Genomic DNA, 51,686 nt, shown 5'->3' with positions numbered 1-51,686 from the left:
CCGTGGCGTGGGGGTGGGTTTCGTGTTTGTTTTTTTCCCCCCCCCCCCCCCCTCCGCCCCCCCCCCCCCCCCCCCCCCCCCCCCCCCCGCTCCTACAGGCTGTCTGTTCTGCTCAAATATTCACCAATTTCCTTGCGCCGATTCAGGCCCTTCTCTACAATTGCGCCCCTTGCTGTCATGGCAGGCGCTCATGTGCCTGTCTCTGTGCAAGATAAACCAGTGTTATTCACTCCTTGTCTGACCGCTTTGGCGGCAGGCTACAACCCGTAAGGAGCATTCATGCGTCATTACGAAATCATCTTTCTGGTTCACCCGGACCAGAGCGAGCAAGTCGGCGGCATGGTTGAGCGTTACACCAAGCTGATCGAAGAAGACGGCGGCAAGATCCACCGTCTGGAAGATTGGGGCCGTCGTCAACTGGCCTACGCAATCAACAATGTTCACAAGGCTCACTTCGTGATGCTGAACGTTGAGTGCACTGGCAAGGCCCTGGCCGAGCTGGAAGACAACTTCCGTTACAACGATGCCGTGATCCGTAACCTTGTCATCCGTCGCGACGAAGCCGTTACCGGCCAGTCCGAAATGCTCAAGGCTGAAGAGAACCGCAGTGAGCGCCGTGAGCGTCGCGACCGTCCTGAGCACTCCGACGCTGAAGGCGTTGACAGTGATGACAGCGACAACAGCGATAACGCTGACGAGTAATCCACGGACCTTTTGAGGAGCCTATTACATGGCACGTTTCTTCCGTCGTCGTAAGTTCTGCCGCTTCACCGCAGAAAACGTTAAAGAGATCGATTACAAAGATCTGAACACCCTGAAAGCCTACGTATCCGAAACCGGCAAGATCGTTCCTAGCCGCATTACCGGTACCAAAGCTCGTTATCAGCGTCAGCTGGCTACCGCTATCAAGCGCGCCCGCTTCCTGGCCCTGCTGGCCTACACCGACAGCCACGGCCGCTGAGACCAGGTTCAGTCGACAAAAACGCAGTAAGGGATAAATCGCATGCGCGCCATGGCTGACTACATCATGCGCGGTCGCGTGCAGGCCACTCTGGTAGTGGCTGGATGTGCGGCGTTGCCGCTGTTGCTCTGGTTGAGTGCTGCCGCAGGGTGCCTTGTGCTCCTGCGACGCGGATTGAGCGACGCCTCTGGCGTGCTCGTCTGGGCTCTGCTGCCGGCCTTGGTCTGGTGGTATTTCGGTGATCCCCGCATCTTGATGGTGTTGTTGGGGTCATGGGGGTTGGCGGCTTCATTGCGCGCCAGCGAGTCCTGGGTTCGTGTGCTGCTGGTCAGCGTAGGGCTTGGGTTGTTGTACGCAGTGGTTCTGGGGGCGGTTTTCCGCGAGCCCATCGAAGCGCTGGCAGTGGCGATGCAAAAGCTGCTGCCCCATGTCTTCGGTGATGTCTACCAACAGATGTCGGTAGAAGAGCGAGCGCGTCTGGGAGCACTGATTACACCGGTCCTTAACGGCCTGATAGCCGCGGTGTTGCAGATCGTCAGCGTGGCATGCCTGATTCTTGGGCGGTACTGGCAGGCGCTGTTGTATAACCCGGGCGGTTTCGGACGCGAATTTCGCAGCCTGAAACTCCCGCGGGCACCGATGCTGGTGCTGCTGGTGTGCATGTTGGTTGCGCCGAATTTCGGCCCGCAACTGGCGATGCTGACACCGTTGTGCAGCGTGCCGCTGGTGTTCGCAGGGCTGGCCCTGATTCACGGCCTGGTGGCTGAAAAGCACCTGGGACGGTTCTGGCTGGTGGGGTTGTACGTCACGTTGTTGCTGTTCATGCAGCTGATTTATCCGTTGCTGGTGGTGTTTGCCATTGTCGACAGCCTGATTGATTTTCGCGGCCGTCTGGCGTCGAAAGATGCCGATAACGGTTCTGCGAACGGTGAAGGTTAAAGTTAAGAGGTTATTACCAAATGGAACTCATCCTGCTGGAAAAAATCGCCAACCTGGGCAACCTGGGCGACAAAGTAAACGTTAAGGCTGGTTACGGCCGTAACTACCTGCTGCCTTTCGGCAAAGCTACCGCTGCGACCGCTGCCAACCTGGCCGCTTTCGAAGAGCGTCGTGCTGACCTGGAAAAAGCTGCTGCCGACAAGAAAGCTTCGGCTGAAAGTCGTGCTGCTCAACTGGCTGAGCTGGAAGTGACCATCACTGCCACCGCCGGTGACGAAGGCAAGCTGTTCGGTTCGATCGGTACCCACGACATCGCTGACGCACTGACCGCCTCTGGCGTTGAAGTGGCCAAAGCTGAAGTTCGTCTGCCGAACGGCACCATCCGTAACGTTGGCGAATACGACGTTGCCGTGCACCTGCACAGCGATGTTGAAGCTACCGTTCGCGTAGTTGTGGTGGCTGCTTAAGCAGTTTGATTCCCGCACCCTGGTGCGGGAGTCCGACCGACTGGCGACTCGTTCGCCGACTGGTCAGCAAGGGGCGCGTTCCTGTTTTTCGGGTCGTGCCCTTTGTCATTTCTGACGTATCCTGATTCAAATCCCTGATTCCGTGTGGCCATGAACGATATCTCCGCTCCCGAGCAATACGATCTGCAAACCGCTGCCCTGAAGGTGCCGCCGCATTCCATCGAGGCCGAACAGGCCGTGCTCGGTGGTCTGATGCTGGACAACAACGCCTGGGAACGCGTGCTGGATCAAGTGTCGGACGGCGATTTCTATCGTCATGACCACCGCCTGATTTTCCGCGCCATCGCCAAGCTGGCCGACCAGAACCTGCCCATCGACGTCGTCACCCTGGCCGAGCAACTGGACAAGGAAGGGCAGACCTCCCAAGTGGGTGGCCTGGGCTACCTGTCGGAGCTGGCCAAGAACATTCCGTCGGTCGCCAACATCAAGGCCTACGCCCAGATCGTTCGCCAGCGTGCGACCCTGCGCCAGCTCATCGGCATCAGTAACGAAATCGCCGACAGCGCGTTCGACCCGCAAGGTCGTACCGCCGAAGAGATTCTCGACGAGGCCGAGCGGCAGATCTTCCAGATCGCCGAGGCGCGGCCCAAGACCGGCGGCCCGGTGGGGGTCAACGATCTGTTGACCAAGGCCATCGACCGTATCGACACCCTGTTCAACCTGGGCGAGGGGATCACCGGTCTGTCCACCGGTTACACCGACCTGGACGAGAAGACCAGCGGCCTGCAGCCTGCCGACCTGATCATCGTGGCCGGCCGTCCGTCGATGGGCAAGACCACCTTCGCCATGAATCTGGTGGAAAATGCGGTGCTGCGCAGTGAAAAGGCGGTGCTGGTGTTCTCGCTGGAGATGCCAGGTGAGTCGCTCATCATGCGTATGCTGTCTTCGCTGGGGCGCATTGACCAGACCAAGGTCCGTTCCGGCCAACTGGACGATGACGACTGGCCGCGCCTGACCTCGGCGGTCAACCTGCTCAACGACCGAAAGCTGTTCATCGACGATACGGCGGGTATCAGCCCGTCGGAAATGCGCGCCCGCACCCGACGTCTGGTGCGCGAGCATGGCGACATCGGCCTGATCATGATCGACTACCTGCAGCTGATGCAGATTCCAGGGTCCAGCGGTGACAACCGCACCAACGAGATTTCCGAGATTTCCCGGTCCCTGAAAGCCCTGGCCAAGGAATTCAATTGCCCGGTCGTCGCGCTCTCGCAGCTCAACCGCTCCCTGGAACAGCGCCCGAACAAACGCCCGGTGAACTCCGACTTGCGCGAATCCGGAGCGATCGAGCAGGACGCCGACGTGATCATGTTCGTGTATCGGGACGAGGTCTACCACCCGGAAACCGAGCACAAGGGCGTGGCCGAAATCATCATCGGTAAACAGCGTAACGGCCCGATCGGCTTCGTACGGCTGGCGTTTATCGGTAAATACACCCGCTTCGAGAACCTGGCGCCGGGTAGTTACAATTTTGATGATGATGAGTGATGTTGGCTTGAGGCCGCTACATTGATGCCCTTTGGGCCTTGTCGCGGGCAAGCGCGCTCCTACATTTGCTGAAACGTGCCGCGCTCTGTCAGGCCATGGCACGTTGCAAAAAATGTAGGAGCGCGCTTGCCCGCGATGCGCCCGAAGGGCATCAATGTAACAATCCCCAGCCAACCTCAGGCAATCCCAACCCAACCACAAATCCGACCCACACCGTCGGATTTGATCAAAAAATGTGCTATCCTCCGCGCCCGCGATTTTTCACGAGAAGATCGCCTCCCTGATTACGAACACTGGTCATCGACATGCAAGCAGCCAAGCCGTTATTTGACTATCCAAAGTACTGGGCCGAATGTTTCGGGCCTGCGCCTTTCCTGCCGATGAGCCGGGAAGAAATGGATCAGCTTGGCTGGGATTCCTGCGACATCATCATCGTCACCGGTGATGCCTACGTTGACCATCCGTCGTTCGGCATGGCGATCATCGGCCGGCTGCTGGAGTCCCAGGGCTTCCGCGTCGGGATCATTGCCCAGCCGGACTGGCGCAACAAAGACGACTTCATGAAGCTGGGCGAGCCGAACCTGTTCTTCGGCGTCGCGGCCGGCAACATGGACTCGATGATCAACCGCTACACCGCGGACAAGAAAATCCGCTCCGATGACGCCTACACGCCAGGCGGCATGGCCGGCAAGCGTCCGGACCGTGCGAGCCTGGTCTACAGCCAGCGCTGCAAGGAAGCCTACAAGCATGTGCCGATCATCCTTGGCGGCATCGAGGCTTCGCTACGCCGCATCGCTCACTACGACTACTGGCAGGACAAGGTCCGCAATTCGATCCTGATCGACGCCAGCGCCGACATCCTGCTGTACGGCAACGCCGAGCGCGCGATTGTCGAAGTCGCCAACCGTCTGTCCTACGGCGAGAAGATCGAGAACATCACCGACGTGCGCGGCACCGCGTTCATTCGTCGCGACACGCCTGAGGGCTGGTACGAAGTCGATTCCACGCGCATCGACCGGCCGGGCAAGGTCGACAAGATCATCAACCCGTACGTCAACACCCAGGACACCCAGGCCTGCGCCATCGAGCAGGAAAAGGGCGAGGTTGAAGACCCGAACGAAGCCAAGGTCGTGCAGATCCTGGCGAGCCCGCGCATGACCCGTGACAAGACGGTGATCCGCCTGCCGTCCATGGAAAAAGTGCGCAACGACCCGGTCCTCTACGCCCACGCCAACCGCGTACTGCACCTGGAAACCAACCCGGGTAACGCCCGTGCGCTGGTCCAGAAGCATGGCGAAGTGGATGTCTGGTTCAACCCGCCACCGATTCCGATGACCACCGAAGAAATGGACTACGTGTTCGGCATGCCTTACGCACGTATCCCGCACCCTGCGTACGGCAAGGAAAAGATCCCGGCCTACGACATGATTCGCTTCTCGGTGAACATCATGCGTGGCTGCTTTGGTGGCTGCACCTTCTGTTCGATCACCGAGCACGAAGGCCGCATCATCCAGAACCGCTCCCACGACTCGATCATTCGTGAAATCGAAGAAATTCGTGACAAGGTTCCAGGCTTCACCGGCGTCATTTCCGACCTCGGCGGTCCGACCGCGAACATGTATCGCATCGCTTGCAAGAGCCCGGAAATCGAATCCGCGTGCCGCAAGCCGTCCTGCGTGTTCCCTGGCATCTGCCCGAACCTGAACACCGACCACTCGGCGCTGATTCAGCTGTACCGCAGCGCCCGCGATTTGCCGGGTGTGAAGAAGATTCTGATCGCGTCCGGCCTGCGCTATGACCTGGCTGTCGAGTCGCCTGAGTACGTCAAGGAGCTGGTGACCCACCACGTCGGCGGCTACCTGAAGATCGCCCCGGAGCACACCGAGGAAGGCCCGCTCAACCAGATGATGAAGCCGGGCATTGGCAGCTATGACAAGTTCAAGCGCATGTTCGAGAAGTATTCGAAAGAGGCGGGCAAGGAACAGTACCTGATCCCGTACTTCATCGCGGCGCATCCAGGCACCACCGACGAAGACATGATGAACCTTGCGCTGTGGCTCAAGGGCAACGGTTTCCGCGCTGATCAGGTGCAGGCGTTCTACCCTTCGCCGATGGCCAGTGCCACCGCCATGTACCACTCGGGCAAGAACCCGCTGCGCAAGGTCACCTACAAGAGCGACTCGGTCACCATCGTCAAGAGCGAGGAGCAGCGCCGCCTGCACAAGGCCTTCCTGCGCTACCACGACCCCAAAGGCTGGCCGATGCTGCGTGAAGCACTGGAACGCATGGGCCGTTCGGACCTCATTGGCCCGGGCAAGCACCAGTTGATCCCGCTGCACCAGCCGGACACCGACAGCTACCAGAGCGCCCGTCGCAAGAACTCGACGCCGGCTGGCAGCCACAAGGTCGCCAAGACCACCAAGATCCTCACCCAGCACACCGGTCTGCCGCAGCGTGGCAGTGACGGCAGCAAGCCGTGGGACAAGCGCGAAGAAGCCAAGGCCGCCGCCGCAGCCCGCAACAAACAGGCCGCCAAGGACCGCGCCGACGCCGCCAAGGGCGGTAAGGGCGGCAAGAAGCCATCCCGGCAGCCAGTCTTCCCGCGCTAAGCGGTGTCCCCACAAAAACGCCAGCCTTCGAGCTGGCGTTTTTGCATCTCAGATCTTCACGTTTTCGCGGATGTTCCAGCCGTATTTGACTGCGCCACCGTCCTTGCTGCCATCGGCTTTCTGCGGTTGGTAGCTGACCTCGACCTTGCCGAAGTTCAGGGAGATGTCTTCGTTGATGATTTCATCGCTGCTGCCGGCGTTGGTGTTGCACGACGCGACCATGACTTCCTTGAGCGTGATAATCATGTACTCCACCGGACTGCTACCGCCAGCCTTGCGCACAGTGAGCGTGGCTTCCGGATAGTGCTTGCCGCTGGAGCAGGCCATCATCAGGTTGGGCGAAGACTTGTCCAGTGACTTGGTCAGGCTCAGGTTGTTGATGCTGACCTTGCCCGCACCACCTCCACCGCCCTGATGCATGGAACCGGACTGCGCCATACCCCACTGGAACGAGTGGATGTCGATCTCCTCCTTGTGCACGCTGTCTCTTGACTCGCCCTTGATGTCGCCCAATTTCAAAAACATATCGATAGCCATGAACACTCCCTGAAAACAGTCGTCGACGAATTGTCGATGCGCACCTTTTCGCACTGGGCTTTCCAGATCAATACGCTGGGAGCAGAACAAGACCGTTCATACAAAACAAAGAAAAACTTCCTACATCTCTACAGTGTGTCGGTGCCTATTCTCATTCGCTCTGAGCCATGACAAAGGGAAGACTGGATGAGCGGCTTGTCACTCCGGGATGGTTTTTCAGTCGCGCGACGCCAGGCGAGAGATCGCATCGAAAGCGCCATGGACCTCAACAAACTGTTTCGCGTCATCGACGCTGACCCGGCAATTGTCGGGGCAGGTGTTGTCTTCATCGACAGCGATTTCAATGTTGTCACGCTGAGGGAGTTTCAACCGATTTGCAGCGTGGCTGTGAAGCGGGTGATCTTGCGTGAAGCGCCGAGGCACATGAATGCATTCGAGTTCTACAGGGAGCTGGAATTGAACGTTCGTGAATCCCGGTTAGTGATGGAAGTGATTGGTGCCGGGCTGGCCTGCGGCGGAGCTTACCTCAGTTGGAAAGTCGTATACGGAGGAATAATGGCGGCTCCTTTCACTGGAGGCGTCAGCCTGGTCGTGTCGGCGGTCGGTGTAGTAGCGGCAGCAGCAGGGTCTCTTCAATGCATTATAAATGTATCGAGAGTCGCGGGTGAGCTTCTTGATCCTGAGGGACTGGACAAGATAGATTCCGAGGCATGGTATCAAACCATGAGTGAAATACTGGATGGGATAACACTCGTTGGAGCTGCTCTATCTTTTTACTCTACAACCCGATATGTCATGGCGACGAAAACCGCCACTCGAAAAAGCTACCGGGAAATACTACGTGGATTGTCTCGACAGGAGCGGCTGGCACTGACGAGTGAAGTGCACAAGTATAGGAGGGATGTCTTTGGACTTCCCAAACGCTATTCAAACGCGCAAATAAAACAACAAACGTACACCCAGCTGAGGGATCTGGTGGCCTCGGGAGCATCCATGGGCGGCAGCTTGGTCGCTGGGCATCTGAAGCCGATAGCTGTTGCGGTTCATGGGGAGTTTTGAACGTGTTGCTGCCCGAAAGCGCTCTCGAATTCCGGAAAAAACATTTTCTCGTATTTGTTGTGCCTATTTTTCTCGCGATGTGTTCATGTGTTTGTTTATTGGCGCTGTCGTTGGATAGCTACTTCAAACGTATGGATCTGGGCACGGTTCTGAAGATATCATTTTCAGTAATGGTGGTTGTGAATGTATTTCAGTCAGTCTGTTGTGTAAATATTCTGCGCGGGCGCCCGAGTTGGGTGGGCGGAATGGTGTTCTTGTTCTTCTTGCATTTATTATTTGCCGCGCCGACCATTGTTCACGACCCGCATCTGGGATTGTATGTTTTAACGTTGGTCTCTCCTTTAATGGGTTTGTATTGCTTGAATACCATCCGCTACCGGGCGATGTTGCAAGCGGCAGAAACTATAGGCCTGGAAAAGGCCGCTGGATCACAGACCAAACTGAAGACTTCAAGGCGGCAAACTGCTATCAATCATAGGCTCAGGGCGAAGTCGGTAAAGCCTTACGCAATCTCTGAAGTTGTTTTCACAATCATTAACTGGGGCGGGTGGGCGCTGTCTCTATTATTTGTGATCATCATGTTGGTTAAGCTTTATGTCGTTTACGGTGGTTTGAGCGACGGGGTCGTAGTCGGAGCAAACCGTTTCGGCCCTCCGAAGAGCTATTCGTTTGTCGATCAACCCTGGATGTACGGGCTTTCCATGGGGCTGCATCTGCTGACCATCGGTATCTGCGCCCTGTTCCTGCGAGTGATGCTGATGCTTCGCAAATGGTAGGCCTCACTTGCTTTATGGCTCGGCGGTATCAGCGGGGCCCGATTTCAGACAAGTTCCCGACGGTCTCATTTCCGTCCGGCGCTTCCCCAGACCAACACTCTGAAAGCAGAACAAGACCGTTCATACAAAACAAAGAAAAACTTCCTACATCTCTACAGTCTGTAGCTGCCTATGCTCCCTCGCTTTGACCAATCGCATAGGGAAAGTGATGAAGGCTACACACCGGCAGGATGGGTTTGAGTGATGGGTATTCATGGGGAGCGGGTCAGCCCATGAGACCTTCAGAGTATGTGGTGTTCATGCGGCACTATTTTCCGGTTTTTATCGGGTGCCTCAGTGCGGGACTGTTTGCAGTTGCGAGCCTGGTGCTGCTGCATGTCGACACGTTTTATCAGGAATTAACGCTTGAAGACGGCGTGCATTGGCTGTTCGGCGGTGCGGTTGTCGGGGTGGTGGTTTTATTTGCCTGCCACTTTTTTTTGATTCGGGGGCGGATTCGGGCGGTTTGGGGGATGGAGTTGTTTTTCTTCCTTTGTCTGTTCCTGTCGTTACCCATTATCGAACACAGTCCGGGTGAGCTGATGTTCTTCGTTGGCGTGCTCGCTCCTGTGGTGGGTTTGCTGATGCTGAACTCAAGGCGTCATCGACAGATGAGAGAAATCTTCTTTTTCATGCGTCGCAAGCGTGAACGTTTTCGCGGCATTCGCAGGGTTCGCCTGCGTCGGCTGCGGGATGAGCGAAGCAATTAACCCGTCCGCCTCATTTCCGTGCGACCCTTGCACCATCCGCCGAAGCTGGCGCGATTTTGGTGCTGTGCTTAGCTGAGCGAGCATCATCGAGGCCGAAGGCGCCTGACTTGCCTGGATGGCATAAGTCTTGCGCGGTTCTGCTACCGTCCAGGCTCGCAGGAGGCACGCCGTGTCGATTCACATTGCCTTGCACCATGTCACGCATTACCGCTACGACCGCGCGGTGGAACTGGGTCCGCAGATTGTGCGCTTGCGCCCGGCGGCGCATAGCCGTACGCGTGTCCTGTCGTATTCGCTGAAGGTGCTGCCGGACAATCATTTCATCAACTGGCAGCAGGACCCGCAGGGTAATTACCTGGCGCGGCTGGTGTTTCCAGAGAAAACCGATGAGCTGCGGATCGAGGTCGATCTTGTCGCCGAGATGGCGGTGTTCAACCCGTTCGATTTCTTCCTTGAGCCCTACGCTGAAAAGATCCCGTTTCAGTACGCCAGGGAAGAACATCACGAATTACAGCCGTATCTGGAAAAGCTGCCGCTGACACCCAGGTTTCAGGCGTATCTGGACAGCATCGATCGCACGCCGGTGCCGGCAATTGACTTTCTGGTCAGCCTAAATCAGCGCCTGGCCCATGACATCAATTACCTGATCCGCATGGAGCCGGGTATCCAGACACCGGAGTTCACGCTGGACAGTGCTTCGGGCTCCTGCCGGGATTCGGCGTGGTTGTTGGTGCAGTTGCTGCGCCATCTGGGGCTGGCCGCGCGGTTTGTGTCCGGCTACCTGATTCAGCTCAAGGCGGATGTCCAGGCGCTGGATGGGCCGTCGGGCACTGACGTTGACTTCACCGACCTGCACGCCTGGTGCGAGGTGTACCTGCCGGGTGCGGGCTGGGTCGGGCTGGATGCGACGTCCGGGCTGTTTGCCGGGGAGGGACATATTCCCTTGGCGTGCAGCCCGGATCCTTCATCGGCGGCGCCCATCAGCGGCCTGGTGGAGCCGTGCGAAACCGAGTTCAGCCACGAGATGTCGGTGGAGCGGATCTGGGAGGCGCCACGGGTTACCAAGCCTTATACCGAGGCGCAGTGGCTGGAGATTCAGGCGCTGGGTCGCAAGATCGACGCCGACCTGATCGCCGAGGACGTGCGCCTGACCATGGGCGGCGAGCCGACGTTCGTCTCCATCGATGACCGTGACGGCAGCGAGTGGAACACCGCAGCGCTGGGCCCGAAGAAGCGTGTGCTCTCTGCCGAGCTGTTCCAGCGCATGCGCAAGCACTACGCGCCTCAGGGCATCGTGCATTTCGGCCAGGGCAAGTGGTATCCGGGCGAGCAGTTGCCGCGCTGGTCGCTGAACTGTTTCTGGCGCCGGGATGGCAAGCCCGTGTGGCGCAACACTGCGCTGATCGCCGATGAGGGCGAGGATTACGGCTGTGACGGCGAGATGGCCGGGCGCTTCCTGCGCAGTGTCGCCGAGCGCCTGAAGCTGCCTGCGCGCTATGTTTTTCCCGCTTACGAGGACAATTTCTATTACCTGTGGCGAGAAGGTGCCTTGCCGCAGAACGTCAGTGCCGAAGATTCGCGTTTGGGCGACGAGATGGAGCGGGCGCGGCTGGCCAAGGTGTTCTCCCAGGGCCTGGACAAGGTCATCGGCCATGTCCTGCCTCTGGCCCGCAGTGCCGATGAGGCGCGCTGGCAGAGCGGACGCTGGTACCTGCGTGGCGAGCACTGCCGGCTGGTGCCGGGGGATTCTCCACTGGGCTACAGGCTGCCATTGGCGTCGCAGCCTTGGGTCAAGGCCGCTGAATATCCCTACATCCATCCCACTGACCATAACCAGGACTTCGCCGAACTTCCGGATCGCGATGAGGTGGAGTCACGGATCAACAGCCTGACTGAACACGAAGGCACTGAGCGCGCACCGACCATCGACGAGTCCGCAGACTGGCTGACCCGCACCGCGCTGGGCGCCGAGGCCCGGGGCGGTCGGCTGTATCTGTTCATGCCGCCGCTGCAGACCCTTGAGGCGTATCTGGAGCTGGTCGCGGCCATCGAAGCGACCGCCGAGGAACTGCGCTGCCCGGTGTTGCTGGAAGGCTATGAGCCACCGAGCGATCCGCGTCTGGCCAATTTCCGCATCACTCCGGATCCTGGTGTGATCGAGGTTAACGTGCAGCCGTCCTCAAGCTGGGACGAGCTGGTCGAGCGTACGGAGTTTCTCTACGAGCAGGCACGCCTCACCCGCCTGACCACCGAAAAGTTCATGATCGACGGGCGCCATACCGGTACCGGCGGTGGCAACCATTTCGTGCTGGGCGGCGCCACGCCGGGCGATTCACCGTTCCTGCGCCGGCCCGACCTGCTGCGCAGCCTGCTCAGCTACTGGCACAACCACCCGTCGCTGTCGTACCTGTTCTCCGGGCTGTTCATCGGCCCGACCTCCCAAGCGCCACGGGTTGACGAGGCGCGCAACGATTCGCTGTACGAGCTGGAAATCGCCTTCTCGCAGATGCCCGCCCCCGGCGAGGAGTGCGCGCCATGGCTGGTGGACCGACTGCTGCGCAACCTGCTGATCGACGTCACGGGTAACACCCATCGCGCCGAATTCTGCATCGACAAGCTCTACTCTCCGGACGGCGCTACCGGTCGCCTGGGCCTGCTTGAGTTGCGCGCTTTCGAAATGCCGCCCCATGCGCGCATGAGCCTGGCCCAGCAACTGTTGCTGCGTGCGCTGGTGGCCCGTTTCTGGCGCGAGCCCTATGCACCGGCGAAACTGGCGCGCTGGGGCACCGAGTTGCATGACCGCTTCATGCTGCCGCACTTCATCGAGCAGGATTTCGCCGACGTCATCGTCGAACTCAATGCCGCAGGTTATCCACTGCGGGCTGAGTGGTTCGCCGCGCATCTGGAGTTTCGCTTTCCCAAGGTCGGCGACTACGCGGTCAACGGTATCGAGATGGAACTGCGTCAGGCGCTGGAGCCCTGGCACGTATTGGGCGAGGAGGGTTCGGGGGGCGGTGCGGTGCGTTATGTGGATTCGTCCCTTGAGCGGTTGCAGGTCAAGATCAGCGGGCTCGCGCCCCAGCGCTATGTCTTGACCTGCAACGGCGTACCCGTCCCGCTGCAACCTACCGGGCGTATCGGCGAGTTTGTCGCGGGGGTTCGTTACCGTGCCTGGCAACCGTTCAACGCCTTGCAGCCGACCATCCCGGTGCATGCGCCGCTGGTGTTCGATCTGCTCGATACCTGGATGCAGCGCTCGCTGGGCGGCTGTGAATATCATGTGGCGCACCCCGGCGGGCGCAATTACGAGACGCTGCCGGTCAATGCCAACGAAGCGGAAAGCCGGCGTCTGGCGCGGTTTTTCCGAATCGGTCACACCCCAGGCAAACAGGACGTGCCGAACCTGACCGTCAATGATGAAATGCCCATGACGCTGGACTTGCGTCTGCATCGCTGACCAGCCGCTGCCGGCGTGACACAAGGCCGCGAGCCATTACGTGTCACGTTGGCTGCGCTAATCTAAGCGCTGCTGCGTTGATCCCCATGTTTGTCTGCCGAGTTCTCCATGCCTGACCTGCTTGACCGATATCCGCTGCATGCGGGTAGTTATCACGAGATGCTCGACGCCAGCGGCGCAGTGCGGCCGCATTGGCTGCGTTTCTACGAGCATCTGCAACGCAGCACCCCCGCTCAGTTGATACAGCGTCAGGCGCTGCTGGCGCGGCAGATTCAGGAAAATGGCGTCACCTATAACGTGTACGCCGACCCCAAGGGCGCGGACCGGCCCTGGGAGCTCGACCTGCTGCCGCATCTTATTCCGGTCGCCGAGTGGCAGCGCCTGGAAGCCGGCATCGCCCAGCGTGCGCGCCTGCTCAATGCGGTACTGGCCGACCTCTACGGCCCGCAGCAACTGATTGCCGACGGCCTGTTGCCTGCCGAACTGGTGTTCGGGCACAACAATTTCCTCTGGCCGTGCCAGGGCGTGAAGCCGCCGGAAGGCACCTTTCTGCATGTGTATGCGGTGGATCTGGCGCGCACGCCTGATGGCCGCTGGTGGGTCACGGCGGACCGCACCCAGGCGCCGTCAGGGGCCGGTTACGCGCTGGAAAACCGGGTGATCGTGTCCCGCGCCTTTCCCGAACTGTATCGCGACCTGGAAGTGCAGCACCTGTCCGGCTTCTTCCGCTCGCTACAGGAAACCCTCACGCGCCAGGCGCCGAGCAGCAACGAGGCGCCGCTGGTGGTCATGCTCACGCCGGGGCGTTTCAACGAGAGCTATTTCGAGCACCTCTATCTGGCCGGGCAGCTGGGTTATCCGCTGGTCGAGGGCGGCGACCTGACCGTCCGTGACGCTACGGTGTATCTGAAAACCCTCAGCGGCCTGCGGCGTGTCCACGCGATCATGCGGCGTCTGGACGATGACTTCTGCGACCCGCTGGAGCTGCGCACCGACTCGGCGCTGGGCGTACCCGGCCTGCTCGAAGCCGTGCGTCAGGGCCGGGTGATCGTGGCGAACGCGCTGGGAAGTGGCGTGCTGGAGTCGCCGGGGTTGCTGGGTTTTCTGCCGAAGATCAATGAGCACCTGTTTGGCGAAGAGCTGATCCTGCCGTCCGTGGCGACCTGGTGGTGTGGTGAGCCGCCAGTGCTGGCCCAGGCCCTGGAAAAGATGCCGGATCTGCTCATCAAACCGGCGTTCGCGTCCCAGAGTTTTGCCCCGGTGTTTGGCCGGGATCTGGACGAAAAACAGCGCCAGGCCCTCGCCGCGCGCATGCAGGCGCGGCCTTACGCCTACGTCGCCCAGGAAATCGCCCAGTTGTCCCAGGCGCCGGTCTGGCAGGGCGAGGCTGAACAGTTGCAGCCCCGGGCCATTGGCATGCGCGTCTACGCCGTGGCTGCCCAGGACGGCTATCGCGTGCTGCCGGGCGGCCTGACCCGCGTGGCTGCCGACGCGGATGCCGATGTGGTGTCGATGCAGCGCGGAGGCGCCAGCAAGGACACCTGGATTCTGGGTGAGCGCATTCAGGGCAGCGAGCCCTGGAAAGCCCGCCGTTCCCTGGGCGTGCACGACCTGATCCGCCGTGATCCGTATCTGCCGTCCCGGGTGGTGGAGAACCTTTTCTGGTTCGGCCGGTACTGCGAGCGCTGCGACGACAGCGCCCGGTTGCTGCGCATCGTGCTGGCGCGGTACGTCGATGGCGACGACCCGCAAGCCTTGCAGGCCGCGGTCGAGCTGGGCGAACGCCTGAGCCTGCTGCCCCGCGAGGACGAAGAGGAGGGCAGCACCCTGCATGAACGGCTGATGACCGCATTGCTGGGCGACGACTGGCCCTTCAGCCTGCGCTCCAACCTGCAGCGCTTGCAGTGGGCGGCGTCCCAGGTGCGCGGCAAGTTGAGCCGGGAGAACTGGCAGGCGCTGGTGGAGCTGCAGCGTGAAGCCGCAAGCCTTGAAACCGATGACCCCGACTTTGGCGAACTGCTGGATTTCCTCAACCGCCTGGTGATGTCTCTGGCGGCGCTTTCGGGTTTCGCGCTGGACGACATGACCCGCGATGAAGGCTGGCGCTTCCTGATGATCGGCCGGCGCATCGAACGCCTGCAATTTCTCAGTACCAGCCTTGCAGGCTTCCTGCGCAGCGATGCGGTGTTCGACCAAGACGCCCTCGACTGGCTGCTGGAGCTGGGCAACAGCAGCATCACCTATCGCTCTCGTTACCTGGCGTTGCCGCAACTGATCCCGGTGCTCGACCTGCTGCTGCTCGACGGACAGAACCCCCATGCGGTGCGATTTCAGCTCAAGCTGGTGGAGCGCTCGTTGAAGCGCTTGAACGAGGATTTCGGCATGCCGCAGGACAACAGCCTGGGCGTCTGGATCCAGCGCCTGGCGCGTTTCGACCTTGGCTGTCTGGAACCCGGCCTGTTCGGGGAAAGCAGCGTCAGGGCTGCTCTGAACGGCCTGGCGGACCTGTTGCAGAGTATCGGCGATCTCAGCGGGCAGATTTCCGATCGCCTGGCCTTGCGCCATTTCGCCCATGTCGACGATGTCAGCCAGCGTACGGTGTCCGTGTGATGAACAGTGCCTCTTACCAGATCCTTCACGACACCCATTACAAGTACGACAGCCCTGTCTCGCTGGCGCAGCAACTGGCGCACCTGTGGCCGCGCAGTTGTGCGTGGCAGCGTTGCCTTGAGCAGCAATTGGAGATCCACCCGACGCCGACCACGCGCCGCGATGAGCTGGATGTGTTCGGCAACCCGGTGACCCGCCTGGCCTTTGAGCGGCCCCACGATGAGTTGCAGGTCAACGCCCGTTTGCGCATCGAGGTGCTCGCCCGTCCGTCACTGGATTTCCAGCAGTCTGCCCCCTGGGATGAGACGCGCAACACGCTCACCTACAGCGCGACGAAAATGTCACCGGACATTCTGGAAGCCTGCCGCTACCGCTTCGAATCGCCTTACGTGCACCTCAAGCAATCCTTCGTCGAGTTCTCGGCAGATTGCTTTGCGCAGGGGCGGCCTTTGCTGCTGTGCGCACAGGCGCTGATGGAAAAGATCTTCGAGGAGTTCACCTTCGATGGCGAAGCGACCCAGGTGGCGACGCCCTTGGTGCAGGTGCTGGAAACACGGCGCGGTGTCTGCCAGGACTTCGCCCATCTGATGCTCGCCTGCCTGCGTTCCCGAGGCCTGGCGGCGCGTTACATCAGCGGCTATCTGCTGACCCAGCCGCCTCCCGGCCAGCCGCGCCTGATCGGTGCCGACGCCTCTCACGCCTGGGTGTCGGTGTTCTGCCCGGTACTGGGCTGGGTGGATTTCGACCCGACCAACAACATCCAGCCGGCACTGGAGCACATCAGCCTGGCCTGGGGCCGGGATTTCTCCGATGTCTCGCCGCTGCGTGGCGTCATTCTGGGCGGTGGCAATCACGACCCCGAAGTGCGCGTGACGGTGATGCCGCTGTCAGCGTGACCACTGGCGCCGCAGGCATAGGCGGCGAGCAAATTGCGAAACAGACCCTTGAGTTGCATGAAATTCGTCCTGATTGATGAGTGACAAACTCATCTTAGGAGGACACTGTATCCTTGGCTGCTTGATTGTCTCGATGGCCCTGATAGACGCCGTCCAGACAGGTTTCATAATCTTCGGTTGATAAATTGTTTAAAGTTCAGGCACTCTTTGTATACAAAAAACAAGAGCAACCCCATTCAGGAGACTCAATCATGATTCGCAAGCTCGTTGCTGCATCCCTGCTGACCCTGGCCAGCGGCCACCTGCTGGCTGCTGAATGTTCGGTGACCGTCGACTCCACCGACCAGATGTCCTTCAACACCAAGGCCATCGAAATCGACAAGAGCTGCAAGGAGTTCACCGTCAAGCTGGAACACTCCGGCAGCCTGCCGAAGAACGTCATGGGCCATAACCTGGTGGTCAGCAAGGAAGCCGACATGCAGCCCATCGCCACCGACGGCCTGAGCGCCGGGATCGACAAGGATTACTTGAAAGAGGGCGACGCCCGGGTGATCGCGCACACCAAGATTATCGGCGCGAAGGAATCGGATTCGTTGACCATCGACGTATCGAAGCTGGACCCGGCCGAGAAGTACGGCTTCTTCTGCTCGTTCCCCGGGCACATCAGCATGATGAAGGGCACGATTACCCTGAAGTGATTCCAGGGCCTTGCGGCGTGTCTGGCAACAATGCATTGCCTGACACATCACCTGCCCCGTAGGAGCGCGCTTGCCCGCGACGGCGGTGTGTCAGAAGTGCAAATGCCGTCTGACACACCGCCATCGTCCGGATGCGGCCCAGACCAAGCGCGCTCCTACAGGCGTTCTGGCATCATGGCGCGTACGGCAAATCCCGCTTGTGCTGGGTCTTGCGGTAGGTGTTCACGATGATGTCGAACGCTTCCTGACGCACCGGCTCACCATGCAGGAATGCATCGATCTCGACGTAGGTCACGCCATGTGAAGCCTCGTCGGGCTTGCCCGGCACCAGGTCTTCCAGGTCTGCCGTCGGCACTTTCTCCACCAGATACTCTGGCGCCCCGAAGCTGCGGGCAATGGCGCGTACCTGATTCTTCACCAGCCCGCTCAGCGGTGCCAGGTCGCAGGCGCCATCCCCGAACTTGGTGAAGAACCCCATCACCGCCTCGGCCGCGTGGTCGGTGCCGATTACCAGTCCTGCGCGAGCCCCGGCGATGGTGTACTGCGCCACCATGCGGGTGCGGGCCTTGACGTTGCCCTTGACGAAATCCACCGCTGCGTCGGATTGGCCTTCGAACGCCTTGACCTGCTCTACCAACGCCTTGACCGATGGCGCGATGTCCACGGTGTGACGCTCGTCCGGGTTGATGAAGTCGACCGATGCGGTGGCTTCGTGCTCGTCGTGCTGGATGTGGTACGGCAGGCGCACAGCGATGAACTGATAGGCGTTGTCGCCAGTGCTTTCGCGCAGCTCGCGCACGGCGCGCTGGGCCAGCAGGCCTGCGGTCAGCGAGTCGACGCCGCCGCTGATGCCCAGCACCAACACTTTGAGGCGAGCGTTGCTCAGGCAGTCCTTGATGAACTGGACGCGGCGCGCGACTTCGGCTTCAAGCTCTGCGGGGCCTGCGAAGGGAGCCTGGACCTTGAGCTCACGGGCGATCTGGAGCTGTACGGCTTGCATGATTCACTCCTTATGCGGAAAGGGAAAAATAGGCATTCAAAGAAGGCGCAACGGGTGCTCGACTCAAGCTGGCACCTTGAATACGTGGCGCAGGTAGGACACGAATTCCGGGTCCTTGCACTGCGTCTTGCCGGGCTCGTCGGATATCTTGGCGACGGGCTGGCCGGCACAGGCGGTCATTTTCAGCACGATGCTCATCGGTTGCACGCCCGGCACATCGGCGGTCAGGTTGGTGCCGATGCCAAAGCTGACGTTGATCCGGCCCCGCAGCGCACGGAAGATGTCCAGCGCCTTGGGCAGGTTCAGGCCATCGGAGAACACCAGGGTCTTGGTCATGGGGTCGATGCCCAGCTTCTGATAATGGCTGATGCATTTTTCCGCCCATTGCACAGGATCGCCCGAGTCGTGGCGCAAACCGTCGAAGAGCTTGGCGAAGAACAGGTCAAAGTCACCCAGGAAGGCATCGGTGGTGATGCAATCGGTCAGCGCGATGCCCAACAGGCCACGGTATTCGCGGACCCAGCAATCGAGGGCGGCGATCTGGCTGTCGATCAGCCGTGGGCCCAGTTGCTGGTGCGCCATGATCCATTCATGAGCCATGGTGCCCAACGGCTTGAGGTCGAACTTGCGCGCCAGATGCACGTTGCTGGTGCCGACGAACTGGCCGGGGAAATCCTGCTTCAGGGCGCGTACGACGTCTTCCTGCACGGCATAGGAAAAACGCCGGCGGGTGCCGAAGTCGGCGACTTTCAGTTCCGCTAGCTCATCGGGCGTGGCCGAGGCGGTCAGCCAGTCGAACTTGCGATAGAGCTGGTCCCGGGCCTGGCTGAGCAGCGTGTCCGGGGTGCGGTGGCGATTGCGCACTTCGCTGACGATGGCCAGCACCGGCACTTCGAACAGGATCACGTGCAGCCAGGGGCCTGCCAGGCGAATACACAGCTCGTCGTTTTCGATGGTGGTCGTGACATAGCGCATGTTGAAACGGAACAGCCCCAAGAACCGCAGGAAATCCGGCTTCATGAAGTTGATGCGTTCCAGAAAGCCGGTTTCTTCCAGGCTCAGGGACAGGTCGCAGAGTTGTTCGATCTGCTGGCGAATCTGTGGCAGGTACGGGCGCAGGTCTTCGTGATTACGGCAGCGAAACTCCCACTCGACTTCGACGTTGGGGTAGTTGTGCAGTACAGCCTGCATCATGCTCAGCTTGTAGAGGTCGGTGTCGAGCAGGTTCTGCACGACGCGATCTGCGAAAGCGCTCTCACTCATTGTGTCGCTCCAGCCAGCGGTGGCCGCCCAAGGCGCGGCCCATGGAATTTGGTTCGGTGTCGCATACGGCCTTTTGGCACTACGTCCGGCCTGTTATTGACGATGACGGACATAATGCCAGTCACGCGCGGCTTGGGGCAGAAATGTTTCAGCGAACTTCGCCGCAACTCTGTAGGAGCGCGCTTGCCCGCGACGAGGGTGTGCCAGATGCCGGTTCGGGTCTGACAGACCGCTATCGTCCGGATGCGGCCCAGACCAAGCGCGCTCCTACGGTTTCAGGTGGGCGTGGGCTCATTGAGCTGTTCCAGCATCCACTCCACGAACACCCGAACCTTGGGCACGTCCGCCGTGTGCTCGGGGTAGGCCAGGTAATAGGCGTCGCGGCTGGGCATGGGATGATCCCAGGGGATGACCAGCTTGCCGTCCTGCAGCTCTTCCTCCACCAGAAACCTGGGCAACAGCGCGACGCCGCAGCCCACTTGCGCGGCCCGGATGCACATGTAGAAGGTTTCGAACCGCGGGCCGTGGTAGCTGTGTTCGGTCTGGTAGCCCTGATCCTCGAACCATTCGTGCCAGGCCTGGGGGCGGTGGGCGGTTTGCAGCAGCACAAGGTCCGCCAGTTGCGTGGGATCGGTGAAGGGTTTGTCGGGCAGGCTGGCGGGGGAGCAGACCGGCACCAGCTCCTCGCCGAACAGCCTCACGCTCTCCGCGCCGGGGCGGGCGCCCTGGCCGAAGTAGAACGAGGCATCGCAGCGGTTCTGCACCAGGTCGTCACTGTCTTGCTCGTTGACCAGGTCCAGATGAATGTGCGGATGGCGCAGGCGCCAGCCCTTGAGCCGGGGCACCAGCCAGCGCGCGCCGAAGGTTGAAGGCGTGGACACCCGCAGCACTTCCGTCTCGCCGCCGTAGGAGCGCAGGAAGTGCGTCGACATTTCCATCTGCGTCAGCACCTTGCGCACCTCGCCCAGGTACAGCGCCCCGGCCGGGGTCAGTTGCAGGCGTCGTCGAACCCGCCTGAACAGCAGGTGCTGCACCAGTTCTTCGAGTTGCGCGACCTGCTTGCTGACCGCGCTCTGTGTCAGGTTCAGCTCTTCGGCGGCACGGGTGAAGCTCAGGTGGCGCGTCACGGCTTCAAAACATTGCAGCGCAGTGACCGACGGCAAATGGCGTTTGTTCAGCATATTCGGGCGTGCTCGGGTTCAGCATGAAAAAACGGAATGATATCTCGCTTAATCGTCGTTTGTTGGAGTGCGTAAGGCCAGCTATTACTAGAGGCTGAAAATTTACCTGCATTTTTGCATTCCGCGTTCGCGCTTTCGGCGCACCAGCATCCAGGAGAAATCATGCTCAACGACCTGCTCACCCGCCTTGGTGTCGACCCTGCTCTTTACCAGAAAGGCGACAAGCCCGTTCACACGCCCGTCGATGGCAGCAAGGTCGCTTCGGTCAGTTGGGAAAGCGGCGCTGAAGTCGAACAGCGCATCACCCGTGCCGAGCACGCTTTTCAGGCCTGGCGCAAAGTGCCGGCGCCGCGTCGTGGCGAACTGGTACGCCTGTTCGGCGAAGCCCTGCGCAAGCACAAGGCCGATCTGGGCGAGCTGGTTTCCTGGGAAGCCGGCAAGATCACCCAGGAAGGCCTGGGCGAAGTGCAGGAAATGATCGACATCTGCGACTTCGCAGTGGGCCTGTCTCGCCAGATCTACGGCCTGACCATCGCCTCGGAGCGCCCTGGCCACCATATGCGTGAAACCTGGCACCCGCTGGGCGTGGTCGGCGTGATCTCGGCGTTCAACTTCCCGGTCGCGGTCTGGTCCTGGAACACCGCGCTGGCGCTGGTGTGCGGCAACTCGGTGATCTGGAAACCGTCGGAAAAGACCCCGCTCACCGCACTGGCCTGCCAGGCACTGTTCGACCGCGTCGCGGCCGAATTCGCCGACGCGCCGCAGTACCTGACTCAATGCGTGATCGGCGGCCGTGAAGCTGGCGAAGCGCTGGTGGACGATGCCCGCGTTGCGCTCATCAGCGCCACCGGCAGCACCCGCATGGGCCGCGAAGTGGCGCCGAAGATCGCCGCGCGTTTCGCCCGCAGCATTCTGGAACTGGGCGGCAACAACGCCATGATCCTGACCCCGAGCGCCGACCTGGACCTGGCCGTGCGCGCCGTACTGTTCAGCGCCGTGGGTACTGCCGGCCAGCGCTGCACCACGCTGCGCCGCCTGATCGCCCACAACTCGGTCAAGGCCGAGTTCGTCGAGCGCCTGAAGACCGCCTACGCCAAGGTGCGTATCGGTCACCCGCTGGAAGGCAACCTGGTCGGCCCGCTGATCGACAAGCAAAGCTTCGAAAACATGCAAGAAGCGCTGGAGCAGTCCCTGAGCGAAGGCGGCAAGGTCTTCGGCGGCAAGCGCCAGTTGCAGGACACTTTCCCTAACGCTTACTACGTCTCGCCTGCCATCGTCGAAATGCCGGAGCAGAGCGACGTGGTCCGCCACGAAACCTTCGCTCCGATTCTCTACGTGATCGGTTACGACGAATTCACCGACGCCGTGCGCCTGAACAACGACGTGCCGCAGGGCCTGTCGTCGTGCATTTTCACCACCGACGTGCGTGAAGCCGAGCAGTTCATCTCGGCACTGGGCAGCGACTGCGGCATCGCCAACGTCAACATTGGCCCGAGTGGTGCAGAGATTGGCGGCGCGTTCGGCGGCGAGAAGGAAACCGGCGGTGGTCGTGAGTCGGGTTCGGATTCGTGGAAAGGCTACATGCGTCGCCAGACCGCAACCGTGAACTACTCCCGCGAGCTGCCGTTGGCGCAGGGGATTACTTTCGATTGATGCCGTAAGGTAAGCGCCATCCCATTGTAGGAGCGCGCTTGCCCGCGACGGCGGAGTGTCAGAATCGCAAATGCCGTCTGACACTCCGCCGTCGCGGGCAAGCGCGCTCCTACGGGTATGGTGGTGCAGCAAAGGTTTGGCCATGTCTCTTTTGAGGTTTTGCGATGCCGCTACGCGAAGAATGTCTGTGGGAAACGCTGACGCCGCAGAGGCCTGAGGCGCCGGCGTTGAGGGGCGAGGTAACGGCTGATGTCTGCGTGATCGGCGCGGGCATCACCGGTTTGTCAGCGGCGATTCATCTACTTGAACAGGGCAAGACGGTAGCCATCGTCGAAGCCCATCGCACCGGCCAGGGTGGTTCGGGGCGCAACGTAGGATTGGTTAACGCCGGGATGTGGATTCCTCCCGACGAAATCGAAGAAGGTTTCGGCGAGAAGGTCGGCAGCCAGCTCAACACCATGCTCGGCAACGCGCCGTCGCTGGTGTTCAGCCTGATCGAGAAATACGGCATCGATTGCCAGGCCACGCGCAAAGGCACACTGCACATGGCGCACAACGCCAAGGGCGTGCTGGATTTGCGCAGTCGCGAAGAACAGTGGAAGCGCCGTGGCGCGCCCATCGAATTGCTCACCGGCAAGGCCTGCCAGGAGGCGACCGGCACCAAGGAAATCACCGCCGCCTTGCTCGATCACCGTGCAGGCACCATCAACCCGATGGCCTACACCAGTGGCCTTGCTGCTGCCGTCACCTCTCTGGGCGGTCAGCGCTTCGATCATTCGCCGGTCAAACGCCTGGAACGCCAGGGCCAGCGCTGGTGCGTGGTCACGGAAAACGGCTCGGTCGTCGCCAATCAGGTGGTCATCGCCTCCAATGCCTACACCGAAGGCGAATGGACCGACCTGCGTCGCAGCTTCTTCCCCGGTTATTACTATCAGATTGCTTCGGCACCGCTCACTGAAGACGCCGCGCAGCAAATCCTGCCGGGCGGGCAAGGCTCGTGGGACACCCGCCAGGTGCTCAGCAGCATTCGCCGTGACGCCGACGGGCGCCTGTTGCTGGGCAGCTTGGGCAATGGCAGCCAGAAGCCTGCGTGGTTTCTCAAGGCCTGGGCCGACCGTGTGCAGCAGCACTATTTCCCGTACCTGAAGAAGGTCGAGTGGGAATGCACCTGGACCGGTTGCATCGGCTTCACGCCCGATCACCTGTTACGCATGTTTGAACCTGCACCAGGACTGGTCGCGGTGGCAGGGTACAACGGGCGCGGCAACACCACGGGGACGGTGGTGGGCAAGGCGTTCGCCGATTACCTGTGCAAGGGCGATGCGAGCGTGCTGCCGATTCCGTTCACGCCGATGCAGCCACTTTCCGGTATTGGCCTGCGCAGCTCTTTATATGAAGCTGGCTTTTCGCTATACCATGCAGGTCAATGTCTCAGAATCGTGATTTGACACGAAATTTCCTTCACGAAACGACGCTTTTTCGCGCATCCACTAACCTGAAATGGTGCGTCCCGTAGCGCATCCGCACCTGCGGTGTGCAGTTCGGTGACGCAGCTTGTAACAACAGGGTTGTACAGGTCAGGTTGGCGTGGTTGCGCGATTTATTCAGGAGGGTTGCTCTTCACAAGGCGCAGGGTTGCACCTTGCGCGGTTTAGACGGTTGCACGCCCAGTAAAAAAGGGCCCGAATCAGTCGAATAACAACAAGACGACGACTTTTTTCAGAATAAAAAACCGATGGCACGCCACTTGCTCAGAGCATCTGTGTGGTCGCAGTGCTAATTAAAAAAACCTAGGAGCACCAACTCATGTCGCAGACGTTTTACAGGAAAGGCTTTCTGGCACTCGCAGTGGCTACTGCAATGGGTGCGGCTACTTTTGCACAGGCTGACGTCAAGATCGGCGTTGCAGGCCCGATGACAGGCGCCAACGCCTCCTTCGGTTTGCAATACATGAAAGGCGCCCAGGCGGCTGCCGACGCGATCAACAAAGCGGGCGGCGTCAACGGCGAGAAAATCGTCCTGGTCCAGGGCGACGACGCCTGCGAGCCTAAACAGGCCGTAGCGGTGGCCAACAAGATGTCCCAGGAGAAGGTTGCCGGCGTGGTCGGTCACTTCTGCTCTTCTTCCACCATTCCGGCGTCGGAAGTCTATGACGAAGCCGGCATCATCGCGATCACTCCGGGTTCCACCAACCCGCAAGTCACCGAGCGCGGCCTGGGTGCCATGTTCCGCATGTGCGGCCGTGACGACCAGCAAGGCATCGTCGCCGGCGACTACATCGTCGACGTCCTGAAGGGCAAGAAAGTCGCAGTCATCAACGACAAGGACACCTACGGCAAAGGCCTGGCAGACGCCACCGCCAAACAGCTGACCGCCCGTGGCGTGAAGCCGGTGCTCGAAGAAGGCCTGACCCGCGGCGAGAAAGACTTCAGCGCCCTGGTCACCAAGATTCGCGGCGCCGGTGCCGACGTCGTGTACTTCGGCGGTCTGCACCCGGAAGCCGGTCCACTGGTTCGCCAGTTGCGTGAACAAGGTCTGAAAGACGTCAAGTTCATGTCCGACGATGGTGTTGTGACTGACGAGTTGGTCACCACCGCTGGCGGCGCTCAGTACGTCGATGGCGTGTACATGACCTTCGGCGCCGACCCGCGCCTGCTGCCAGACAGCAAGGCGGTGGTCGAGGAGTTCCGCAAGTCCGGTTACGAGCCTGAAGGCTACACCCTGTACGCCTACGCTTCGGTCCAGGCCCTGGCTGCCGGCTTCAACGGTGCCAAGTCGAACAAGGGCGAAGACGCTTCCAAGTTCCTCAAGTCCCACCCTGTGAAAACCGTCATGGGCGAAAAGGCCTGGGACTCCAAGGGCGACCTGAAAGTCTCTGACTACGTGGTCTATCAGTGGGACAAGGACGGCAAATACCACCAGCTCGAAAAGCAGAAGTGAGTTGAGCGCTTAGTCGGAAACGGCCGTCTCGCGGGTTTTTAATCCGCAAGCGGCCGGATCCGGTAATCGGTGCTGCCCGCCAGCACCGGATTTCTTCTGTTGCCACCGAGCACGTCCCGAAATCTCTCACGAGGAGATGACCGGTGCGCGCCGGGACGGCCTTTAAAGTTCGTGAGCGTGCGTGATGGATGGTATTTTCCTGCAGCAAATGGTCAACGGCCTGACTCTGGGTTCGGTCTACGGCCTGATCGCCATCGGTTACACGATGGTCTACGGCATCATCGGCATGATCAACTTCGCCCACGGCGACGTGTACATGATCTCCGCCTACCTCGCAGCCATCGGCCTGGCCGTGCTGTCTTTCTTCGGTATCGAGTCGTTTCCCTTCCTGATTCTCGGCACGCTGATCTTCACCATCGTGGTGACCGGTGTGTACGGCTTCGTCATCGAGCGTGTGGCCTACAAGCCGCTGCGCAACTCGACGCGGCTGGCACCGCTGATCAGCGCCATCGGTATATCCCTGATCCTGCAGAACTACGCGCAGATCGCTCAGGGCCCACGTCAGCAAGGCGTTCCAACCCTGCTTGAAGGGGCCATGCGTTTCGACGTCGGCTCAGGCTTCGTGCAGATCACCTACACCAAGATCTTCATCCTGGTGGCCGCCTTCATCGGCATGGGCGTGCTGACCTACATCATCAAGTACACCAAGCTTGGCCGGATGTGCCGCGCCACGCAGCAGGACCGCAAGATGGCGTCGATCCTGGGCATCAACACCGACCGGATCATCTCCTACGTGTTCGTCATCGGTGCAGCCATGGCGGCCCTTGCCGGCGTGCTGATTACCCTGAACTACGGCACATTCGACTTCTTCGCCGGGTTCGTCATCGGCATCAAGGCGTTCACTGCAGCGGTGCTGGGCGGTATCGGCTCACTGCCGGGCGCCATGCTGGGCGGGTTGATCCTGGGGGTTGCCGAGTCGCAATTCTCGGGCCTCATCAACTCCGATTACAAAGACGTGTTCAGTTTCGGCCTGCTGGTATTGATCCTGATCTTCCGTCCTCAAGGCCTGCTGGGTCGCCCACTCGTGGCGAAGGTGTGAACCATGTCTGCTCCTGTCAAACCCATCGATATCAAACAAAGCCTGATTGACGCGGTAATCGCCGGATTGCTCGCGCTGATCGTGTTCGGCCCTATCGTCGGCGTCGTGCTCGACGGTTACGGCTTCAATATGGAACCCAAACGAGTCGCCATGCTGGTGGGCGTGGTGGTGGTCGGCCGCTTCCTGATGAGCCTGTACCTGCAGACGCCCAAGGGCATGGCCATCGCCCAGAGCTTCGAAAGCTCGGGTTCGGGCGTGCATGTGCTGCCGCCTGGCTACAAGACCCGCCTGCGGTTCATCATTCCGATCATGATCCTGATCGCCGTGATCTTCCCGGTGTTCGCCGACAAGTATGTGCTGACCGTGGTCATCCTCGGCCTGATCTACGTGCTGCTGGGCCTGGGCCTGAACATCGTGGTGGGCCTGGCTGGCCTGCTCGACCTGGGTTACGTGGCGTTCTACGCCATCGGCGCCTACGGCCTGGCGCTGGGTTATCAGTACCTGGGCCTGGGCTTCTGGTCGGCGCTGCCGCTGGCAGCCATCGCTGCTGCGTTTGCGGGTTGCATCCTGGGCTTCCCGGTGTTGCGCATGCACGGTGACTACCTGGCCATCGTGACCCTGGGCTTCGGTGAAATCATTCGCCTGGTGCTCAACAACTGGCTGTCGTTCACCGGCGGCCCGAACGGCGTGCCGGTGCCTTCGCCAACCTTCTTCGGCCTGGAGTTCGGCCGTCGTGCCAAGGATGGTGGCATTCCGATCCACGAGTACTTCGGCTTCGAATACAACCCGGACCTGAAATTCATCTTCATCTACGCCGTGCTGTTCCTGGTGGTGCTGGCCGTGCTCTACATCAAGCATCGCCTGACCCGCATGCCGGTCGGCCGCGCCTGGGAAGCCCTGCGTGAAGACGAGATCGCCTGCCGCTCCATGGGCCTGAACCACGTACTGGTCAAGCTCTCGGCGTTCACCATCGGTGCATCGACCGCAGGTCTTGCCGGGGTGTTCTTCGCCAGCTACCAGGGCTTCGTCAACCCGACGTCGTTCACCTTCTTCGAATCCGCGCTGATCCTGGCCATTGTCGTGCTCGGCGGCATGGGCTCGACAGTGGGCGTGGTGATCGCCGCGTTCGTACTGACCGTCGCCCCTGAAATGCTGCGCAGCTTCGCCGAGTACCGCGTGCTGCTGTTCGGCATCCTGATGGTGTTGATGATGATCTGGCGCCCCCGTGGCCTGATCCGCATCAGCCGTACCGGTGTTCGCCCACGCAAAGGCGTGCTGGCCAAAGTGGAGGGCGCGTGATGAGCGACGAAATCGTTCTGTCCGTGGAAAACCTGATGATGCACTTCGGTGGCATCAAGGCCCTGAGCGACGTGAGCCTTGAGGTGCGTCGCAATTCGATCTTCGCCCTGATCGGCCCCAACGGCGCGGGCAAGACCACCGTGTTCAACTGCCTGACCGGCTTCTACAAGGCCACCGGCGGCAAGATCGAGCTCAATGCGCGGGGCAAGAAAACCAACGTCATCCAACTGCTCGGCGAGCAGTTCCAGGCCGCGGACTTCGCATCCCCCAAGCGTTTCGGCAGCCGGCTGTTCTACAAGATGTTCGGCGGCACCCACTTGGTGAACCGCGCAGGCCTGGCGCGGACCTTCCAGAACATTCGCCTGTTCAAGGAAATGTCCGTGGTCGAGAACCTGCTGGTGGCCCAGCACATGTGGGTCAACCGCAACATGATCGCGGGCATCCTCAATACCAAGGGCTACCGCAAGGCCGAGGAAGACGCCATGAACACGGCCTTCTACTGGCTCGAAGTGGTGGATCTGGTGGACTGCGCCAACCGCCTGGCCGGTGAGCTCTCCTACGGCCAGCAACGCCGCCTGGAGATCGCCCGCGCCATGTGCACCCGTCCGCAGGTGATCTGCCTGGACGAACCGGCCGCAGGCCTCAACCCGCAGGAAACCGAAGCGCTGAGCGGCATGATTCGCCACCTGCGCGACGACCACGACATGACCATCGTGCTGATCGAGCACGACATGGGCATGGTCATGGGCATTTCCGACGATATCGTCGTACTCGACCACGGCAACGTGATCGCCAAGGGCAAGCCGGAACAGATTCGCAACGATCCGAAAGTGATCGCCGCGTACCTGGGTGCTGATGAAGAGGAATTGGTATGAGTAAGCCGATCCTCGAACTGAAAGAGATCGACGTGTACTACGGGCCGATTCAGGCCCTGAAAAAAGTCTCGATGCATATCGACGAGGGCGAGACCGTCAGCCTGATTGGCTCCAACGGCGCAGGCAAGTCCACGCTGCTGATGTCGATCTTCGGCCAGCCGCGGGCTGCCAGCGGGCAGATCATCTATCAGGGCACCGACATCACCCAGAAGTCGTCGCACTACATCGCGTCCAACGGCATCGCGCAGTCGCCGGAAGGTCGTCGTGTGTTCCCCGACATGTCGGTGGAAGAGAACCTGATGATGGGCACCATCCCGATTGGGGATAAATACGCCAGCGAAGACATGCAGCGCATGTTCGACCTGTTCCCGCGGCTCAAGGAGCGTCGTAACCAGCGGGCGATGACCATGTCCGGGGGCGAGCAGCAAATGCTCGCCATCGCCCGCGCGCTGATGAGCCGGCCCAAATTGCTGCTGCTGGACGAACCGAGCCTGGGTCTGGCGCCGATCATCGTCAAACAGATCTTCGCCACCCTGCGTGAACTGGCGCAAACCGGCATGACCATCTTCCTGGTCGAGCAGAACGCCAACCACGCCCTGAAACTGTCAGACCGCGCCTATGTGATGGTCAACGGCGAGATTCGCCTGACAGGTACCGGTAAGGAGCTGCTGACCAACGAGGAAGTCAGGAACGCCTACCTCGGCGGGCATTGATTTCTACAGCGGTCTCGCAATTACAAAACGCCCTGAGTGTCAGACACTCGGGGCGTTTTGTTATAGACCCCCGTAGCAGTCCGGCTTGCCGGCGACAGCGATCTCACGGGTGCCTCGCCGGCAAGCCGGACTGCTACGAAAGGCAGAATGAGGTTCTTCCGCCGATTGTGGAAAACAATTTTCGACAACCGCCAAACCGCGACATATAGCCGCTGTAAATGGTTGTTTTGCCATGCTTTTGACTTGTTCAGTTTTACTGTGGGTGTGGCTGTGAATAAGTTGGTGGCAGTTGGCTACAAGCCTTTGTTTCCGTGGCTTTCAGGATGTTGGTCAATATTTGATCAATGGTTTCGGCCGGTATTTCGAGGGTATTTGTCAACGCTTTGAGGGCTGGTTTTTTATACAGTTAATGAGGTTGGCAAGCCTGTGGATAAGTCTGTGTGCAACCGTTGGAAATAGCGCCGCAGCTAGCGCAATCTCTAGGTTGCAGCGCACAGGCTTGACCGAGTGTGCAGTTTTGCTGTCGATTTGCTTGCAGATACGTTTCAGCGAGTCAACAGAAAAAGCTCGAAAACTTGCCCACAGCCCGCGCATGGCGTGGCTTTGGCCTTTTCGAGTTGCCCCCAGAGATTGTGCGTGTGGCTGTGGATAAGGTGGGCAAAACCCCTTGCAGGCCATATGGCATAAGGCTTTGCGTGGGTTGTACGTTTTTTGTACAGCGGGATCGTCTCATGAAGTTGTACGACGATTGTTGCCAGCGGACTTGATCCTGAGCCGTCTGGGCGGGCATTCTCCAGAACTTTCCTACGCGCAACGCCGCTTGCGTTTACCCAGGGCTTATACCGATAAGGCCGCAAACCCAGTCAGGAGAACTACATGACTTCCACCGTCTTCATCACCGGCGCCACTTCCGGGTTTGGCGAAGCCTGCGCACGACGTTTTGCAGAGGCGGGCTGGTCGCTGGTGCTGACCGGCCGCCGCGAAGACCGCTTGCAGGCCCTCAAAGCCGATCTGTCCAAGCAGACCAAGGTCCACACCCTGACGCTGGACGTGCGTGATCGCGCAGCCATGGAGAAGGCCATCGACGGCCTGCCGGCCGAGTTCGCCAAGATCCGTGGACTTATCAACAACGCGGGCCTGGCCCTGGGTATCGACCCTGCGCCCAAGTGCGATCTGGATGACTGGGACACCATGATCGACACCAACGTCAAAGGCCTCGTCTACACCACCCGCCTGCTGCTCTCGCGCCTGATCGCTTACGGCCGTGGCGCCAGCATCGTCAACCTGGGTTCGGTGGCGGGTAACTATCCGTATCCGGGCGGCAACGTGTATGGCGGCTCGAAAGCGTTCGTCGGTCAGTTCTCGCTGAACCTGCGCAACGACCTGATCGGCACTGGCGTGCGCGTGACGAACCTGGAGCCGGGCCTGTGCGAGAGCGAGTTTTCGCTGGTGCGTTTCGGCGGTGACCAGGCCAAGTACGACGCCACCTACGCGGGCGCCGAACCGATCCAGCCGCAGGACATCGCCGAGACGATCTTCTGGATCATGAACACCCCGGCCCACGTCAACGTGAACAACCTGGAGCTGATGCCCGTGAGCCAGACCTGGGCCGGCTTTGCGATTGACCGTACACGTGGTGAGACCAAGTAATCAGCCTGTGCTGGTCTTGTAGGAGCGCGCTTGCCCGCGATTGCGATCCAACTGGCGACTATGCCCTGTAGCAGCACGGCTTGCCGGCGTTATCGGTGTGTCAGACACCTCACGATTGACTGACACACCGTTATCGCGGGCAAGCGCGCTCCTACAGGTTAATCACGGAAGTATTCAGCCAAACCGATATAGCAAGTCGCCAGGTGATACGGCGTGGTCGAGGGCATGTCGCTGCGGCTGACCTGGCCTTGGTTATCCAGGCACTCGTTCCAGCCGCCTGCATGCAGGAAACGCTGCTGCAAGGCGTTCAACTGGCGCGCCAGCAATGCCTGACTGTCAGGACGAAGCGTCAGTGCCCGCAGGTACTCGGCCTGGGCCCAGATGCGCTGGGTGCCGTCTTTGACTGATCCATCCACCTCCAACATCGCCACCACCGCCCCTGTAAGCGGATCGACGCCTTGCGCCTGGGCGTGGGCGAATGCCGTGGTCAGCGAGCGATGCAGCGGTGTGCCGCGCAGATGCTTCGAGGACTCCAGCAGATAGAACCATTCGAACTGATGCCCAGGCTCTGACCAGTTATCCACAGCGTCCAGCGGCTTCTCCAGCATCACGCCGTGGGCGACATCCACAAAGCGTCGCTGCATGGCTTCGGCCAGTGCGTCGAGTGCGGCGAGGGTGTCTTCGTCTTCGCGCACCTCAAGCGTCGCCAGAAAAGCCTCGGCCAGATGCATCAACGGGTTCTGCAGGGGGCCTGCGTCCAGCGAAGACCAGTCCTCGTCCAGCACCGCTTCATACAGGCCATCGCCATCGGCAAACTGCTCGGCGACCACGTGCAGCGCTGCGTTGAGCACCGATTCGACCAATGGCTCGCGGACCTTGGCCCAGTAATGGGCGCAGGCAAAGATGATGAACGCGTGAGTGTAGAGGTCCTTGCGGCGGTCCAGCGGCGCACCCTGTGGATCGATGCTGTAGAACCAGCCGCCATGCTCGGCATCGTGGAAATGCCGCTGCAGGGAACGGAACAGTGCGGCGGCGCGCACCTCGGCGTCCGGCACCCGAGGGTTGCCGATGAAGCTGGCAAACAGGAACAACTGCCGCGCGCAGGCCATGGCGCGATAGCGCTGGGGCGGCAATGGCTGATGCGCCGCATCCAGTGCCTCATAGGGCAGCGCCATGTCCGCATTCCAGCCCGGCCCCTGCCAAAGCGGCACGATCGTTTGCATGAAGTGCTGCTGCACGGCATGGAACACAGCGGACAGTTCAGGCTTGGCGGCGGGGAGGGAAGCGTCTGGCATTGGATGGCGTCACGGCAGGAGGCAAATTGCGCGACATGGTAGCAGGAGGCGGGGATTTTGAGTCAGAAGCGGATCAATTGTAGGAGCGCGCTTGCCCGCGATCACGATCCAACTGGCGACGACGCTCCGTAGCAGCACGGCTTGCCGGCGGGAGCGGTGTGTCAGTCAATGGTGAGGTGTCTGACACACCGCTGTCGCGGGCAAGCGCGCTCCTACAAAAGCTTCAACCGGCGAACAACCACAGGCCAGTCGCAGCCGACAGCGCGCCTGCAATCCGCACCACGGGCGCGGCAGCGGCTGGCAGGAAACGCACCACGGCGTAGCCTGCGGCATGCAGCGCAGCGGTCGCGGCGACGAAGCCTGCGGCATAGCCCCACGGGCTCGACATCTCAGGCAGCTCCAGACCGTGAGCCACGCCGTGGAACATCGCAAACAGCGCGGTCGCCGTTACGGCCATGAACAGCGGCGGACGCACCGCCAGCGCCACCGCCAGTCCCAGCGCAAACACCGACGCCGCGATCCCGCTTTCCAGGCCAGGCAATTCCAGCCCTTCGAAACCCAGCAGGCCGCCGATCAGCATGGTGCCGACAAAGGTGCACGGCAGGGCCCAGCGCGCCGCGCCTTTCTGCTGCGCAGCCCACAGGCCCACGGCAACCATCGCCAGCAGGTGATCGAGGCCGCCCAGCGGGTGACCTATACCGGCCATCAAGCCGCTTTCGTCGTGACCGGGATGGGCAAAGGCCAGCGCCGGTGCCAGCAGCAGCGCCAGGGCGCCGAATACTTTTCTGCAGTTCATGTAGGGATTGTCCTTGAGTGAAAGAAATCAGGCAGCGGTCAGCAGACCCTGACGCTCGATGAAGGCGATGATGTCCTCCAGGCCATGGCCGGTTTTCTGGTTGCTGAACACGAAGGGCTTGTCGCCGCGCATCTTCCTGGTGTCGCGGTCCATCATCTCCAGCGACGCGCCCACTAGCGGCGCCAGGTCGATCTTGTTGATCACCAGCAGGTCAGACTTGCAGATCCCCGGCCCGCCCTTGCGTGGCAGCTTGTCGCCCGCCGAGACGTCGATCACGTAGATGGTCAGGTCCGACAGCTCAGGGCTGAAGGTTGCCGAGAGGTTGTCGCCGCCGGACTCGACGATGATCAGGTCCAGGCCTTCGAAGCGGCGGTTCAACTGGTCGACGGCTTCCAGGTTGATCGAAGCGTCTTCACGAATTGCCGTGTGCGGGCAGCCGCCGGTCTCCACGCCGATGATGCGCTCAGGCGCCAGTGCCTCGTTTCGCACCAGGAAGTCGGCGTCTTCGCGGGTGTAGATGTCGTTTGTGACCACGGCGAGGTTGTAGCGCTCGCGCAGGGCCAGGCACAGGGCAAGGGTCAGGGCGGTCTTGCCGGATCCGACCGGGCCGCCGATGCCGACTCGCAAGGGTTGGCTGTTCATCAAATGCTCTCCATTTAATCTTCTTGTGCGGTTCGTGTTGGCTGATATCAGGATCGAAACAGGCGGCTGTACTGGCGTTCATGGGCCATGCTCGACAGCGCCAGGCCGAACGGGGCACTGCCGAGATGCTCGGGGTCACGTTCAGTGGCGTGCCGCTGGGCCTGTTGCAGCAAAGGCGTAAGTTCGCTGGTCAGACGCTGAGCAGCCTGCTGGCCCAAAGGCAGGGTTTTCATCAGGACCGCCAACTGGTTTTCCAGCCAGCTCCATAGCCAGGCGGCCAGGGCGTCCTGCGGATCGATCTGCCAGGCACGGGCGGCCAGCGCCCAGCCCAGGGCCAGGTGCGGCTCATCGATTTGCCGCAGAAAATCCCGCGCAGGCTGATCTAGCTCCGGCAGGCCGTTGAGCAGTTGTTGCAACGAATAGCCCATCTGTCGGCTCTCCAGATGCAGCTCGCGGGTTTCGCGGCTGGCGCGGTGTTCTTCGCTCAATTGCAGCAGGCTCGCCCAGTCTTCCTGTGCGGCGGCTGTGCAATGGGCGAGTAACAACGGCGCCTCAAAACGGGCGAGGTTGAGCAGCAGTTGATCGCCGATCCAGCGGGCCGCGCTCTGCGGATCCTTGACCACGGCGTTCTCCACCGCCATCTCCAGCCCCTGTGAGTAGCTGTAGCCGCCAATGGGCAACTGCGGGCTCGCCAGGCGCAGCAGCGCCCAAGCCTTGTTCATGGACGTGGGCTCATTTGCGTACGCCGAACTGGTGAATGCGCGGGGCGTAGTTGAAGTCTTCTTCTCCAGCCCGCGAGTGATGATGGCCGCCACCGTAGGCGCCATGTTCGGGCTGGAACGGCGCTTCGATGGATTCCGTGGTCGCGCCCAGTTGGTCGAGCATGGCCTTGAGCACGTAGTCGTCGAGCAGCCGCAGCCAGCCGTCGCCGACCTGAAGTGCGACGTGGCGGTTACCCAGGTGATAGGCCGCACGGGTCAGTTCGAAGGCGCTGCTGCAGGTGACGTGCATCAGTTGCTCGGGGCGAGCGCAAACCCGCACGATGCGGCCATCTTCGGCCTTGAGAAAATCGCCGTCGCGCAACGGTGGTTGGCCACGCTCCAGGAACAGGCCAACGTCTTCGCCCTCGGCACTGAAACAGCGCAGGCGGCTTTTACTGCGCGCCTCGAAATTCAAATGCAGCTCGGCGGCCCATTCAGCCTGGGGCTCGATTCGTGTGTGAATCACCAGCATCGGAAAACTTCCAGCAATGTGCGATGCCATTTCTAGAGCAAGTGGCTTGCCAATCGGGGAAGTCTGAGGAAATTGCCTACAAATAGTGCGTGCGGGTCAGGCGTGGGATTTGATCGTGGGGTTTATTGGTGCGAGCGGGAATTAAACGCACCCATCTGGTGCGCCGCTGTAGGAGCGCGCTTGCCCGCGATTGCAGTGTGTCAGACGGCATCGATGGCACAGATACACCGCCGTCGCGGGCAAGCGCGCTCCTACAGGGTTTGCCTGGGAAATCGTCACTCGGTACTGCCCAATCCCTGCCAGCGCTTGGCGCCGATGAAGATGAAGCGCAATTGCTGGGTGATCTTCGCCCGAGGCGTCAGGTGTTCGGCCAGGGTCACGGACGGCGGGTCGATCAGTTCGGGGAGCATGGCGAACACGCTCTTGACCACAAGGTCGGCCATGACCGACAGGTCGTCGGTGTTGAGGTGGTGAAATTTGGGCATCGACGCAAGGTCGGTGGCAAGGTCGGCAATGATGCCTTCGCGCAGCGCGCCCAGTGCCTGGCGCACTTTCAGCGAGCCGCCGTACTGCTCGCGTGCCAGGAACAGGAACTGTGAACGGTTGGCCGCCACCACATCGAGGAAGATACGCACCGACGCATCGATGATGCCGCTGTTGAGGTTGTCGTTGCGGCGCACCCGGCGAATGGTTTCACGGAATGTCTGGCCGACTTCGCTGACCAGCGCCAGGCCCAGGTGGTCCATGTCGTCGAAGTGTCGATAGAAGCCGGTGGGCACGATGCCAGCGGTTTTGGCCACCTCGCGCAGGCTCAGGCTGCCAAAACCCCGGCCGCTCTCCATCAGCCCCCGTGCTGCATCGAGCAGGGCGTGGCGAGTCTGCTGTTTCTGTTCGGCGCGGGGCAACATGAGCGTGTGCATCTGAGTGAAGAATGGTCCGCACTCTAACAAATGCGCTTGCGGTGCGTCGAACCGGATCGACGCATCAATACGGTAGGCGGGAGGAATGTCTCAGGAAACGCGCTGATACTGCTGCACCAGGCGATCCGGGCCGTTATCGGCCACGCGCTGATACTGGTTGATCACGCGGTTGGTGTTGTCCTGGGCCAGGGTTGGCAGACCAACTTGCTGGGCCGCTTTCACCTCGCCGAGCACAGGTTGTTCGCTGGCAGGCATGGCGAACGCGCTCGAGGCGAGGAGGGAAAGGGTCAGGGCGATCAGTTGGCGTTTCATGAATGTGTGCTCCTCGAAAGGGCGTGTAGAGAACATGGAGTGAATTTTACCGGCGCCGCCTGGATAAAGAAGTTCAAAGGGCTGATGGTGACCATCGACGGAATTGATTCAGGGCTACAGGCCATGTAAAACGCGGCTTTCAGGCGGGTGAAAGCCAGTAGCAGCACGGCTTGCCGGCGGGAGCGGTGTGTTAGATATCGCTTGATTCACTGGCACACCGCCCCGCCGGCAAGCCGCACAGCTACGGGTTTTTTGATATTTCATCAAACCCACGCGGCTTTTGTCAGTCGAACGTCGCAATGACGTGTAAGACGCGCCCGGGAAGGTGCGTCGGTATTTGGGAGATTACGCAATGACGCGAGGACGCAAGATTTTCGCCTGGACGGTCGGCATCGTGCTGCTGTTGCTGGCCATTCTGATCATCGTGATCGCCACCTTCGACTGGAACCGGCTCAAGCCGACCATCAACGAAAAAGTGTCTGCCGAGATCCACCGACCGTTCGCCATCAACGGCAATCTGGCCGTGCTCTGGCGCCGCGAGCCGGATGAAGGCGGCTGGCGCGCCTGGGTGCCGTGGCCGCACATGTCGGCTGAAGACATCACTTTGGGTAACCCCGAATGGTCTAAAGAGCCTCAAATGGTTACCCTCAAGCGAGTGGAAATGCGCCTCGCGCCGCTGCCGCTTCTGGCTCAACGCGTAGTGATCCCGCGCATCGACCTGACCGAGCCCAATGCCAGAATCGAACGTCTGGCCGATGGCCGCGCCAACTGGGTGTTCGACCTGCCCAAGAGCGATCCCAACGCCGAGCCTTCCAGTTGGGTCATGGACATTGGCTCGATCGGCTTTGACAAGGGTCATGTCAGCTACAACGACAAAATGATCAACACCTCGGTGGACGTCGTGATCGACCCACTGGGCAAGCCGATTCCGTTCAGCGACATCGTAGGCAGCGGCGAGGCCAAGAAGGTCCAGGACAAGGGCGCATCGGCGCAGGACTACGCCTTCGGCTTCACCGCCAAGGGCCAGTACCACGGCCAGGCACTCAATGGCAGCGGCAAGGTTGGCGGGTTGCTGGCGCTCAAGGACGCGGCCCTGCCGTTTCCGGTGCAGGCCGATGTCAGCGCGGGCAACACCCGGGTGGCGGTCGCAGGCACCGTGACCGATCCGCAAAACCTTGGCGAACTGGACCTGCGCCTCAAACTGTCCGGTGACAGCCTGGGCAACCTGTATCCGCTGACCGGCGTAACCCTTCCCGATTCTCCGCCGTACTCGACCGATGGTCGCCTGATCGCCAAGCTACACGATCCGGCGGGCGCGGCGTTTCAGTACAAGGGCTTCAACGGCAAGATCGGTAGCAGTGACATCCACGGCGACCTGAGTTTCGTGGCCAGCCAGCCGCGTCCCAAGCTGACCGGCGCGCTGGTGTCCAACCAGTTGCTGATGACCGACCTCAAGCCGCTGATCGGTGCTGACTCCAACGCCGAGCAGAAATCCCGTGGCGGCGAGAGCAAGCAGCCTAAGGACAAGGTGTTACCGGTCGAGGAATTCAAGACTGATCGCTGGAGCGCGATGGACGCCGACGTGGAATTCACTGGCAAGAAGATCGTGCAGAGCGCTGAATTGCCGTTCACTGACCTCTACACCCACGTCGTGCTCAACGACGGCCAGTTGAGCATGGAGCCGCTGCGTTTCGGCGTGGCCGGTGGCAAGCTCGATGCCGACATCAAGCTCAACGGTCACACTCAGCCGCTGGAAGGCCGGGCGAAGCTGACCGCGCGCAACTTCAAGCTCAAGCAGCTGTTCCCGACCTTCGAACCGATGAAGACCAGTTTCGGTGAGTTGAATGGTGATGCCGACATCAGCGGCAAGGGCAACTCGGTGGCGGCGTTGCTGGGCACGGCCAATGGCGAGCTGAAAATGCTGGTCAACGATGGCGCGGTCAGCCGCGACCTGATGGAGATCGCCGGGCTCAACGTCGGTAACTACGTGGTCGGCAAGCTGTTCGGCGACAAGGAAGTGAAGATCAACTGCGCGGCGTCCGATCTTGGGATCAAGGATGGTCTGGCCACGACCAGGCTGTTCGTGTTCGATACCGAGAACGCGATCATCTACATCGATGGCACGGCGAACATGAAGACCGAGCAACTGGACATGAAGATCAGTCCGGAATCCAAGGGCTTCCGTGTGTTTTCCCTGCGCTCGCCGCTGTATGTGCGCGGGCCGTTCATCAAGCCCAATGCAGGTGTGGAAACCGGGCCGTTGTTGCTGCGTGGAGCCGGAATGGTCTTGCTGGGCGCGGCGGTGGGGCCTGCGGCAGGGCTGCTGGCGCTGGTCGCACCAAGCGGCGGCGAGCCGAACCAGTGCGCGCCGTTGCTTGAGCAGATGCGCGCGGGCAAGGCGCCGAAAACCGTGCAATAGGCGCCCGCCGTCCCGTAGCAGTTGAGCCTGGGTTCTGCGATCTGTAGGAGCGCGCTTGCCCGCGACGGCGGTATGTCTGGTAACACATCCATCACAGACACACCGCCGTCGCGGGCAAGCGCGCTCCTACGGGATCTGGGGTACAAAAAAAGCCAGGACACTGTCCTGGCTTTTTTACATCTGCCTTCAGTCATCACAGCCCGTCGAGAATGTCCGCCATGTCGTCGGCGTGTTCCTCTTCCTGGGCCAGGATTTCCTCGAAGATACGGCGCGTGGTCGGGTCTTTGTCGCCGATGTACTGAATGATCTCACGATAGCTGTCGATGGCAATGCGCTCGGCGATCAGGTCTTCGGTGACCATCTCTTTGAGCGTATTGCCCGCCACGTACTGCGCGTGGGAATTCTTGGACAGCAGGTCGGGATTCAGTTCCGGCTCGCCGCCCAACTGCACGATGCGCTCTGCGAGTTTGTCGGCGTGCTCGGCTTCCTGATTGGAATGCTCGAGAAATTCGGCGGCAGCCACTTGGGCTTTCACGCCCTTGGCCATGTAGTAATGGCGCTTGTACCGAAGCACGCAGACCCACTCGGTGGCCAGCGATGCATTGAGCAGGCGAATGATCTCTTCGCGGTCGCCATCGTAGCCTTCGGTCACGGCACCGTTTTCAACATTGTGACGCGCGCGCTCGCGCAGGGTGCTGACATCGGTTAATTGCTGCACATCGCTCATCATTTTTCTCCAGGGCTGATCCGGTTAATCCCGTCTCGCTCTTGATGGGCCGGTCACGAAAGGTCTGACCGGCCCTTGGCAAGATCGGGTCTTAAGGTGTGAGTGGTGCGCGAGGGGAAAAGTTTGATTTGTTTGCCGGCTTACATCGCCCGTTCGTTCGCCTCACGCTGCTCGCAGGTCATGAAGCCCTTGTTGTCCACCCGACCGTTGGCGTTGAAGGTGACGTAGTAGGTCTGCTGGTGGCCGTCCTTGTTCAGGACGTAGTTGTTGCACGTGCCAGGGTGAACCTTGCGGTGCACTCGGGTGGAGGGCTCGCCGCCGATGGTCAGCACTTGCTGCTCGGTCATGCCGTCGTCGACTTGCTTGACCAGCGGCTCATTGCGATAGGTGGCGTAGTCCACCGGGTTTTGCAGGGTTGTCGATGAACAGCCGGCCAGTGCGGCCATTGCAAACACTACTGCCAGAGATTGCTTGTACATAACCGGACACTCCACTGAAAGGCCATTAGTGGCCCGTTGCAGTTATGAGCCTTGGCCGATTGAAAGAGTTCGATCCAATAGATGGCGATGGGGCATTACTTGTTTTTGTCATCATCGATGAACGCTTTGCGACTACTGTCTGTAGGAGCGCGCTTGCCCGCGACCGCAGTGTGTCAGACACAGGACGGCACTTGACACACCGCGGTCGCGGGCAAGCGCGCTCCTACAGAATCAGGTGAGGGCTCAGGTAGTCATGACGCAAGATCAGGCCACGCAGTACCCCATTGTGTTGGTACCCGGGTTGTTGGGGTTCGTGAAGCTGGTGGTCTATCCGTATTGGTTCGGCATTGCCTCGGCGCTGCGTCGCGGCGGGGCGACGGTGATTCCGGTGATGGTTTCGGCGGTGAACTCTTCCGAGATCCGCGGCGAGCAATTGCTGGGGCGAATCGAGGAAATCCTCAGGGAAACCGGCGCGCAGAAGGTCAATCTCATCGGCCACAGCCAGGGCGCGTTGACCATCCGCTATGTGGCCGGGGTTCGCCCGGACCTGGTGGCTTCGGTGACATCGGTGGCCGGGCCCAATCACGGTTCGGAACTGGCGGATTTTCTCGAAGAGCACTTCCCGGTCAGCAAACTGCGCGGGCGGATGGTGCATGCCGTCATTCGTCTGAGCACCCTGGCGCTGGCGCTGCTCGACACCGGCTATCGCGGCACCCGGCTGCCCACCGACGTGCATGCCGCCCATGGCTCGCTCACCTCCAAGGGTGTCGCGAAATTCAATGCGCTGTTTCCCCAGGGCCTGCCGCTTGAGTGGGGCGGGCAGGGGCCTGAACTGGTCAACGGTGTGCGTTATTACTCTTGGTCCGGCACCTTGCAGCCGGGCCTGACTGACCGTGGCAAGAACCTGTTCGATACGACGAACCTGACCTGCCGGATGTTCGCCCGCACCTTCACCCGCGAACGGGAGAGCGATGGGATGGTCGGGCGCTTCAGTTCGCACCTGGGCACGGTCATTGGCGACAACTTCCCCCTCGATCATTTCGATATCGTCAACCAGCACCTGGGGCTGGTGGGCAAGGGCGCGGAACCGGTGCGGCTGTTCATGGAGCACGCCGCACGGCTCAAATCAGTCGGCCTTTGACGCCGTTGCCTGGGGCTTGCTGCGCAGGGGTGTGGTCCAGCGCTCGGCCAGGATCACTCCACTGAGGGTCAGCGCACCGCCGATGAAGTGATACACCGCCAGCTGTTCGCCCAATGCCAAGGCCGCTACCAGCGCGGTGAGAATGGGTACCAGGTTGAAGAACAGCGTGGTGCGGCTGGGGCCGAGCAGGGAGATGGCTTTCATCCACAACAGCGGCGCGATCATCGACACCGGAATGCAGGCATAGAGCACCAGCGGGATGTTGCTGGCGTTGAGGCCGGTCTTGGGCGAGAGCAGGAACAGTGGAAACAGCGCGACAATTGCCACCAGCACTTGCAGGTACAACAGTTGCAGCGGCGGCATGCGTAACTGCCACTTCTTCAATAGCGTGCTGTAGGTGGCGTAGGCAAAGGCGGCGACCAGCATCATCGCGTCGCCCAGATTGACCCCGTGGGCCACCAGTACCGTCCAGCTGCCCTGGGACACCACCAGCAGCACTCCCGCAAATGACACCCCGGCGCCGACCAGCGCGCCTGCCGTGAGCGCGGTGCCCAGGCTGGCAATCGACAGGCCAAGGGTCATCACCGGCACCAGTGACAGGATGATCCCCATGTTGGTCGCCGTGGTAATGCCCGCGGCGTAGTAGGCCAGGCTCTGGTAGACCGCCATGCCCAGCACGCCGAGCACGGCGACCTTGCCCAGGATCGGTTTGACCTGCGCACGGTTGCGCAGCACCGGGCCCAGCAGGAACGGGGTGAACAGCAGTCCCGCCAGCAGCCACCGATAGAAGCCGATCTCTGCCGGAAAGATTCGCCCGGCTGCCGCCTTGGTAATGACGTTGTTGCCCGCCCAGAGCATGACGGTGAACACAGGGTAGAGGTATTGCATGGGTAGGCCGCTGGCAGAGTGAGCGGCCATTATCGACGCGCTGAACCTCGCGTCTACCGCTAAGGGCGGATTCTCTGAAATATGCCGCAATAATCTTTGGCTACACTGCTTTCAAAGCTGCGTATGGACGCGGCGGTCCTGGAGAATGTCGATGAAAATGCTGCGTGTTCCTCTGTTGGTCATGGGCTTGTTGATGTGTGCCCAAGGGTTTGCCGCCACCGCGCAGCAAAACAAGATGACCACCTGCAACGCCGACGCCACTGCCAAATCCCTGAAGGGCGATGAGCGCAAGGCATTCATGAGCACTTGTCTGAAGGCCGCGCCAGCGCCCGCTGCCACCCAGCAGGACAAGATGAAAACCTGTAACGCCACCGCCACCACCCAGGCTCTCAAGGGCGATGCGCGCAAGACGTTCATGAGCGATTGCCTGAAGAAAAAATAGTCCCCCGTAGCAGCACGGCTTGCCGGCGGGAGCGGTGTATCGGCGAATGGTCGACTGCCTGACACACCGCTCCCGCCGGCAAGCCGTGCTGCTACGTTGCGTGATCTTCAAACACCCGTTGGCAAACCATGGTGTTTCAAATGGTTGCCACGCGACTGACGACACGCTTGGGCGCTGGTCCTCAACAGGGAACGCTGGCAGACTGCCGTACTTCCAAGCCGTTCGTTTTTTGAGGCTGTATGCCAACGTTTTCGCCGCGACAAGTGTATCTGGCCAGCTGCATTCTGGTGTTTGGTGGCCTGCTGCTGGTATTACCGCTCAAATTGCTGCCCAGCCTGCTGGCGGGCCTGCTGGTCTATGAACTGGTCGACATGCTCACCCCGCAACTGCAGCGCCTGATTGCTGGCGAGCGCGCCCGCTGGCTGGCGGTGGCGTTGCTGGGCACGCTGGTGGTGACGGTGCTGTCGCTGCTGTTTGCCGGCGCGATCAGCTTCGTGCTGCATGAGGCGGAAAATCCCGGTGCTTCTCTGGACAAGTTCATGACCCTGGTCGACCGTGCGCGGGGGCAACTGCCGCCATTCATCGACGGCTACCTGCCCGCCAGTGCCACCGAGTTCCAGGCTTCCCTCAGCGCCTGGCTGACCAAGCACATCGGCGAGCTGCAGATGCTCGGCAAGGGCGCGGCGCACATGTTCGTGACCCTGCTGATCGGCATGGTCCTGGGCGCGATTATCGCGTTGCAACGCATTCCTGACATCTCCAAGCGCAAGCCGCTGGCCGCCGCGCTGTTCGAACGCTTGCACCTGCTCAGCCAGGCATTTCGCAATATCGTTTTTGCCCAGATCAAAATCTCGGCGCTGAACACGATATTCACCTCGGTGTTCCTGGCGGTGATCCTGCCGTTGTGCGGCGTGCACCTGCCGCTGACCAAGACGCTGATCGTGCTGACCTTCCTGCTGGGCCTGTTGCCGGTGGTGGGCAACCTGATGTCGAACACGCTGATCTTCATCGTCGGCATGTCGCTGTCGATCTGGGTGGCGTTCGCGGCGCTGGGTTATCTGATCGTGATCCACAAGGTCGAGTATTTCCTCAACGCCCGGATCGTGGGCGGGCAGATCAGTGCCAAGTCTTGGGAGTTGCTGCTGGCGATGCTGATCTTCGAAGCGGCCTTTGGCCTGCCGGGGGTGGTGGCAGGGCCGATCTTCTATGCGTATCTCAAGAGCGAGCTACGCAGGGCGGAGCTGGTCTGACCGGCTGATAGAAATCTCTGTGGGAGCGGGCTCGCCCGCGAAGGCGGCGGTGCGGACAGATGGATATCTATCGCACGTCCCGGCCTCTTCGCGGGCGAGCCCGCTCCCACAGGTTTTTCAGAGCATTACGGGCTGGCTTCAGCCGTAACGCTTCTTGGCCTCGATCGCCAAGCCTGCGCCGATGCTGCCGAAAATGTTGCCTTCCACGTGCCGTGCCTTGGGCAGCATGGCCGCGACGCTGTTGCGCAGGGCCGGGATGCCGCTGGAGCCGCCGGTGAAGAACACCGTGTCGACGTCGGTCACGCCCACGCCAGCGTCGCCCAGCAACTGCGTGACGCTTTCACGCACACGTTCGAGCAGCGATTCGATCGACGACTCGAACAGTGCGCGGGTCAGGTCGACGCTCAGGCCCGACTCGACGCGATCCATCGGCACCACGCGGTTTTGCGCGTGGGTCAGCTGGATCTTGGTTTCTTCCACTTCCATCGCCAGCCAGTGCCCGGCGCGCTGTTCGATCAGCTTGAACAGGCGGTCGATGCCTAAGGTGTCTTCGATGTCGTAGCGCATGCTGCCCAGCGCCAGTTGCGACTTCTGCGAATACACCGAGTTGATGGTGTGCCAGGTCGCCAGGTTCATGTGGGTGCTGGTGGGCATGAAGGCGCCGCTCTTCATCCGGCTACCGTAGCCGAACAGCGGCATCACGCCTTGCAGGCTCAGTTGCTTGTCGAAGTCGGTCCCGCCGATGTGCACGCCGCCGGTGGCCAGGATGTCGCTCTGGCGCTCATCGACCAGCCGGCGCTCGGGCGACAGGCGCACCAACGAGAAGTCCGAAGTACCACCGCCGATGTCGACGATGAGCACCAGTTCTTCGCGTTCCAGGGTCGACTCGTAGTCGAATGCCGCCGCGATGGGCTCGAACTGGAAGGACACGTCCTTGAAGCCGATCTTGCGCGCAACCTCGGCCAGGGTGTCTTCGGCTTCCTGGTCGGCGGCGGCGTCGTCATCGACGAAATGCACCGGGCGGCCCAGCACCACTTGCTCGAACGACTGGCCGGCGGCGGCTTCGGCGCGCTTTTTCAGCTCACCGATGAACAGCCCCAGCAAGTCCTTGAACGGCATGGCCGTGCCCAGCACGCTAGTGTCGTGCTTGATCAGCTTGGAGCCCAGCAAGCTCTTGAGCGAGCGCATCAGGCGGCCTTCGTAGCCTTCAAGGTACTCGTGCAGCGCCAGGCGACCGTAGACAGGCCGACGTTCTTCGATGTTGAAGAAGACCACCGACGGCAGGGTGATCTTGTCGTCCTCCAGCGCGATCAGCGTTTCCGCTCCGGGGCGCAGCCAGCCGACCGTGGAGTTGGAGGTGCCGAAGTCGATGCCTAGGGCACGGGCTGGGGATGGGGTACTCATGTTCTGTACGTTCCGGTCAAAAAAACGGCCGCGCAGTGTATGCGAGAGTGCGCCGGATGCGTAGCGCGAAACGTCGGTTTATGCGGCTATTTCTTGTCCCCGGCCTTGAACTTGGGCCCTGCACCCCCAATCTTGCAGGCAACTCTCAATGCATTCGGCCTGTTTGAACACCCGTTTCAAGCTTGCGAGGCCGTGTGCCGATAACCTTGCAACATTCAGCGCAGCCAACGTTCTCATCTTTAACGCAGACCGAGATGTGCTGGATTCTCCGGAATGGGTGACCGTTACATGGACTTCAAAGACTATTACAAGATTCTTGGCGTGGAGCCGACGGCGGACGAGAAGACGATCAAGACCGCCTATCGCAAGCTCGCGCGCAAGTATCACCCGGACGTCAGCAAAGAAGCTGGCGCCGAGGACAAGTTCAAAGAGGCCTCCGAGGCCTATGAAGCGCTGAGCGATCCTGAAAAGCGCGCCGAGTACGACGACATTCGCAAGTACGGCCAGCAGGGCCGCTTCCAGCCGCCTCCGGGCTGGCAGGGGCGCGGCGGCGCGGGCCAGGGCTTTGGCGGTGGCGCGGGTGGCTTCGAGGGCGGGGATTTCTCCGATTTCTTCAGCTCGATCTTTGGCAATCGTGGCGGACCACAGGGTGGCCGTCCGCGCAGCTCTGGCCGTCGAGGGCAGGACGTGGAACTGGAACTGGCGATTTTCCTGGAGGAAACCCTCTCCACCGAATCCAAGAAGATCAGCTTCAAGGTGCCGCAGCATGCCGCCAACGGCCAGCGCATGGCGGACATCACCAAGAACCTGAACGTGAAGATCCCGGCGGGCGTCACCGACGGCGAGCGCATTCGCCTCAAGGGCCAGGGCGCGCCAGGTGTCGCCGGTGGGGAAAACGGCGATCTGTTCCTGACCATTCGTCTGGCGCCGCACCCCAACTTCGACGTCGAAGGGCATGACCTGATTATCACTGTGCCGCTGGCCCCATGGGAGGCTGCGCTGGGAACCAAGGTCGCGATGCCGACCCTGACCGGCAAGATCAACCTGACCATTCGTCCGGACAGCCAGAGCGGGCAGCGATTGCGGGTCAAAGGTAATGGTCTGTTGAACAAGAAGGGCGAGCGTGGCGATCTGTTCGCGCAACTCAAGATCGTCATGCCCAAGGCCACCGATGATGCCACCAAAGCACTTTGGGAGAAGCTGGCCGAGAAGGCGGCGTTCGATCCGAGGGCTCAATGGAGTAACTGACAATGCGCAACACCCTGGTCGTAGACATGCAGGAGTTCTGTCAGGTAGTCGACATGCCGGTCGCCTATGTCATGGAAATCGTCGAGCACGGCATAGTCGAACCCCAGGGTACGCGGCCCGATGAATGGCTGTTCGACACCTATTCGCTGTCGGTGGCCAAACGGGCAGTCAAGCTGCACCACGAACTGGAACTTGAATGGGACGGCGTCGCCCTGGCGCTGAACCTGCTGGACGAGCTTGAGCAGGTGCGGGCCGAGAACCGCATGCTCAAGCAGCGTCTGGGGCGTTTTTTGCTGGATTGAGTGTTCCTGACTCACCTGCCCCGTAGCAGCACGGCTTGCCGGCGGGAGCGGTGTATCAGCAAAGGGTGGACTGCCTGACACGCCGCTCCCGCCGGCAAGCCGTGCTGCTACGGGTGTGTGGTGAGGCTTTTATCCTTTCTTCGGCAATACCACGGTGAACGTGGTGCCATCGCCGACGTTCGACGTCACCGTGATACTGCCACTGTGGGCGTTGACCACTTCCTTGACGATGAACAATCCCAACCCAAGGCTGGTGGAGGGGTTGTGATTGCCCACTTCCTCATTCAATGAACGCACCAGCGGGTCGAAAATACTGCCAATGGCTTCCTGGGCAATGGGTTCGCCGTCGTTGTGCACCGACAGGCTGATGTGATGCTCGCTGCCCATCAGCGACACACTGATCCTGTGGGTCGAGGCGCCGTGTTGCAGGGCGTTGCCGATGAGGTTTTGCAGCAGTTGGTCGATCCGTGCCCGGTCCCATTCGCCCTGGGTGTCACCGGTGGAGGTGAACACCGGATCGCAATCGGGCTGCCCGGCGCTGGCGGCGTCGATGGCATCCCGGCAGGCGATGGTCATTTCCATGGGCTTGCGTTCGATTGGCAAGGTGCTGCCCAAGCGGCTGCGCACGAATTCCAGCAGATCGTTGACCATGGTCGCCATGTGCCGGCTGCTGCTCTTGATGCGTTTGACGTAGGCCATGTCGGCCTCACTGATGCCCGCCTTGCGCATCAGTATTTCCGAAGACATGCCAATCGCCTGCAATGGCGCGCGCAGGTCGTGGCCAAGGATCGCCAGGAAGATGTCCCGCGAGCGGTTCACCCGTTCGGCATAGGCAGCGGTGGATTCGGCCAGGGCCTCGTCGATGGCTTCGTTGAAGCGAATCATGTCGGTAAAGTGGCCGATCTGCGGCGAATCCAGGCTTTCCACCCAGAACCGGATGACCGTTGCGCGCAGGTGGCGAAACTCGGAGGTCATCTGCACCAGGTCGAACCCCACCGTGTGGCGCAATTCGCCATGGCTGGCCGCCGCCTCGTCCAGTGCGGGCGTCTTGCCGACATCCTCGCCCTGGGCCTTGGCGATCTGTTCGGCCTTGGTCTGCGCGGTGTTCATGTCTCGCGCTGCGGCCAGCAGGATGGATTTGGCGTGATCGCGCAATTCCACGCTGTTCAGCGTGTCAGCGGCAGGGGTGAGGGTCGCGGCGAACTTTTCCCATTCATCGACGATGCGGTCCACGTTCTGCACGATGAAGTCGGATAGACGCATGGAAGACAACCTTGCTGGCGTGGCGCTGGATGAGGTGGGGCCATCTTAGCGCCATGTTGTGGCAGGTAGAACAGCGGATTTTCACAGCCACCCCACGGCCTTGTAGGAGCGCGCTTGGTCTGGGCCGCATCCGGACGACGGCGGTGTGTCAGGCAACAACGATGTCACCGGCAAACCGCAATCGCGGGCAAGCGCGCTCCTACAGGCGTTAGAACAGGAAATACCGCTGCGCCATCGGCAGCACCTCGGCAGGCTCGCACCACAACAGCACGCCATCGGCCTTGACCTGGTAGGTCTGCGGATCGACGTCGATCTTCGGCAGGTAGTCATTGTGGATAAGATCGGCCTTGGTCACGCTGCGGCAACCCTTGACCACGCCAATCTGTTTCTTCAAACCCAGTTGCTCCGGCACGCCGGCATCGAACGCCGCCTGGCTGATAAACGTCAGGCTGCTGGCGTGCAATGAGCTGCCGTAGCTGGCGAACATCGGGCGGTAGTGCACCGGTTGGGGCGTCGGGATCGAGGCGTTGGCGTCGCCCATCAGGCTTGCGGCGATGGAGCCGCCCTTGAGGATCAGCGTCGGCTTGACCCCGAAGAACGCCGGGCGCCACAGCACCAGGTCTGCCCACTTGCCGACTTCGACGGAGCCCACTTCATGGCTGATGCCGTGGGTGATCGCCGGGTTTATGGTGTATTTGGCGATGTAGCGCTTGGCGCGGAAGTTGTCGTTGCCTTCGCCGTCACCGGGCAGCGGGCCGCGCTGGCGTTTCATTTTGTCGGCGGTCTGCCAGGTGCGCAGGATCACCTCGCCGACGCGGCCCATGGCCTGGCTGTCGGAGCTGAGCATGGAGAACGCGCCCAGGTCATGCAGGATGTCTTCGGCGGCGATGGTTTCGCGGCGGATGCGGCTTTCGGCGAAGGCCACGTCTTCGGCGATGCTCGGGTCCAGGTGATGGCAGACCATCAGCATGTCCAGGTGCTCGTCGATGGTGTTGCGGGTGAACGGCCGGGTCGGGTTGGTCGAACTCGGCAGGACGTTGGGGAAGCCGCAGGCCTTGATGATGTCCGGCGCGTGGCCGCCACCGGCACCTTCGGTGTGGTAGGTGTGAATGGTGCGGTTCTTGAACGCGCCCAGGGTGGTTTCGACGAAACCGGATTCGTTAAGGGTGTCAGTGTGGATCGCCACCTGGACGTCGTACTGGTCGGCAACGCTCAGGCAGTTGTCGATGGCCGCAGGCGTGGTGCCCCAGTCTTCGTGCAGCTTGAGGCCGATGGCGCCGGCTTTCACCTGCTCGATCAAGGGTTCAGGCACGCTGACGTTGCCCTTGCCGGTGAAGCCGATGTTCATCGGGAAGGCTTCGGCGGCCTGCAGCATGCGCATCATGTGCCATTTGCCGGGGGTGACGGTGGTGGCGTTGGTGCCCGTCGCAGGGCCGGTGCCGCCGCCGATCATGGTGGTCACGCCGCTCATCAGCGCTTCTTCGATCTGCTGCGGGCAGATGAAGTGGATATGGGTGTCGACACCGCCTGCGGTGAGGATCATGCCTTCACCGGCGATGATCTCGGTGGCCGCGCCGATGGCGATGGTCACATCGGGCTGGATATCCGGGTTGCCGGCCTTGCCGATGGCGGCGATGCGGCCGTTCTTCAGGCCCACGTCGGCCTTGACGATGCCCCAGTGGTCGATGATGAGCGCGTTGGTAATCAGCGTGTCGACGACGTCGTCGGCGTTCAACTGGCCCTGGCCCATGCCGTCGCGGATGACCTTGCCGCCGCCGAACTTCACTTCCTCGCCGTAAACGGTGAAGTCCTTCTCGACCTCGACCCACAGCTCGGTGTCGGCCAGACGCACACGGTCGCCGACGGTGGGGCCGAACATGTCGGCGTGGGCTTGTCTGGAAATCTTCATGACGCTTCCTTGAATTCAAAGAGAGATCACGGGTGTTGCAGCTTCCGTAGGAGCGCGCTTGCCCGCGATTTGCGATGGTCCTGTGACATGGTTATCGCTGACCCGACGCTGTCGCGGGCAAGCGCGCTCCTACAGGGGCGCCGGAAACTAGAGGTCGCCCATCACCCGCCCGGCAAACCCGAACACCCGGCGATGCCCGGCCAGGTCAACCAGCTCGACTTCCCGCGATTGCCCCGGTTCAAAGCGCACGGCGGTGCCCGCCGGGATGTTCAGGCGCATGCCGCGGCTGGTGGCGCGGTCGAAGGTCAGGGCGTCGTTGGTTTCGAAAAAATGGAAATGCGAGCCGACCTGAATGGGCCGGTCACCGCTGTTGGCGACGCTCAGGGTGACGGTGCGGCGGCCGACATTGAGTTCGATCTCGCCGGGCTGGATCTGGTATTCACCAGGAATCATGCGCTCTTCCTCGACAGTAATTTGTAATAGATGGCGGTGGCCCGGTATTCGCCGTCGGGGTTACAGGCGTAGTCCGGCAGCTTGCCGCACAGCACGTACCCCAAGGCGCGATAGAAATCTTCAGCCGGGGAGCCGGCCAGGGTGTCCAGGAACAGCAGCCCGCGCTGATGCTGGTGCGCGGCCTGTTCGACGGCGTGCATCAGTTGCGTGGCCAGGCCATGGCGGCGGGCGTGCTGCATCACCAGGAGCTTCTGCACCTCGGCACGATTGAGTCCGTTGGCCTTCTGGCACAGGGCAAGCTGCACCGTGGCCAGCACCTGCTCGTCCTGCACCACGACCCACAGCAACACGTTGCCTTGCTCGACCTCGGTCTTGACGCCACTCCACCATTGATAGGCCTCGTCGGCATTGATGTCGGTCATGAAGCCCACCGACGCGCCATGCTCGACGGCATCGAGCAACACGCTCACCAGGCCCTGGTGGTAGTGCGCAAAGCTTTCACGGGTCACGCGTCGCAGTTGAGCAGCATTCATGGCGGACATTCCTTTCAGAGAGGGAAGATCAGGCTTTGGCCGGGGCTTGCGAAGGTGGTGCCGAAGCGCCCGGCGACAGGTCAAGTTGCATGAAAGTCAGGTCCAGCCAGCGGCCGAACTTGGTGCCGACCTGCGGCATCTGCCCGGTGGTGACGAAGCCTTCACGTTGATGCAGATAAATCGATGCGGCGTTACCGCTCTCGATGGCCGCGACCATCATGTGCTTGTCGCACGCGCGGGCGCGTTCGATCAGCGCCTTCATCAGCAGGGGGCCCAGGCCGTTGCCGCGCTGGTCGGCGCGCACGTACACCGAATGCTCCACCGTGTGGCGGAAGCCTTCGAAGGGGCGCCAGTCGCCAAACGAGGAGTAGCCCAGCACCTGATCGGCGTCATCGACCACCACCAGAATCGGATAGGCCTGGGTCTGGCGGGCCGCGAACCACGCCTGGCGGTTGGCCAGGTCCACCGGTTGTTCGTTCCAGATCGCCGTGGTGTTGAGGACGGCGTCGTTGTAGATGTCCAGCACGGCAGGCATGTCAGTCAGCAGTGCGTCACGAATCGTATAAGTCATGTTCGTTTTCACTTGTTCAAAAAGCAGTTTCAGGCGATGGGCTGGTGCACGGTGACCAGCTTGGTGCCGTCGGGAAAGGTCGCCTCGACCTGGATCTCCGGGATCATTTCCGGCACGCCTTCCATCACCTGTTCGCGGGTCAGTAGGGTGGTGCCGTAGTGCATCAGCTCGGCGACGGTCTGGCCATCGCGCGCGCCTTCCAGGAGGGCGGCGGAGATGAAGGCCATGGCTTCCGGGTAATTGAGTTTCAAACCCCGTGCCAACCGCCGCTCGGCCACCAGGCCTGCGGTGAAGATCAGCATCTTGTCTTTTTCGCGTGGAGTCAGGTCCATGTGTTTTTCCGTTTCAAAACCAGATAAGTGAAGACACCCTAACCCTGTAGGAGCGGGGGGGGGGGGGGGGGGGGGGGGGGGGGGGGGGGGGGGGGGGGGGTGGGGGGGGGGGGGGGGGGGGGCGGGGGCGGGCCGCGCGCGGGCGCGG

At 61.2% G+C, this 51,686-nt stretch carries 48 protein-coding genes; 27 read left to right on the top strand and 21 right to left on the bottom strand.

The window, feature by feature from the left end; genetic code table 11:
- The first annotated feature begins 279 nt into the window (after nucleotides 1-279).
- The 6 genes from rpsF to ACIPOO_RS07515 all read left to right on the top strand — a co-directional run bounded on the left by rpsF (nucleotide 280) and on the right by ACIPOO_RS07515 (nucleotide 6,524).
- Nucleotides 280-702 (top strand): 30S ribosomal protein S6, encoded by a 423-nt coding sequence (rpsF, locus tag ACIPOO_RS07540; RefSeq protein WP_400605568.1) that lies wholly within the window; start codon nucleotides 280-282, stop codon nucleotides 700-702.
- A gap of 28 nt (nucleotides 703-730) precedes the next feature.
- Nucleotides 731-961 carry a 30S ribosomal protein S18 gene (gene rpsR / locus ACIPOO_RS07535; protein WP_037015707.1) on the top strand — a complete coding sequence of 77 codons (231 nt, stop codon included), beginning with the start codon at nucleotides 731-733 and terminating at the stop codon, nucleotides 959-961.
- A 42-nt stretch (nucleotides 962-1,003) separates the two neighbouring features.
- Nucleotides 1,004-1,900 carry a hypothetical protein gene (locus tag ACIPOO_RS07530; RefSeq protein ID WP_400605565.1) on the top strand — a complete coding sequence of 299 codons (897 nt, stop codon included), beginning with the start codon at nucleotides 1,004-1,006 and terminating at the stop codon, nucleotides 1,898-1,900.
- Between the two features lie 20 nt (nucleotides 1,901-1,920).
- A complete protein-coding gene (gene rplI / locus ACIPOO_RS07525) occupies nucleotides 1,921-2,367 on the top strand; it encodes a 50S ribosomal protein L9 (RefSeq protein ID WP_274136092.1) in 447 nt (148 codons plus the stop codon).
- A gap of 150 nt (nucleotides 2,368-2,517) precedes the next feature.
- Nucleotides 2,518-3,915 (top strand): replicative DNA helicase, encoded by a 1,398-nt coding sequence (gene dnaB, locus ACIPOO_RS07520; RefSeq protein WP_274136093.1) that lies wholly within the window; start codon nucleotides 2,518-2,520, stop codon nucleotides 3,913-3,915.
- A gap of 305 nt (nucleotides 3,916-4,220) precedes the next feature.
- Entirely contained in the window at nucleotides 4,221-6,524 is a 2,304-nt protein-coding gene (locus ACIPOO_RS07515) for a YgiQ family radical SAM protein (RefSeq protein WP_274136094.1), read from the top strand.
- Between the two features lie 48 nt (nucleotides 6,525-6,572).
- Here ACIPOO_RS07515 and ACIPOO_RS07510 read toward each other — a convergent pair whose 3' ends face one another.
- Complete coding sequence (locus tag ACIPOO_RS07510) at nucleotides 6,573-7,061, bottom strand: Hcp family type VI secretion system effector (RefSeq protein ID WP_400605561.1); 489 nt, start codon at nucleotides 7,059-7,061, stop codon at nucleotides 6,573-6,575.
- Between the two features lie 186 nt (nucleotides 7,062-7,247).
- On the opposite strand from ACIPOO_RS07510, the gene ACIPOO_RS07505 reads away from it, so the two are divergent.
- From ACIPOO_RS07505 to azu, 7 genes are all read left to right on the top strand, one after another.
- Complete coding sequence (locus tag ACIPOO_RS07505) at nucleotides 7,248-8,120, top strand: NAD synthetase (RefSeq protein WP_400605558.1); 873 nt, start codon at nucleotides 7,248-7,250, stop codon at nucleotides 8,118-8,120.
- 2 nt (nucleotides 8,121-8,122) lie between these two features.
- Nucleotides 8,123-8,896 (top strand): hypothetical protein, encoded by a 774-nt coding sequence (locus ACIPOO_RS07500; protein WP_400605556.1) that lies wholly within the window; start codon nucleotides 8,123-8,125, stop codon nucleotides 8,894-8,896.
- Between the two features lie 272 nt (nucleotides 8,897-9,168).
- Nucleotides 9,169-9,645 carry a hypothetical protein gene (locus tag ACIPOO_RS07495; protein WP_400605553.1) on the top strand — a complete coding sequence of 159 codons (477 nt, stop codon included), beginning with the start codon at nucleotides 9,169-9,171 and terminating at the stop codon, nucleotides 9,643-9,645.
- A 169-nt stretch (nucleotides 9,646-9,814) separates the two neighbouring features.
- The gene (locus ACIPOO_RS07490) at nucleotides 9,815-13,102 is read left to right on the top strand and encodes a DUF2126 domain-containing protein (RefSeq protein ID WP_400605551.1); all 3,288 of its coding nucleotides are present in this window, start codon (nucleotides 9,815-9,817) and stop codon (nucleotides 13,100-13,102) included.
- A 108-nt stretch (nucleotides 13,103-13,210) separates the two neighbouring features.
- Complete coding sequence (locus tag ACIPOO_RS07485) at nucleotides 13,211-15,712, top strand: circularly permuted type 2 ATP-grasp protein (protein WP_400605548.1); 2,502 nt, start codon at nucleotides 13,211-13,213, stop codon at nucleotides 15,710-15,712.
- Complete coding sequence (locus ACIPOO_RS07480) at nucleotides 15,712-16,608, top strand: transglutaminase N-terminal domain-containing protein (protein ID WP_400605545.1); 897 nt, start codon at nucleotides 15,712-15,714, stop codon at nucleotides 16,606-16,608. Before ACIPOO_RS07485 ends, ACIPOO_RS07480 begins: the two co-directional genes overlap by 1 nt.
- Before the next feature lie 251 nt (nucleotides 16,609-16,859).
- The gene (gene azu / locus ACIPOO_RS07475; protein ID WP_274136104.1) at nucleotides 16,860-17,306 is read left to right on the top strand and encodes an azurin; all 447 of its coding nucleotides are present in this window, start codon (nucleotides 16,860-16,862) and stop codon (nucleotides 17,304-17,306) included.
- A 172-nt stretch (nucleotides 17,307-17,478) separates the two neighbouring features.
- Here the strand turns inward: azu and nadE are convergent, their stop codons facing one another.
- The 3 genes from nadE to ACIPOO_RS07460 all read right to left on the bottom strand — a co-directional run bounded on the left by nadE (nucleotide 17,479) and on the right by ACIPOO_RS07460 (nucleotide 20,750).
- On the bottom strand, nucleotides 17,479-18,306 hold the full coding sequence (nadE, locus tag ACIPOO_RS07470; RefSeq protein WP_400605541.1) for an ammonia-dependent NAD(+) synthetase: 828 nt from the start codon (nucleotides 18,304-18,306) through the stop codon (nucleotides 17,479-17,481).
- A gap of 63 nt (nucleotides 18,307-18,369) precedes the next feature.
- The gene (pncB, locus tag ACIPOO_RS07465; protein WP_400605539.1) at nucleotides 18,370-19,569 is read right to left on the bottom strand and encodes a nicotinate phosphoribosyltransferase; all 1,200 of its coding nucleotides are present in this window, start codon (nucleotides 19,567-19,569) and stop codon (nucleotides 18,370-18,372) included.
- 275 nt (nucleotides 19,570-19,844) lie between these two features.
- Nucleotides 19,845-20,750, bottom strand: coding sequence for a LysR family transcriptional regulator (locus ACIPOO_RS07460; RefSeq protein ID WP_400605536.1), 906 nt, complete (start codon nucleotides 20,748-20,750; stop codon nucleotides 19,845-19,847).
- Between the two features lie 162 nt (nucleotides 20,751-20,912).
- Here ACIPOO_RS07460 and ACIPOO_RS07455 point away from each other — a divergent pair, with 162 nt between their 5' ends.
- From ACIPOO_RS07455 to ACIPOO_RS07420, 8 genes are all read left to right on the top strand, one after another.
- Nucleotides 20,913-22,403 carry an aldehyde dehydrogenase family protein gene (locus tag ACIPOO_RS07455; RefSeq protein WP_400605534.1) on the top strand — a complete coding sequence of 497 codons (1,491 nt, stop codon included), beginning with the start codon at nucleotides 20,913-20,915 and terminating at the stop codon, nucleotides 22,401-22,403.
- Nucleotides 22,404-22,567: 164 nt separating this feature from the next.
- Nucleotides 22,568-23,851, top strand: a complete 1,284-nt coding sequence (locus tag ACIPOO_RS07450; protein ID WP_400605532.1) for an NAD(P)/FAD-dependent oxidoreductase — start codon at nucleotides 22,568-22,570, stop codon at nucleotides 23,849-23,851.
- Nucleotides 23,852-24,209: 358 nt separating this feature from the next.
- Nucleotides 24,210-25,343, top strand: a complete 1,134-nt coding sequence (locus tag ACIPOO_RS07445) for a branched-chain amino acid ABC transporter substrate-binding protein (RefSeq protein WP_274136116.1) — start codon at nucleotides 24,210-24,212, stop codon at nucleotides 25,341-25,343.
- A gap of 184 nt (nucleotides 25,344-25,527) precedes the next feature.
- A complete protein-coding gene (locus ACIPOO_RS07440; RefSeq protein WP_400605529.1) occupies nucleotides 25,528-26,442 on the top strand; it encodes a branched-chain amino acid ABC transporter permease LivH in 915 nt (304 codons plus the stop codon).
- 3 nt (nucleotides 26,443-26,445) lie between these two features.
- The gene (gene livM, locus ACIPOO_RS07435) at nucleotides 26,446-27,741 is read left to right on the top strand and encodes a high-affinity branched-chain amino acid ABC transporter permease LivM (protein ID WP_274136120.1); all 1,296 of its coding nucleotides are present in this window, start codon (nucleotides 26,446-26,448) and stop codon (nucleotides 27,739-27,741) included.
- Nucleotides 27,741-28,616, top strand: coding sequence for an ABC transporter ATP-binding protein (locus tag ACIPOO_RS07430; RefSeq protein WP_274136122.1), 876 nt, complete (start codon nucleotides 27,741-27,743; stop codon nucleotides 28,614-28,616). Before livM ends, ACIPOO_RS07430 begins: the two co-directional genes overlap by 1 nt.
- Entirely contained in the window at nucleotides 28,613-29,329 is a 717-nt protein-coding gene (locus ACIPOO_RS07425; RefSeq protein ID WP_400605526.1) for an ABC transporter ATP-binding protein, read from the top strand. The genes ACIPOO_RS07430 and ACIPOO_RS07425 overlap by 4 nt, the downstream gene beginning before the upstream one ends.
- Before the next feature lie 876 nt (nucleotides 29,330-30,205).
- On the top strand, nucleotides 30,206-30,979 hold the full coding sequence (locus ACIPOO_RS07420) for an SDR family oxidoreductase (protein ID WP_274136125.1): 774 nt from the start codon (nucleotides 30,206-30,208) through the stop codon (nucleotides 30,977-30,979).
- A gap of 158 nt (nucleotides 30,980-31,137) precedes the next feature.
- Here the strand turns inward: ACIPOO_RS07420 and ACIPOO_RS07415 are convergent, their stop codons facing one another.
- The 7 genes from ACIPOO_RS07415 to ACIPOO_RS07385 form a co-directional block, all read right to left on the bottom strand.
- The gene (locus tag ACIPOO_RS07415; RefSeq protein WP_400605523.1) at nucleotides 31,138-32,274 is read right to left on the bottom strand and encodes an AGE family epimerase/isomerase; all 1,137 of its coding nucleotides are present in this window, start codon (nucleotides 32,272-32,274) and stop codon (nucleotides 31,138-31,140) included.
- Nucleotides 32,275-32,497: 223 nt separating this feature from the next.
- Nucleotides 32,498-33,070, bottom strand: a complete 573-nt coding sequence (locus ACIPOO_RS07410; protein WP_400605520.1) for a HupE/UreJ family protein — start codon at nucleotides 33,068-33,070, stop codon at nucleotides 32,498-32,500.
- Nucleotides 33,071-33,097: 27 nt separating this feature from the next.
- Nucleotides 33,098-33,712, bottom strand: coding sequence for an urease accessory protein UreG (ureG, locus tag ACIPOO_RS07405; protein ID WP_274136825.1), 615 nt, complete (start codon nucleotides 33,710-33,712; stop codon nucleotides 33,098-33,100).
- Between the two features lie 47 nt (nucleotides 33,713-33,759).
- Nucleotides 33,760-34,434: an urease accessory protein UreF gene (locus ACIPOO_RS07400; RefSeq protein ID WP_400605518.1), complete on the bottom strand. Its 675-nt coding sequence runs from the start codon at nucleotides 34,432-34,434 to the stop codon at nucleotides 33,760-33,762.
- 10 nt (nucleotides 34,435-34,444) lie between these two features.
- On the bottom strand, nucleotides 34,445-34,945 hold the full coding sequence (gene ureE, locus ACIPOO_RS07395) for an urease accessory protein UreE (protein ID WP_400605515.1): 501 nt from the start codon (nucleotides 34,943-34,945) through the stop codon (nucleotides 34,445-34,447).
- A gap of 275 nt (nucleotides 34,946-35,220) precedes the next feature.
- On the bottom strand, nucleotides 35,221-35,853 hold the full coding sequence (locus tag ACIPOO_RS07390) for a TetR family transcriptional regulator (RefSeq protein WP_274136830.1): 633 nt from the start codon (nucleotides 35,851-35,853) through the stop codon (nucleotides 35,221-35,223).
- 102 nt (nucleotides 35,854-35,955) lie between these two features.
- Nucleotides 35,956-36,177 carry a hypothetical protein gene (locus tag ACIPOO_RS07385; protein ID WP_274136832.1) on the bottom strand — a complete coding sequence of 74 codons (222 nt, stop codon included), beginning with the start codon at nucleotides 36,175-36,177 and terminating at the stop codon, nucleotides 35,956-35,958.
- Between the two features lie 352 nt (nucleotides 36,178-36,529).
- On the opposite strand from ACIPOO_RS07385, the gene ACIPOO_RS07380 reads away from it, so the two are divergent.
- A complete protein-coding gene (locus ACIPOO_RS07380; protein ID WP_400605513.1) occupies nucleotides 36,530-38,596 on the top strand; it encodes an AsmA family protein in 2,067 nt (688 codons plus the stop codon).
- Between the two features lie 193 nt (nucleotides 38,597-38,789).
- Here the strand turns inward: ACIPOO_RS07380 and ACIPOO_RS07375 are convergent, their stop codons facing one another.
- Together ACIPOO_RS07375 and osmE are read right to left on the bottom strand one after the other, a co-directional pair.
- Complete coding sequence (locus ACIPOO_RS07375) at nucleotides 38,790-39,323, bottom strand: bacterioferritin (protein WP_274136219.1); 534 nt, start codon at nucleotides 39,321-39,323, stop codon at nucleotides 38,790-38,792.
- A gap of 140 nt (nucleotides 39,324-39,463) precedes the next feature.
- Nucleotides 39,464-39,802, bottom strand: a complete 339-nt coding sequence (gene osmE, locus ACIPOO_RS07370) for an osmotically-inducible lipoprotein OsmE (RefSeq protein WP_274136221.1) — start codon at nucleotides 39,800-39,802, stop codon at nucleotides 39,464-39,466.
- Between the two features lie 253 nt (nucleotides 39,803-40,055).
- On the opposite strand from osmE, the gene ACIPOO_RS07365 reads away from it, so the two are divergent.
- A complete protein-coding gene (locus ACIPOO_RS07365) occupies nucleotides 40,056-40,943 on the top strand; it encodes a triacylglycerol lipase (RefSeq protein WP_274136223.1) in 888 nt (295 codons plus the stop codon).
- Here ACIPOO_RS07365 and ACIPOO_RS07360 read toward each other — a convergent pair.
- On the bottom strand, nucleotides 40,929-41,831 hold the full coding sequence (locus ACIPOO_RS07360) for a DMT family transporter (protein WP_400605510.1): 903 nt from the start codon (nucleotides 41,829-41,831) through the stop codon (nucleotides 40,929-40,931). The genes ACIPOO_RS07365 and ACIPOO_RS07360 overlap by 15 nt on opposite strands.
- Nucleotides 41,832-41,982: 151 nt before the next feature.
- Here ACIPOO_RS07360 and ACIPOO_RS07355 point away from each other — a divergent pair, with 151 nt between their 5' ends.
- On the top strand, nucleotides 41,983-42,273 hold the full coding sequence (locus ACIPOO_RS07355) for a PsiF family protein (RefSeq protein WP_274136227.1): 291 nt from the start codon (nucleotides 41,983-41,985) through the stop codon (nucleotides 42,271-42,273).
- Between the two features lie 239 nt (nucleotides 42,274-42,512).
- Nucleotides 42,513-43,523, top strand: coding sequence for an AI-2E family transporter (locus tag ACIPOO_RS07350; RefSeq protein WP_274136229.1), 1,011 nt, complete (start codon nucleotides 42,513-42,515; stop codon nucleotides 43,521-43,523).
- Nucleotides 43,524-43,661: 138 nt separating this feature from the next.
- Here ACIPOO_RS07350 and ACIPOO_RS07345 read toward each other — a convergent pair whose 3' ends face one another.
- Nucleotides 43,662-44,927 carry an Hsp70 family protein gene (locus tag ACIPOO_RS07345; RefSeq protein ID WP_400605507.1) on the bottom strand — a complete coding sequence of 422 codons (1,266 nt, stop codon included), beginning with the start codon at nucleotides 44,925-44,927 and terminating at the stop codon, nucleotides 43,662-43,664.
- Between the two features lie 288 nt (nucleotides 44,928-45,215).
- Between ACIPOO_RS07345 and cbpA the strand changes: the two genes are divergently transcribed.
- Nucleotides 45,216-46,175 (top strand): curved DNA-binding protein, encoded by a 960-nt coding sequence (gene cbpA / locus ACIPOO_RS07340; RefSeq protein ID WP_274136261.1) that lies wholly within the window; start codon nucleotides 45,216-45,218, stop codon nucleotides 46,173-46,175.
- Between the two features lie 2 nt (nucleotides 46,176-46,177).
- On the top strand, nucleotides 46,178-46,477 hold the full coding sequence (locus ACIPOO_RS07335) for a chaperone modulator CbpM (RefSeq protein ID WP_274136233.1): 300 nt from the start codon (nucleotides 46,178-46,180) through the stop codon (nucleotides 46,475-46,477).
- 129 nt (nucleotides 46,478-46,606) lie between these two features.
- Here the strand turns inward: ACIPOO_RS07335 and ACIPOO_RS07330 are convergent, their stop codons facing one another.
- The 6 genes from ACIPOO_RS07330 to ACIPOO_RS07305 all read right to left on the bottom strand — a co-directional run bounded on the left by ACIPOO_RS07330 (nucleotide 46,607) and on the right by ACIPOO_RS07305 (nucleotide 51,538).
- Nucleotides 46,607-47,740, bottom strand: a complete 1,134-nt coding sequence (locus tag ACIPOO_RS07330; protein WP_400605505.1) for a sensor histidine kinase — start codon at nucleotides 47,738-47,740, stop codon at nucleotides 46,607-46,609.
- 208 nt (nucleotides 47,741-47,948) lie between these two features.
- The gene (ureC, locus tag ACIPOO_RS07325; RefSeq protein ID WP_400605503.1) at nucleotides 47,949-49,649 is read right to left on the bottom strand and encodes an urease subunit alpha; all 1,701 of its coding nucleotides are present in this window, start codon (nucleotides 49,647-49,649) and stop codon (nucleotides 47,949-47,951) included.
- A 147-nt stretch (nucleotides 49,650-49,796) separates the two neighbouring features.
- Nucleotides 49,797-50,102 (bottom strand): urease subunit beta, encoded by a 306-nt coding sequence (locus ACIPOO_RS07320; RefSeq protein WP_274136237.1) that lies wholly within the window; start codon nucleotides 50,100-50,102, stop codon nucleotides 49,797-49,799.
- Nucleotides 50,099-50,635 carry a GNAT family N-acetyltransferase gene (locus ACIPOO_RS07315; protein ID WP_400605500.1) on the bottom strand — a complete coding sequence of 179 codons (537 nt, stop codon included), beginning with the start codon at nucleotides 50,633-50,635 and terminating at the stop codon, nucleotides 50,099-50,101. The genes ACIPOO_RS07320 and ACIPOO_RS07315 overlap by 4 nt, the downstream gene beginning before the upstream one ends.
- A 28-nt stretch (nucleotides 50,636-50,663) precedes the next feature.
- Nucleotides 50,664-51,206 carry a GNAT family N-acetyltransferase gene (locus ACIPOO_RS07310; protein WP_400605498.1) on the bottom strand — a complete coding sequence of 181 codons (543 nt, stop codon included), beginning with the start codon at nucleotides 51,204-51,206 and terminating at the stop codon, nucleotides 50,664-50,666.
- A gap of 29 nt (nucleotides 51,207-51,235) precedes the next feature.
- Nucleotides 51,236-51,538, bottom strand: coding sequence for an urease subunit gamma (locus ACIPOO_RS07305; protein ID WP_274136241.1), 303 nt, complete (start codon nucleotides 51,536-51,538; stop codon nucleotides 51,236-51,238).
- Between the last annotated feature and the right edge of the window lie 148 nt (nucleotides 51,539-51,686).

Source organism: Pseudomonas sp. NPDC090201, from assembly GCF_044746825.1.
Taxonomy (GTDB): Bacteria; Pseudomonadota; Gammaproteobacteria; order Pseudomonadales; family Pseudomonadaceae; genus Aquipseudomonas; species Aquipseudomonas putida_AD.
This window is presented reverse-complemented; position numbering and strand designations above follow the sequence as displayed.

Bases quoted from the DNA above. Each gene is read 5' to 3' on its own strand.
- ACIPOO_RS07310 (WP_400605498.1), bottom strand. From the start codon at position 51,206: ATGACTTATACGATTCGTGACGCACTGCTGACTGACATGCCTGCCGTG.
- rpsR (WP_037015707.1), top strand. From the start codon at position 731: ATGGCACGTTTCTTCCGTCGTCGTAAGTTCTGCCGCTTCACCGCAGAA.
- ACIPOO_RS07445 (WP_274136116.1), top strand. From the start codon at position 24,210: ATGTCGCAGACGTTTTACAGGAAAGGCTTTCTGGCACTCGCAGTGGCT.
- rpsF (WP_400605568.1), top strand. From the start codon at position 280: ATGCGTCATTACGAAATCATCTTTCTGGTTCACCCGGACCAGAGCGAG.
- ACIPOO_RS07415 (WP_400605523.1), bottom strand. From the start codon at position 32,274: ATGCCAGACGCTTCCCTCCCCGCCGCCAAGCCTGAACTGTCCGCTGTG.
- ACIPOO_RS07530 (WP_400605565.1), top strand. From the start codon at position 1,004: ATGCGCGCCATGGCTGACTACATCATGCGCGGTCGCGTGCAGGCCACT.
- ACIPOO_RS07505 (WP_400605558.1), top strand. From the start codon at position 7,248: ATGAGCGGCTTGTCACTCCGGGATGGTTTTTCAGTCGCGCGACGCCAG.
- ACIPOO_RS07385 (WP_274136832.1), bottom strand. From the start codon at position 36,177: ATGAAACGCCAACTGATCGCCCTGACCCTTTCCCTCCTCGCCTCGAGC.
- ACIPOO_RS07360 (WP_400605510.1), bottom strand. From the start codon at position 41,831: ATGCAATACCTCTACCCTGTGTTCACCGTCATGCTCTGGGCGGGCAAC.
- azu (WP_274136104.1), top strand. From the start codon at position 16,860: ATGATTCGCAAGCTCGTTGCTGCATCCCTGCTGACCCTGGCCAGCGGC.
- ACIPOO_RS07345 (WP_400605507.1), bottom strand. From the start codon at position 44,927: ATGAGTACCCCATCCCCAGCCCGTGCCCTAGGCATCGACTTCGGCACC.
- ureG (WP_274136825.1), bottom strand. From the start codon at position 33,712: ATGAACAGCCAACCCTTGCGAGTCGGCATCGGCGGCCCGGTCGGATCC.
- ACIPOO_RS07495 (WP_400605553.1), top strand. From the start codon at position 9,169: ATGAGACCTTCAGAGTATGTGGTGTTCATGCGGCACTATTTTCCGGTT.
- ACIPOO_RS07315 (WP_400605500.1), bottom strand. From the start codon at position 50,635: ATGAATGCTGCTCAACTGCGACGCGTGACCCGTGAAAGCTTTGCGCAC.
- ACIPOO_RS07420 (WP_274136125.1), top strand. From the start codon at position 30,206: ATGACTTCCACCGTCTTCATCACCGGCGCCACTTCCGGGTTTGGCGAA.
- cbpA (WP_274136261.1), top strand. From the start codon at position 45,216: ATGGACTTCAAAGACTATTACAAGATTCTTGGCGTGGAGCCGACGGCG.
- ACIPOO_RS07425 (WP_400605526.1), top strand. From the start codon at position 28,613: ATGAGTAAGCCGATCCTCGAACTGAAAGAGATCGACGTGTACTACGGG.
- ACIPOO_RS07485 (WP_400605548.1), top strand. From the start codon at position 13,211: ATGCCTGACCTGCTTGACCGATATCCGCTGCATGCGGGTAGTTATCAC.
- ACIPOO_RS07460 (WP_400605536.1), bottom strand. From the start codon at position 20,750: ATGCTGAACAAACGCCATTTGCCGTCGGTCACTGCGCTGCAATGTTTT.
- ACIPOO_RS07390 (WP_274136830.1), bottom strand. From the start codon at position 35,853: ATGTTGCCCCGCGCCGAACAGAAACAGCAGACTCGCCACGCCCTGCTC.
- ACIPOO_RS07365 (WP_274136223.1), top strand. From the start codon at position 40,056: ATGACGCAAGATCAGGCCACGCAGTACCCCATTGTGTTGGTACCCGGG.
- ureE (WP_400605515.1), bottom strand. From the start codon at position 34,945: ATGCTGGTGATTCACACACGAATCGAGCCCCAGGCTGAATGGGCCGCC.
- osmE (WP_274136221.1), bottom strand. From the start codon at position 39,802: ATGTACAAGCAATCTCTGGCAGTAGTGTTTGCAATGGCCGCACTGGCC.
- ACIPOO_RS07410 (WP_400605520.1), bottom strand. From the start codon at position 33,070: ATGAACTGCAGAAAAGTATTCGGCGCCCTGGCGCTGCTGCTGGCACCG.
- ureC (WP_400605503.1), bottom strand. From the start codon at position 49,649: ATGAAGATTTCCAGACAAGCCCACGCCGACATGTTCGGCCCCACCGTC.
- nadE (WP_400605541.1), bottom strand. From the start codon at position 18,306: ATGCAAGCCGTACAGCTCCAGATCGCCCGTGAGCTCAAGGTCCAGGCT.
- rplI (WP_274136092.1), top strand. From the start codon at position 1,921: ATGGAACTCATCCTGCTGGAAAAAATCGCCAACCTGGGCAACCTGGGC.
- pncB (WP_400605539.1), bottom strand. From the start codon at position 19,569: ATGAGTGAGAGCGCTTTCGCAGATCGCGTCGTGCAGAACCTGCTCGAC.
- ACIPOO_RS07400 (WP_400605518.1), bottom strand. From the start codon at position 34,434: ATGAACAAGGCTTGGGCGCTGCTGCGCCTGGCGAGCCCGCAGTTGCCC.
- ACIPOO_RS07355 (WP_274136227.1), top strand. From the start codon at position 41,983: ATGAAAATGCTGCGTGTTCCTCTGTTGGTCATGGGCTTGTTGATGTGT.
- ACIPOO_RS07455 (WP_400605534.1), top strand. From the start codon at position 20,913: ATGCTCAACGACCTGCTCACCCGCCTTGGTGTCGACCCTGCTCTTTAC.
- ACIPOO_RS07375 (WP_274136219.1), bottom strand. From the start codon at position 39,323: ATGAGCGATGTGCAGCAATTAACCGATGTCAGCACCCTGCGCGAGCGC.
- ACIPOO_RS07480 (WP_400605545.1), top strand. From the start codon at position 15,712: ATGAACAGTGCCTCTTACCAGATCCTTCACGACACCCATTACAAGTAC.
- ACIPOO_RS07380 (WP_400605513.1), top strand. From the start codon at position 36,530: ATGACGCGAGGACGCAAGATTTTCGCCTGGACGGTCGGCATCGTGCTG.
- ACIPOO_RS07515 (WP_274136094.1), top strand. From the start codon at position 4,221: ATGCAAGCAGCCAAGCCGTTATTTGACTATCCAAAGTACTGGGCCGAA.
- ACIPOO_RS07450 (WP_400605532.1), top strand. From the start codon at position 22,568: ATGCCGCTACGCGAAGAATGTCTGTGGGAAACGCTGACGCCGCAGAGG.
- dnaB (WP_274136093.1), top strand. From the start codon at position 2,518: ATGAACGATATCTCCGCTCCCGAGCAATACGATCTGCAAACCGCTGCC.
- ACIPOO_RS07510 (WP_400605561.1), bottom strand. From the start codon at position 7,061: ATGGCTATCGATATGTTTTTGAAATTGGGCGACATCAAGGGCGAGTCA.
- ACIPOO_RS07440 (WP_400605529.1), top strand. From the start codon at position 25,528: ATGGATGGTATTTTCCTGCAGCAAATGGTCAACGGCCTGACTCTGGGT.
- ACIPOO_RS07430 (WP_274136122.1), top strand. From the start codon at position 27,741: ATGAGCGACGAAATCGTTCTGTCCGTGGAAAACCTGATGATGCACTTC.
- ACIPOO_RS07320 (WP_274136237.1), bottom strand. From the start codon at position 50,102: ATGATTCCTGGTGAATACCAGATCCAGCCCGGCGAGATCGAACTCAAT.
- ACIPOO_RS07305 (WP_274136241.1), bottom strand. From the start codon at position 51,538: ATGGACCTGACTCCACGCGAAAAAGACAAGATGCTGATCTTCACCGCA.
- livM (WP_274136120.1), top strand. From the start codon at position 26,446: ATGTCTGCTCCTGTCAAACCCATCGATATCAAACAAAGCCTGATTGAC.
- ACIPOO_RS07350 (WP_274136229.1), top strand. From the start codon at position 42,513: ATGCCAACGTTTTCGCCGCGACAAGTGTATCTGGCCAGCTGCATTCTG.
- ACIPOO_RS07335 (WP_274136233.1), top strand. From the start codon at position 46,178: ATGCGCAACACCCTGGTCGTAGACATGCAGGAGTTCTGTCAGGTAGTC.
- ACIPOO_RS07330 (WP_400605505.1), bottom strand. From the start codon at position 47,740: ATGCGTCTATCCGACTTCATCGTGCAGAACGTGGACCGCATCGTCGAT.